Origin of the sequence: Marinithermofilum abyssi, from assembly GCF_014641195.1 — a bacterium.
Classification (GTDB): domain Bacteria; phylum Bacillota; class Bacilli; order Thermoactinomycetales; family DSM-45169; genus Marinithermofilum; species Marinithermofilum abyssi.
The window spans coordinates 115,344-168,525 of record NZ_BMHQ01000009.1; the positions used below are offsets into that span (position 1 = coordinate 115,344).

Here is a 53,182-nt window from a genome sequence, read left to right on the forward strand (position 1 = left end):
AAAGTCGCTGCTCGGGCATAGAGTACTTCAGCTCATTTCGAGAAACTATGTCAGCAGTCTCACTCCTCTCATCGGAGGGGAGTTGTTTTACTGGGTACAAGCTTCCACAAAAGAGGTAAACAACTTCTGTGCAAGGGGATCGGTGGCGGTCATGTTTTCCGGATGCCACTGCACCCCGAGTACAAAGGCGTGTTGTTCGCTTTCCACCGCTTCCGCCACTCCGTCCCGACTGCGGGCGGAAATAACAAATCCCTTTGCTGGCTGGCGAATCGCTTGATGATGGAAGCTGTTCACCCGGAACCGATCCATTCCGGTCACCCGATGCAATAAGGAACCGGAGCTCACTTCTACTATATGGGAAGCATGGCTTCGCGGAGCTTGCTGTACATGTTGCAACAGATTTTTCCGCTGGCTGTACAGATCTTGATACATGTCTCCCCCGGCAGCGATATTCAATATCTGGCACCCGCGGCAGATCGCCAGAATCGGTTTATCCCGGTCCAACATCTCCCGTACCAGCTGAATTTCTGTCTGGTCGCGCTCGGGAGTCAACTCACCCAGCCCCGGTAGCGGCTCTTCATTGAACCAATAAGGTACGATATCCCCTCCGCCGCTCAAAAGCAAACCATCGACTCGATCCGCAATCTCCCGCATCTCTGTTTTGCTGTAGGGAAGCATAACTGCTAAACCACCTGCCCTGAACACGGAATCGCTGTTATCCCTATGCAGACGATAAAACCGTTCTTCCAACAGCGACACTGTGATACCGATCAGCGGACGTTTCACGATCACCCCCCCTTTCCTTTTCTCTATTCTCCATACCGCTCATTGTTGCACAACATAAAAAACACCGGGATCCCCGGTGCTTTATTGCAAATCATATTCAAAATGAATCAGTCGGCGCGGGCCGGCTCCCGGTTTTCAAACAGGAATTTGATAGAATACAATCCGGCCAGACCGATCAGCGCATAAATCACGCGGCTCAAACCGGAAGATTCCCGAACGGCATCCCCGCCGAATAAAGAGGAAACCAAATCCCATTGGAAAAGACCGATCAAAAGCCAATTGAGAGCTCCGATAATGACTAAAATCAAAGCTAATCGAGACAAGCCCATCAAGATAACCCTCCTTAAAAGAGATCGATACTAATATGCATAACAACGGAGCTTTTTATACAAAAAAAAGCAAGGAAGGATTTTCTTCCCCTTGCTGTTTCATAACATACCTATTCAGTTCAGCAGAGAATGCTCTTCAACCCCTTTCAGACGCCAAGATATGATAACCGAGGCGCGAGCCAGAGGAACTGCTTCATTGGCACCCAAAGGGCACACGTCACGCCTTAGTCGCCCCGTCCAAGATCGTGCTACGGCTCGCTTTTTGCCTCGGGTCCCACGCTTTGTCTTTAAAAGTCGCGATTTGGCAGAAGAGCATCTTGCTATCCATATCCATTTTAATAGAGGCGCAGTCCGCTTTATTAAGCCTGTTGCTCCTTCAACTGCTTTTGCTTGTATTCCTCCGCCAGTTTGTCGATCTCTTTTTTCAGCTCCTCCACCATGGTTTCCTCCGGCACTTTCCGGATGATTTCACCATGGCGGAACAACAATCCTTCCCCGCGTCCGCCAGCGATCCCGATATCTGCTTCTTTAGCTTCGCCCGGCCCATTCACCGCACAGCCCAATACGGAAACTTTGATCGGTGCCTGGATTTTGGAGATATATTCTTCCACCTCATTGGCGATTTTAATGAGGTCGATCTCGATCCGTCCGCAGGTGGGACAGGAAATCAATGTAGCTGCGTTGGCTGCCAGCCCGAAGGCTTTCAACAGTTCGCGGCAAACCTTTACTTCTTCAACCGGATCGGCGCTCAAGGAGATGCGAATAGTGGATCCGATCCCTTTGGACAGGATCGCCCCCAGACCAGCCGCGCTTTTTACCGTACCGGAGAAAAGGGTGCCGGATTCGGTGATGCCCAAATGCAACGGATAGGGAATTACTTCCGCAGCTTTGGTGTAAGCCTCGATCGCCAGCGGTACATCGGAAGCTTTCAAAGAGACCACGATATCGTGGAAATCCAACTCCTCCAAAATGCGGATATGGTACAGCGCGCTTTCCACCATCCCCTCCGCAGTGGGGTATCCGTATTTCTCCAAAATCCGCTTTTCCAGAGAGCCCGCATTCACCCCGATGCGAATCGGGATACCGCGCTCTTTACAAGCTTTCACGACAGCCTCCACTTTTTCCCGACGCCCGATGTTGCCGGGGTTGATGCGGATTTTATCGATTCCGCCTTCAATCGCTTTCAAGGCCAGCTTGTAATCAAAATGGATATCTGCTACCAACGGAACGTTTACCTGCTTTTTGATGTGAGGAATAGCTTCCGCTGCCCGCATATCGGGGCAGGCCACCCGTACGATTTGACAACCTGCTTCCTCTAAACGGTTGATTTCTGCTACTGTAGCTTCCACGTCATGCGTTTTGGTTGTGGTCATACTTTGGATGACCACTTGATTGTTGCCGCCGATTTGGATGTTGCCCACCTTTACCGGCCGCGTTTCAGTACGATGATACATGTATGATCGCCCCTTTAATGCATGGAGACTCAACCGAATGCACTTTGTATATTATATCATTTTCTGTCCACAACAAAAGGAGCCTTTCGATCAGAAGGCTCCTGGCTGCCGAAATTTTAAGGTGTGTTAACATATTCTTCACTGCACGTTGATGGTTCGTTCCACTGCATCACACACTTCTTCCGCAGTCATGCCTTCCGCGTTGACGACTGCAGCTTCTGTGACGGTATCCTGCATCCCCATCATGTTGTTGTCTCCTCCGGACACAACAAAGCAGGCACAGTTTCCTTGCTGCATACCATCCAGAGACACCACTTCATATCCGCGGTTTTGCAGCGCCTGACTCACCGCTTGCAACCCTTCTTCCACAGCTACGCGTTGTTTAGCCATGTGATCCACCTCCTGCCCGTTATTGTGGCAAGGAAAGAGATGGATTATTCCACAGAGCTTCTTCCCTTTTCTCAGGGTTTACCGTTGTTTATCTTGAACGTACGCAATCAATGCGACGGGTTCCCCCACCATTTGCTGAATCTCTTGTTCTGCTTTCGCAATTTTATCCATGACATCATTCCGGTCTTTTAGATTGACCAACCGGAACTGCTTATCTTGGTGACTCACCGGGTTCACTCCTTAAAGATCGGTTTTTTTGCCGTTTAGCATACATATGGAGACTGAAGGGAATCATCCCGAACCAGTGCTGTTTCCATCCCGGTCGAACCTGTTTTCGGGAAAGCCGGGCCTCTTTTCGCTCCGCTTTGGGCGTTTCCATATATTTTACCATTTCCTGTACCAAATATTTTAGAAAGTCCTGGGAAGACATTACTTCACCCCCTAATTCTAGCTTAACCAGGGGGTGTCTCTTTAAACCTGGGAAAACTCTTTTTGAATGGCCGAAATCACCTCGTCCGCCACTTCCTCCGGTGTCTTGCCCGTTGTATCGATGACCCAATCGGAATCCCTGTAGTAACCCCTCCGTTCCTCCAACAGTTGTTCTACCTTTTGGCGGGCATTTCCTTGCAGCAGCGGACGTGACTCATCTCCCTTCAACCGATGGAGAAGTTCATCCCGATCAGCGGTCAGACAGACCACCCAACCCAAACTGCGCATCATTCGGCGATTTTCTTGCCGCAAGACAATGCCGCCACCTGTGGTGACCACTCGTGGAGGGCCGGAAAGGACCTCCTTCAACACCCGGCTTTCCCAATCCCGGAAAACAGCCTCCCCTTTTTCCGCAAACAAGCTTGAAATAGACTGTTTCACCGATTTCTCCACTTCGGCATCGGTATCCACCAACGGACAATTCAGCTTTTCTGCCAACAACTTGCCTACGGTGGTTTTTCCCGTGCCCATAAAACCGGTTAAAATAAGGTGTTTCGACAATGGCATGATGGCTGCTCCTTTTTTGCCCTTCATTATACCATTGGATCCGGCCGGTTCAGCACTGACTATGTGCAACTGTCCCGTCCCTTTTTCCTACTATGAGGAATAGCGACGGGTAGAAGAGCGTTCTCTGCACTTTTCCACCTAAGATGAACTTTGTCAGAAGGCACCCTTTTTGCTAAACGGAATACATAAGGCTCTTTCGTTCTTTTCGCCTCACCGGCGGGCGGCCTACGGAAAGATACACCAACCCGGTTTCCTCTGCAATCCGTTGCATCTCCTCCAACGAAAACAGATTACGTCCATCCACCAAGACCAACGGATGGAGGCGAGAGTGCAACCGTCGCCACGACAGCTTCCGAAATTCTTCCCACTCCGTAACTAAGATGATCCCGTCGCAAGTTTCCAGCAGTACATGAGGGTCGGTAACCAGTTTCACTTCAGCTACGGGATAATCGCGTACCAGCGGATCATACGCCTGCAGGACGGCTCCGCGTTGCCGGGCCAATCGGCTGATCGCCAGAGACGGCGCTTCACGCAGGTCATCAGAGTCGGGTTTAAAAGTTAGACCCAGCAGTCCGATACGCTTTCCCTGCAACGATCCCAGCTCCTGTTCCAATTTATCCAACACCCGCTGAGGTTGGAGCCGGTTGATCTCCTGCAAAGCCTCCACCAACGGCATCGGGCAGTCGGCATCCCGCCCCATGGCCAATAGCGCTTCGGTATCCTTTGGAAAACAGGAACCGCCAAATCCCACTCCCGGCTGCAAATGAGATGGAGTAATCCTTCGATCGCTCCCCACTCCTTTTATTACCGCTTCAATATCTGCTCCCCAGCTTTCACTCAATTGTGCCATCATATTGGCATAGGAAATCTTCATGGCCAGAAATCCGTTTGCAGCATATTTGATGATTTCAGCGCTCCGGGGATCACAAGTGATGAAGGGGGCGTCGATGGCTCGGTAAAGTTCACGCATCCTACTAGCAGCAACAGATGAGCGGGTCCCGACCACAATGCGGTCGGGATGCAAAAAGTCCGTTACCGCCTTCCCCTGCCGCAAGAACTCGGGATTATGTACAATGTCCCAAGACTTACCGCCCGACAATAGGTACAACCCTTTTTCCACCGTATCCGTCGTGCCGATGGGAACCGTGCTTTTGATCACCACAACGGCCCCCTCTTTGGCATGCCAAGCGATCGGTTTGATCAAACTCCTTAATTGGGACAGATCCGGCCGGCCATTCTCCCCGGCGGGAGTGCCTACACAGATAAAAAGAATCTCTCCTTCGCTTACAGCCGCAGCGATATCTGTCGTGAAACGAATGGCTTCCTGATCTCTTGCCTGATCCAGCAGTTCATCCAGCTGCGGCTCCCAGATGGGCAGTTCTCCCGCATTTAACGCCATGATTTTTTCTGACGAGATATCCGCTCCAATTACCTGATGTCCGCAACGGGTCAAACACAGAGCGGTAGTCAACCCTACATACCCCAATCCGATCACGGTAATCTTCACAGCCTGTCACTCCTTTGCGGAAGCCGGTTGTTTGCCAGTATCTCCGCCATCATCAGCCGAACGTGCGGCTCCAAGGTAGGATCATTCAGGGCAAAGGAAAGGTTGGCCCGAAGAAAGCCCAGCGGATTGCCTACATCGTGGCGCGTTCCTTGAAAACCATAAGCCCACAGGGAGTGATTCCGGTTCAGCTCCCGCAGCGCATCTGTCAACTGAAACTCCCCTTGTAATCCTCGCGGGATGCGCTCCAAGTAACGGAAAATCCGGCTGTCCAAAATATAACGCCCCATCATGGCGATTCGCGAGGGTGCTTCTTCCCATCGCGGTTTTTCCACCACATCCAGAATGGGCAGAAGCTCTCCCGGTTGAATCGTCTCCCGCACCGAACGAACGACCCCGTAACGGGAAACCTCCTCGGGATTGACCGTCTGCACCCCGATGACCGGATCCCCCAGCTGTTCATATTGCTCAGCGAGCTGCAGGGTACAAGGCCAATCGTTGGGCTCATGTTCGACAATGTCGTCACCCAGCAACAAGGCGAATGGGTCATCCCCCACAAAACTGCGGGCCTGCAATACCGCATCCCCCAACCCCTCCGGCTCCCGCTGGCGAATATAATGAATATGCGCCAAACGGGAAATGGAACGAACCTTTTTCAGCTCTTCCTGTTTCTCTCTTCGTTCCAGGAGCATCTCCAGCTCAAAGGATTTGTCAAAATGATTCTCAATCGCTTGCTTGCCTCTTCCGGTAATGATCAAGATCTCTTGAATACCGGAAGTAACAGCTTCCTCAACGATAAACTGGATCGCCGGCTTGGCAATGATGGGCAACATCTCTTTCGGCAATGCCTTGGTTGCTGGGAGGAACCGTGTCCCCATCCCTGCGGCGGGAATCACCGCTTTTTTAACCCTCACGGCGCCACTCTCCTTTCGGCGAGATAAGAAGAAGGTACAGCCTTTGCACGGACAACCTGTTCATATTGTTCGAGCAGTCCGTCCAAAATCGCATCCCAAGATTGAGTCACTGCATATTCCCGGGCGCGAAAACTCATATCCTCCCATTGCTGCGGATGGGTCAGCAGCTTAACGACCGCTTCAACAAACGCCTCCGGTGAACCGGGTGTACATACCCAACCGGTTTCTCCGTGGCGGACAATTTCCTTAACTCCTCCTTCTCCCGCCACGATGGCAGGGGTTCCAGAGGCCAAAGCCTCCAGCACCACATTGCCAAAGGTTTCCGTCCGAGATGGAAAAACGAATCCATCCGCCGACGCATAGGCTTCGGCTAACTCTTCCCCTTTCAAATAACCGGTAAATGTGACGCGTGTGGTTTGCTTTTTCTTACATTCCGCAAGCATCGGACCATCACCGACAAACATCCAATGCGTCTGTTCACGCAATGGAGACGGCAGCCGGTCCATCACCCGAAACAGGAGGTCTACTTCTTTTTCAGGGGCGATCCTGCCAACATACAGCAACAGATATCGCTCGGTGATGCCATATTTCTCTTTGAAATGAGGGTTCTCTTTTCTCGGATTGAACAGCCGGGTATCTACGCCCCGTTTCCACAGAGCCACTTGGGAGAAGCCGTGTTGTTCCAGCGTTTGTTTGGCCTCCACCGATGGAACAAAAACACGCTGGCAGGGTTCATGAAACCGGCGAAGGTATTGCCAAATCCACGGAGACAAGAAAGAAAGGCGATAGTAGGCGAGATATTTGTCAAAGTGGGTATGATGAGAAGCTACCATCGGTATCCGGTGTTTTAACGCATAGCGCCTTCCACACCATCCCATGGTAAAGGGGGTGGCGATATGGATGAGATCCGGAGAAAACGAACGAAGGGATTGTTCAATCTCAGCATAACCGGGAACCGCGACACGACATTCGGGATAGAAAAACAACGGAAAGCTGCGAAGGCGAACGATGGATTCATCGAAGGACTCTTCCTGTTGCGGAAAGTCAGGAGCAAAGACGATACAGGCAATGCCCCGCTTCAACAAATGCTGCGTTAAGCGTCGCAGCGTCAGGGACACTCCGTTGATCTGCGGCGGAAAAGTATCGGTAAAGAGCGCCACACGCATGCCCTTTCCCCCTTTTTGCACATCCTTTTTCCTAAGAATAGAAGAACATTATCAACGGAGTGTTGACATTGTCTTAAAGGTTCATCATCCAAATTGAAAAATTTGTTAACCAACGGAGTAATCAAAAAACATGACTATTACATACAAGCCATCACAAAAGGAGGAGCGTCTCTGACTGCTCCCCCTTTAACACCGATCTGCCAATTTCGCTTCATATGATACATCATGATATCGAGACCGTAGTTGATTCCTTAACAGGAAGTCAATCGGCTGATCGCTTAAAAAGAATTTCCAGACGCAGGACATGAGCGACATCGGCCCGTGGAATATCCCGTCCTTCCCTATTGCAATGTAATCAGCCTCAATGTAACCCGTTGCCGGTTCATTCGTCAGCCGACCCGGACGAACCATCTTAGATCAGTACATTCATTCTTTCCCCCCTAGGCAAAATCCCCTACAACTTTTAGCTTGTAACCTAAAACCGGCTTCCCAAAACCAACACAGACTGTCTGGCCTTGTACTTGAGTCTGCATTCCTCAAAGGGGCCCCACTCCGTCTTCTTCTGTCTGCTGATCCATATATTTGTCTTCTGTTTATTACCTCTTCCACTGGCGGATGTTCATCGTATCCGGGTCCAGTATCACGTGTATGGTCTGCTGAACGCCTTTCCCTTTGGCCACTGAGCGCAAATGAATCCCTCGGTCCTCTTCTTCTATGACGGTGGTGATCACCTCTATCCCGTTGATGGCTGTTCGGATCGGCTTTCGCCGGTTCGGTTCTGCCTGCAAGTGCTGCTGCATTCGGGCAAACCCGCTTTCCGCTGCGTATTGTGCTTTGGCCATCTGCAATTCCGCCATGGAACTGTGCCGATGGTTGACCACTTGCGACAAAAGTACCGTCAACAAAACCATCATCAACATGGTGACAATCAGGGTCAGAGGCAGCGCCACGCCTTGTTGCGCACCGATCCGCCGCTTCATGGTGAAACCGCCCTTCCGCGGACAAACACTTTCATGTCCAGATCACTGTGCCAATTTTGCAGACCGATATCCAGCCAGACTCCCTCTTTCTCTGGTTGAAAAGAAACAATATAAATATCCTGAAGCATGACGGTTGTCCCCTTAAACCGGCTTTCCCCCGGAGCCCGCACGCTGCGAATCAGCCGTCGCGCCTTTTCCTTGTACCTCACCGTTTCACCGGTCGGTAGATCAAATAGCAACCATCCTTGTTTCGACAGACGAAAATTCGTGCCCTGACGCAAGTCATCCCGTACATCCGCGGTAAAAACATCGGCTTCCGCCTGCAGCCCTTGACGATCCATCATCGCCTTTCCCCGGGATTCCATCACCCACTGAAATGTGGTGAGAGCCGGAATCATCACAATCAATAGCGTGAGCGCCACTGTCAATTCGATATAGGTAAAGCCTCGCTCGCTCCTTCTCCAGACCGAGGTGGTCTGTACTGCAATCCTGTTAAGGAGATCCGTTGCGCTGTTCCATTTCGGCTTTTCCAACTGACCACCACCTGTGATTCAATCAAATCCTCCGCCACCTTCGTTTTCTCCCATTTCACCAGGTAACGAACCCCCTTCAGCCGATCACTGTGCTGCCCGTTCCCGGAAGCACCCTGATTCTGCTGTACTACCTCCATCCGATTTTGCAACAGCATCATAGCGGCGAACCTGCCCTGTTCGCCGGAACACCAACCGATCCCGCGGATAATTGCTCTGCAGCCGAAATCCGACAGGCGCTTGTATCCGTTTCCATACTTGGCTGCCCCTTCGCAACACGTACGTTGTCTGCCGCTTCTCCACTTGAACGGTCACCTCCACCTCCCGCAGTGTCGCCTCCCGTTGTGCCAAGCGGATGTCGCCCGCCAGCCCCTTCAGGAACATTTCCCGGTGCAACCGATCTCCCCATTGCACAAAAGCAGGCATGACGATCATCACCAACAACCCCGCCAGGGACAATGTGAGAGACAGTTCCACCAATGTCCAGCCGCCTTGGGTCCGCTTCACCCGGTTAGTCGCCATGGACCGAACATTTCACCCTTTTTTCCACCGGCGCGCTCTTTTGAATCGTATATGTCCCTTTGGCCGGACACACCGGAGTCGTACGCAGATATCCTCTGCGTTTCATCTGTTCCACACCGGTCGGATACTTCCCCATCTCCAGATAATAGTTGTCCGCCTGGGATCCGATCAGTTTCCGATTGGCGGCACAAGCCTTGGATTGGGCAGATTCACCGGCTGCTTTCAAGTTGGGCAGAGCAATGGCAATAATGACCCCAATGACAAACAAAACGACCAACATCTCGATCAAGGTAAATCCCCGCTGATCTCCCCATCGTTTCCATCCTCTCAATACGCTCTCCTCCTTAAAGGGCTCGAACCAGATTCAACATGGGCAAAAACATGGCAATCGCCGTCGCCGCCATCAATAATCCGATGAAAAAAATCAGGGCGGGCTCCAAACTTTTGGTCCACCTGTCCACTCGATCCCGGATACTGATCTCCGCTGTTTTGGCCATAGCCAACAGAGACTCGTCCACCCGTCCCGTTTCCTCCCCCAACGCGACCAACCGGGACAGTGCCGGCAGAAAACGATACCCTTCCGCTTCCAAACACCGATGAAAAGGTTCCCCCGTCAGCAACCGCCCCCGAATTCGATGGAGGCTGCGAGACAGTTGATGCCAGGGCGTCCATTGGCAAACCATATCCAGTGTCCGAAGCAAAGGGACCCCAGCCTTTAACAATGATCCGGTTTGCACACAAAAGTAGAGGGTGTAACGATACGCCAACAACCGACGAACCAGGGGAATTCGGCAACACATCGTATTCCAGCGATCTTTTTGCTCCGGGGGAAGGTTCCGGTAGATAAGAAACATCAAAGTGAATGAGAGCAAGATCCCTCCGCCGAAGAGAAAAGCCCATTGCAATCCCCCGTATAATGAAAGGAACATCTGCGTATAGAGGGGAAGCTCCAACCCCATGGAAGCGTACATATCGGCAAACCGCGGGATTACCGTCGTCACCAGAAAGAGAAAGGCACACCCCACCAAGATAAGCACCATCAACGGATATGTCAGTGCACGCTGCAGATCTCTCCCCCATTTCCCCCGGTCCCGATATACCCGCTCACATTGACGCAGCCCGAACACAAAGTCCCCGTGCTCCTCTGCCGCCTGGACAAAAGAGACGAACAACCGCGGAAACCCTTCCGCTTCCATCGCTTCAGCCAGCCCTTGCCCCTGATCCAAACGCCGAACCAGGTTCTCTGCCTCCCCCTTTCGCAACAACTGCTGTTCTCCCAGCAAGTGCAAACTGGGCAACAGGGGAAAACCGCTTTCCAGCAAAGCAGCCAAATGGCGGCTGATCGACTCCAACCGGTCGGCAGTCCAACGCCGGCGCCTAATCATGTACGTCGACCACCCGATGATATTCGGAAATGGTGGTCTGCCCCTTCATCGCTTTTTCCAGAATCACATCCTGCAACGAACGCATCCCCGCTTTTTTAAAGGAGTGGCGCAGACGGGCCAAGGTTGCCCGCTCCACAATCAAAGGCTGCAACTCTTCCTGCAGGTGAAGAACTTCAAAGGCACCGGTCCGGTTCCAGTACCCGATATGCCGGCATTCACCGCACCCCTTGCCGCGGCATTCCGAACAGATGAGACGAACCAGGCGCTGAGCCACCACGCCTACCACAGCAGAGGCGATCCGGTAGGGTTCGATCCCCATATCCAAAAAACGGGTGATCGCGCTGCAGGCATCCGCCGTATGCAGCGTTGTCAGCACCAAGTGACCGGTAAGCGCCGCCCGGATTGCGATATCCGCCGTTTCTCGATCTCTGATTTCTCCCACCATGATAATATTGGGATCCTGGCGCAAAACAGCCCGCAGCCCCTGGGCAAAAGTGAGGCCTGCTTTGCTGTTGATTTGGATTTGATTGACGCCTTTCAGCTGAAATTCCACCGGATCTTCCAGGGTGACCAAATTCAGTTCCTCCCGGTTCAATGCTTGCAGAATGGCGTATAACGTGGTGGTTTTTCCGGCGCCCGTGGGCCCCGTCACCATCAACAGTCCGCTGGGTTTGGCAATCAGCAGATCCAACCGCCGCTTCTCTTCTTCTCCCATGCCCAATTCGTGGAGGGACAACAGCTCAGGCCGGTTCCGCAACAGTCGCAGTACCAGCTTCTCACCATGCATGGTAGGCATGCTGGACACCCGGATATCCACTCGTTCTCCTTCGTGGGTAACCGTCATCGCCCCGTCCTGTGGCAACCGCTTTTCCCCTATATCCAAGTGACTCATCACTTTGAGACGGGAAATCACCGGGTGCATCTTATCCTTCGCCACCTTGTCCACCGAAATCAAAAATCCATCCACCCGCTGCCGGACCACCAATCCCTCCGACCGGGGTTCAAAATGAAGATCACTTGCTCTGGAACGGATCGCCTGCTCCAATGTAGACGTAATGTAACTGGCTGCATCCATCCTGTGTATCACCACCCCAAAAATGTTCAAATATGGAATACGTCGATGTATTTCGACAATTTTCTGCATATTCCTTCAATAAATAACAAAATTTTTTGTTTTTCCTAAGGACATATTTGGCCCATCTTTTTCCCATCACTTCTCCTCAACCTATTTCACATATCCACTTTTTTCGCATTACAAAAAGCGATCCACTGACTAGATCGCTTTGTCTTATGCAAAAGCCGTGACTACCAGTGTCAAAAGCGCTGTCCACCAAACGATTACCCCCGTCCATCCAAGGCCACGGACCCCGTCGATGTGAGAATGCTTCCCTAGAGGAACTGGTCCTTCATGAGGTTGAGAGCACTAGAGCCGACCTTCCACATTAAATCTCTTCCCGTGCCCGGATGGTCCGGATGAGTCCTTCACAGCCAGCCTCTACCAATCGATAGGTTTCTTCGAAGTCGCCTGTAAAATAGGGGTCCGGCACTTTGGTATAGTTGGGATCGCCGATAAAATCGGTTAGCCGGTAAAACCGGTTGTCCGTATGCCCAGCCAGCTGTTCGATGGAAGCCATGTTTCTATCTTCCATCACTACGATATAGTCGAACCGGGTCAGGTCTTCCTTTTTGACCTGCCGGGCTTTAATTCCTTCGTAAGAGATCCCTTGCCGGGCCAGAATGGCGCGTGTCCCGTGATGAGGGGGGGCCCCCACATGCCAATCCCCGGTACCAGCGGAGTCAACGTGAACCTTCTCCCCCAGACCCTGCCGACGGAGTTTGTGGCGTAGGACCGCCTCGGCCATCGGGGAGCGACAAATATTACCCAAACATACAAATAAAACCGATACCAACTCTTAACACCTCCTTATGGATTTTCCTATCTTAGACATACGATCGGTAATTCTTGCTTCGAGCAATGATTTTGCAATGTCTTAACCCTTTTTTGTCCGATTCTTTCCATGTGTGTGTCCGTTTGTTTTTTCGCCTGATGGAAACATAGTGATATCGATCCGTTGAATAAATCTTATATCCTTTCCTGACAAGCCTTTGTTGAAATATAATGTCCTCACCTAGCGTTCGCGCTGGAAACTTCACACGAGGAAACACATTTTTTTTAAATACAAACGTGCCTCCGCCTACATGATGGGTATATCGGTTTTGCATATGGGGTCGGTATACAGCGACCAGCTTTTTTCCTTCAAAATAGGTGGTATGTGCGTCTTTCCCTACCAATGAAGCGTTTGTAGTTTTTAAAGCATGCACTGCCTGCGTTAGATATTTGGGAGCATAGTAATCATCATCATCCAATTTTGCGATGATGGGATACCTGGCTTTTCTGATCCCGAAATTAAGACATACTCCCAGCGGGACCCCTGACTTTTTATAAACACGAACATTCTTAAATTTTTTCGCTATCTGCACCCATCTGCGAAGGCCCATGTTTTTTCGGTTTAAGATAATGATCAGCTCTTTTGGATTGAACGTTTGTCTGGCGTAGTTCCTGAAAATATTTTGTATTTGGTTGGGCCTTATCGTACAGGTGATCACCGAAACGCCTTTCATCTACATGAACTCCTTCTTAGCGTACGATTTGTAATCCTCGGTTCGGGCAATGATTGTACACTCTCTTAGCACTTTTTCATCCGTTCCTTTCCATGTGTGTGTCCGTTTGTTTTTTCGCCTGATAGAAACGTAGAAATATCGATCCGTTGAATAAATCTTATATCCTTTTTTGCGAAGCCTTTGTTGAAATAGGATGTCCTCACAAAGCGTTCGATTTGGAAACTTAACATATGGATACACATTTTTTTTGAATACCATGGTACCCCCGCCTAAATGGGGTCCGGGCTTTTTAATCTCATACAAAAATTTGCTTTCATGATGGGGTTTCCTGATAGCGAGTATTTTTATATTTTCAAAATAGGTGACAGTTGCCCCTTTCCCTACCATTGAAGCGTTCGTTGTTTTTAAAGCATGCACTGCCTGCGTTAAATATAGGGGAGCATAGTAATCATCATCATCAAATTTCGCGATGAAAGAGTACCTTGCTTTTCTGATCCCGAAATTGAGACATGCTCCCAATGTAGCCCCAGGCATTCGATAAACACGAACATTCTTAAATCTTTTTGCTACCCGCAGCCATTTGGAGAGGCTCATGTTTTTTCGATTTAAGATAATGATCAGCTCTTTTGGATTTAACGTTTGTCTGGCGTAGTTCCTGAAAATATTGTGTATTTGGTTAGGCCTCATGGTACAGGTGATCACCGAAACGCCTTTCATCTATTATTAACCCCTTCTACGATGTTAGTTAATGACTTCACACTTCTGCTTCCCAAGTGTTTGATTGATAATTTCATATGGATAGTTGTCGACAGGGAACTGTGCGTATCGGGAAGGGACAGTGCATGAATTGGATGCTCCGCCCGGCAGATTTAGATTCCCGATTGAATCGGCTGACCCGCTTCACTCCAAAAGACCTCCTCCCAATACCTTGTCATCCGGGTTCCCCATTGAACACACAACTCTGATGAATGAATAGGAATCTCTTTTGCCAGCTTTACTGCCAAGTAAGGCAGATTTACGCCGGCCGCTGTGCAATGTACAATGGTTCCTTGTATCCGGGGATTGATTTCAATGATTTTAGGTTGTGTGTCTTTATCCCTACATATTTGTACGCCGATATTCCCATGCAAACGAAGTTCTCTGACGATGCGCGAAGCATAAGCAATCACATCATCTTCTTTCACGATCGTGCTTTTAACGGAAATCCCGTTGACGATCGCTTCCCTCAACCTTGGAATAGCAATGATGACTTCCCCGTCTCTGGCCAATAGATCGATACTGTATTCTTCACCGGGAAGATATTCCATGACAATCGTCTCCGGAATTACCGAGCAATCGCTTAAAATACGAAAAAGCTCGTGATCACTGATATACGCGGAATTGGGTTTTTCATTGAAGAGCGGATCCAAACGATTTTTTCGCGTATCGAGAATGCGAAATCCCCTGCTGCCATCAGAAACCACTGGTTTAAAACATACCGGGTGATCAGGGTATCCCAAATCATGCAGCGCTTTACGTAATCCTTCCACTGTATTGACAATCACAGATCGGGGAGTAGGAATCCCTTTCTTCTTTAGGGTGTGGATTAAGGTTCCTTTGTTAATCACTTGCATCAAACGATTGTATTCGGAAACGGAAACTACGGTCCCAATCTCCTTGAAACGGTGGAAATTCTTTGCAAACCGGGGCAACTCCTTGGATACCAAAGGAAGAATGACCTCCACGTTTTCAGCTGAACATAAACGGATAAGTTTTGGGACAAAGTCCGGATCCGTGGCCTCAGGGCCTATGAAAAATTTGTCAACCATAACCTGGCCGACCGCATGGGGATTCATATCAATCCCTATGATACGAAAATCATATTCCTTGACTGCCCGCAGAGATTTTATCACTCCCGGAGCGCCTGGGGAACCGACTCCCGTCAGGAGAACCGTCATTGGTTTTAGCATTGGCAATCTCCCCCTAGATTTGGCTTATAGTACATAATAGAAAAATATCTGATTGATGATTGTACTCTAGTTAATTTGGTTGATTAACCAGGGCATTTCCAACACACCATACTCTGGTATTCGCAATAAATTATTGTAATAGAAGGAAGGTGAAAATATGGGGGCAATCCAATACAACCAACAAAAGGTGCTTATTTTAGCTCCTCATGCAGATGATGAAATCATTGGGTGTGGGGGGGTGATTCAAAAATATTTAAAGAGTAATAGTTTGGTCCGGATCGTTATTGCGTCGTTCGTTAAAGGGAAAAGCCAAAAGTATAATACAGAAACCAATAAGTATGTAATCTATGATGGCAATGTTCGTTTAAAAGAATTGAACCAATCACATGCCATATTGGGGATTAAGGATTACGGTTTTTTATATACAGATGATAAAACCGAACAGTATCACAGTCGGTTGGATGTTATTCCTAGAATTGAATTATCATCCAAGATAGAGCAAGAAATTGAAAGATTTCATCCCACTGTCATTTATATCCCCAGCAAAACAAAACATCAGGATCATACCGCCCTTCATCAAGCTGCCTTGACGGCAACCCGACCCTATTATTGGAACGGTTCGGTTATTGTTTATGAAACGGACGGAGAGATTGGTTTCCAACCTCATCTGTACATCCCGCTGAGTTCAGAGGAAGCAGAAAAAAAAGCAAAGGCACTAAATGTATATAAAACTCAATTGGGAACCAAGCGCCATCCCATCAATCCGGAGTCTCTACTGATCAAAGCGAAGTTCAGGGGACAGTGGATTTACAGTGATTATGCTGAAGCATTCCAAATTATTAGGCTGCATGGATAACCCCAATGATACTGAAAGATTTGAGCCTTAAGGGGTTAGTGGTGGAGGAGCAGCCGCGTGTTCCTCGAGACATATGCTTATGTCACCAAACGGCTATTCCAGCTCTTTAGCAGAGGGTTTGGTCTACGTCAGGCATATTTATCGTGCCCGGCGAAACTCCACCACGGTCGCGATGTCCCCCCGATAGGGAACCAGCAGGAATCCTTTTTAAGTGCGTCCTTTCCTTGAAGAGTGGATTTGGTAATAGAGTCTGGCGTACTGACGGGCGGTATGATCCCATGAAAAAAAGCGCTCAGCGATAAGGCGGCCATTTCTGCCCAGCCGCTCACTCAAAGCCGGGTTCTCCGAAAGATGCAGGATGGCGGCGGTTAACTCATGTTTCAATCGAGAGGGTTTGATCAGGATGCCGTTCACTCCTGTTTTTACCGTTTCCCGAATGCCGCCGATGGCGGTGGAGATGACGGGCTGGCCCGAAGCCATCGCCTCCAAATTCACCAATCCCAAAGCTTCCTTTCCGATTGAGGGAGTGACAACCAGGTCCGCCAATGCGTAATACTGGGGCATCTTCGTCGGATGGATGGTTCCGGCAAACCGGACATGCGGGTGGATCGACCGCGCCATCTGTTTCAATTTCCTCACATACCGCGTTTCCCTGTTTGAACCATATCGGCTCCCGCCGACCACCATGCAGAGAATCCGCGGATTCTTTTTTACCACTTGGATCATGGATTCTAGCAACAGGTGAACGCCCTTGATCGGAATCAGTCGGCCCGGAAACAGAACCACAGTCCGACCCGTTACACCGAAGCGGGAACGGAGACGGTAGCGAATGCGTTTTCCCTGCTGGCTCCAACGGGATATATAATCTCCTGTGTCCACCCCCAGATGAACGGGGCGGACGGGGGTGGACGTTCTGTAACGGGACAAGAGGAGGGACCGGAGATAACGGCTGTTGGTCAGGATGTGATCGGCGCTATTCAAACAGTTCCGTGGGTTCCGACCTCCCAACGCGCGGGGATGCAAAAACAATAGGGAATGCATACAAAGCACAACGGGGCAAGGCAACCTTTTTTTGAGAAGAGGGACGAACGCAGGCCGGTTCTCCACCTGGACGATGTCATGGGGAAACTTATTCAGATACCGAATGCAGGAATCAAGATAACTTCTTTGCGAGGTGTTTTCCATCCGGATGTACGTGACACGATTCCTTGTCTCCTTGTCTTTCAACCCGGGAAAACGTTTGCCTAGTACCGTTACGTTCCAGTGTGCAGGCAGTCTGCCAGCGATATTCGTGATCGCCGTTTCCACTGAACTGCCGCCATATTGAATCGGGACGGGGAAACTTCCCGGACTGATGAAAGCGATCCGCATACAGTCGTCTCCTCTCCCTGGGAATTTCCTTTATTCTATGTGGCGACAAATCGGTTGTTCACACCGGCGGATTCCCCAATTTAACGGCTATTCTCCTTTTTTTGGACGGAAGTCCAGGCATCCTCCCTCCCTAGTAATATAATTGAGTATCAATTTGGTTTGATGGAGAGAGGGTACTGGAATGAACTGTTCAAACAACGTGGGAATTTTGTTGTCTTCACAACACTTACACCGCATTCGCGCCGGTTTTGCCACGCATGAACGGGCGAAACTGTATTTTCAGTTTGGGAAGCGGCTAGGGTTGCAGCCCGTCCTTTTTGACCTCGGAGGTCTTGACCTGACGAACCGCCGGATCAGAGGGTATGTCTGGCATCCGACTTTCCGGAGTTATATTCCTGTTCACCGTCCCCTTCCCCCTGTCGTGCACAACCGTATGCTGGGGTATTCGCCGAAGCTGACCCGTCTGTCGCAGAAGATGCGGAAGCGGTTGTTTAACCCACCGGTCCGACGCAATAAAGTGTTCATTCATCGATTACTGTCTCGAAATACGACGGTTCGGACCCATCTGCCAGCTATGATACCATTGAGGGAAACCACGAAAGCGGTCGCGTGGATCAATAAGTACCCTGTGGTTTTTATCAAGCCCGTAATCGGCTCACTGGGTCAGAACATCATCAGGGTCGAAAACATGGGGAAAGGATCCTTCCTGGTTCATCCATATAAAGGCAAGAGAACCCGGATGTCCGCCTCCGGATTGGCCCGATACCTAGGAACCCTCAAACAACGACGCTACTATCTGGTTCAGCAGGGTATTCCGCTAGCCCGTTTCAACGGGGCTCCTTTTGATTTTCGGGTTTCTGTACAGAAAGGGCGCTTCGGAAGATGGGAAATCAGCGGGATCGCGGCGAAAGTGGCCAGGGGACAAAGGCATATGACTAACATAGCCCAAAACGGGAAAGCGATGAGGGCCCGGACCGTGCTCAACCATTGCTTCACTAAGCAACGAATCCAAGCTATCCTCAATCGGATTTCCCACCTCTCCATAGCAACCTGCAAAGAGTTGGAGAAAACCTGGCCCGCGTTTGCTGATGCCGGGTTAGACGTCGGAATCGATAAAAAGGGGCGCCCCTGGTTGATTGAAGTGAATTTCCGTGATTTACGTATCATTTTCCCATTAGCCGGTGATAAAAATATGTTTCAAAGGACCTATCTCAATCCCCTTCTTTATGCTGCCTTCCTCTGTACAAAACAGCGCGATTAACACCAAACAGGAAGACCTACTGCCCATTGAAGATCCATTCTGAGCACTTTCATAGCCTTCGCTGCTTTCTAGCAGCATGAGGTTATCAGGAGAACCTTTAAAACTCCCGTCGTTCGTCTAGTAAATGTAGTACTCTTGGAGATTGACAAAGTGACGTGCCAGCCATCTTCACTTAAACATGGATGAATACTAGAGACTATGGGGAATCGCAAGTTGGGCTTAAATCCTCCCATGAGCAGTTATTTCATTTCTTTGACTAATGCGGGTACCATGGATACTGCCATGGTAAGTTCACTTCCATGCTCTCCCGTTAACCATGCAACGACTTCGACTGACGCCAACCCGGGTGAAGTGTGTGTTTTACAGGTCTTTCGCCCTACCTATGTAGGACGCACGCTTTTTCTTTTTTTATTCGTTTGCAACTACTTGCAAGTTTTTGCTGGCCCTAAATACCGGGACGTTGTTTCGCATGGTTGCGGGCTGTTCGTGCTGCTCGCTCCCGAGCCTCAAAGTTTCCAAACCCAGCCAGGCCACTTTTTCTCCTTTTTCAGTACCTCCGAAATGGTTTCCAACAGAACATTAACAAGTTGACCCGACGGTTTTCGCTTTTCCCATTTCCTTTGCACACGTTCAATCATTAGAACCCCTTCTTATCCCTTTCGATCATCCCTTATTCGATGTAAAATGGTGAGGATGACCACACATAGGGGGAGCTGCTTATGGAGCGAGTACAACTGACAGATGAACTTTCTTTTTCCCGCATCATTCACGGCATGTGGCGGTTGGCAGATTGGAAGTACTCCGAACAGGAACTTTTACAACTCATCGAAGACTGCCTGGAAATGGGCATCACAACCTTTGATCACGCGGATATCTATGGGGATTACACATGTGAGCAGATCTTCGGCAAAGCCCTCTCCCTAAAGCCTGAATGGCGGGACCGGATGCAGCTGGTGACCAAATGCGGCATCAAGCCGTTGTCGGAGAAACATCCGAATACATACATCAAGCATTATGACACCAGTAAGGAACACATTCTGACCGCAGTCGATCAGTCCCTGTCCAACCTGGTAACCGACCGGATCGATGTATTGCTTATTCATCGTCCCGACCCCTTCATGGACCCTGAAGCAGTAGCGGAAGCGTTTACGCTGTTGCGCCAAGCGGGCAAAGTCCTTCATTTCGGCGTCTCTAACTTTACTCCTGTTCAAGTGGATATGTTGAGCTCCTACCTGGACTTCCCGCTGGTTACCAACCAGATCGAAGTCAATGTGATGAACCTGGAGCATTTTGACAACGGCAATATTGAAAAATGCTGGGAAAAGCGGCTCCGCCCCATGATTTGGTCCCCGTTGGCCGGCGGCCGAATCTTCCATTCCGAAGATCCCAAAGCCGGCCGTTTGCGCAATACCTTGGAGCAAATCGCCGATGATCTGGGAGCAGACGGCATCGATCAGGTAATGTATGCCTGGCTGTTGCAACATCCATTGAAAATGATGCCGATTGTTGGTTCCGGCAAAACCGAGCGGATTCGCCGGGCGGTGAAAGCGTTGGAGCTCCCGCTCACCCGTCAGCAATGGTTTGAAATCTGGACCTGTGCCGTCGGACACGATGTACCCTGAGGAACCCGATGATCCGCACCGAAGCGAAAGGTCCGCCCCTTAGCAACTTTCTACTCCCCAGGAGCGAAAGAGCCATCGTGGAGTCAGCCATAACGGGAGCAAAACGTTGAAGGCCTGACGTGTGCCCCCGGGTGCTAATGCCCGCAGGAGCACACAAGGCTTTTTCTTTTGCCCCACTCGGCACCGCAACCACAGGGCATTGATTCATCGCTTATTATCGGTGCTTTTTTCCTTTTTGTTTGATGTATCCATCGGCTGCATTTGCGGCATAGTAATGGATGTCAAAAGGTTGATGGGGAGTAGCCAAGTGGTAAGGCAACGGACTTTGACTCCGTGATGCGCAGGTTCGAACCCTGCCTCCCCAGCCAAAATGGAAATGAAAACCTTGGAATTAAACCCAAGGTTTTTCATGTTTTTTTCACTCGACGCCACCAACTGCATCCTTTAAGATAGATTAATGTGGGTCAAGTAGATTGGTGGTGAGATCTATGCAATGGATGATGTGGTTTTGGATGATCCTGTTGGCCGCGGTAGCGATCATTTGGTTTATCGCCCGGCGCAACACGTTCAAGCCCCTCATCAAGCGGGTACAATTGGAACTGAGCCATCCGTTGAGCGCCGACGGCTTACGGATCCTTCACTTATCTGACCTTCATATGGAGAAATTGTCGATTACACCGGAAGCCTTGTTGGCTCAAGTCAAAGATGAACCCATCGACCTGATCGCTCTGACAGGAGATTATTTGGATACCAAGCGGATGATCAACCGCTTTTTGAAATATATCGAAGCACTGCAGACGCTGAAGCCCCGATACGGCATGTACGCCGTCTTCGGCAACCACGACTATGTGATCGCAGATTCCCTGCCCTATTTGAAAAAAGAGATGGAAAAGCGGGGTTGCACTGTCCTGATTAATGAACATGTACAAATTCAACTGGGACATCAAACCCTCAACATTATCGGCATTGATGATCACTTTACCAAACGAAGTGACATCGACAAAGCTTATGAAGGAGTGGGGGAAGGGATCAACCTCGTTCTGACACATGATCCCAACATCGTGTTGGAAATGGACGGTCACCACTTTGATTACCTGTTGTCCGGACATTTCCACGGAGGTCAGATCCACTGGCCCAAGCCCTATCACTTGAAAAAAATGGGTAAACTACCCCAACTCAATATTATCAGCGGGTTGCACTATCATCAGAATCGCGCTTTTTACATCAGCGACGGACTGGGGCAAACCGGTGTCAAGCTCCGGCTGCGCTCCCGTCCGGAAATCACCTTCCACAACATCGGTAACCCGATGTAATCGGAAAACCCGGTCAGCTATTCGCTGCCCGGTACAGCTCTTCTGCCCAAACAGGAACCTTTGGGGACAACAAACCGATGGGACCGCAAGTTACAAAAAAATATCGCACCTTGCAGACACCGGTCACATCGAATGTCCAGAGGAAACAACGGGCAGAAGAGCTTTTTTTGTTGGACAAAGCCTTGTCAATGGTTTAGCTGCTTCAATATACAAGCAGCCCCATCCAGAGCCGAACGTGGACGACCCAACTGACGGGCTCTCTCCTTCATCCCGTCCCAGCGCTCGGGGGATTGTACCAGGGGATAAATGTGGCGCGGAATGTTGATCGGTTGATCTTGGCGAAGGGCCACCCGTTGGGAGGTTAAAAAGCGGCTGTTTCGTTCCTCCTGCCCGGGAATGGGGCGACAGATCAGCAGAGGCAATCCCATAGCCAACGCTTCCGAGGTGGTCAATCCTCCGGCCTTGGAGATCAATAAGTCGGCTGCTTGCATCAGATCGGCAATCCCGTCAACATATCCGAACAGATGAAGTCGATCCGCATCGGGAAAACGATGTTGCAATCGTTGACGCAACCCTTCATTCTTCCCGGTTACCACGGCCAATTGCACATCCGGCATCTGTGTCAAAAAGGTCTGGATACAGGACTCCATGGGGCCCATTCCGCCTCCTCCACCCATCATCAGTACTGTGAAGGCATCGGTATTTAACCGGAGTTGCTCTCTTAATACTCGTTTTTCCGGACGCTTTTTGGCGAAGTCCGGATCGATGGGAATACCGGTTGGGAAAATCCGATCGGCGGGTATTTTGTAAGTATACCTTAATTTTTCAGCCACTTTTTCATGGGCAACCAAGTAAAAATCGACATCCGGATGCACCCAAAAGCCATTGACGTCAAAATCGGTAATCGCTGCGCCCAGCCGAAATGAAGACGAAAGACGTTTTTTAATCCGTGCCAATGCCCCGACACATAATGCATGAGTACAAACCACTATTTCAGGAACTTCACAGGAAAACAGTCCCTCCAATTTAGCCGACAGAATCTTGGCCCATCTATCACGGAAGGCCTGGCTGAATTCCTCTTCTTTGCTGTAAGCAGCTCCCCACAAGGAGGGAGCATATTGCAGCGTATTCAAATACACCGTACGTGTCAGACTCTCCAGCGAACGACTAAATACAGGCAATCCGCTGCGAATCTGTACACGTACATCCGGTGCCGCATGAGCAAGGCCTTTGGCTAACGCCCTGGCGGCCTGCTGGTGTCCGTTCCCACCAATGGTTTCAGTCATAATCCATATTTGTGCCATTACCATTCACCGTCTGATATCGTTGGAGTAATTGTTCCTTAGAGATATATACCCGTTTAGGAGTAAGATGATGCCCCTGCAGCCGAAGGCGCTGCCATCCTTTGGGATGACAACAATAAACAATCACCTTGAAAAATTGGGTTTTGAAGCGGGCATACCATGAGTCGGGCAAATCAGCCAACTGAAAGCCAAAACGCTCTGCACCCCGATGCAAAAAGGTGGTTCCCACAAGAGCCTGAATCTCTCCGACACGAGGATGCCGAGCGACATAATCAGCAAGAGCGGGAACCGATTGACGCACCAGGTTTAAGATAATTAAGGCCCATTTGGTTTCGGAAGACTGGGGATCTTTTCGAACGGTTTCCTCTAAAATACGGGCGATGCGATAATTGTGCAAATGCAACTTGGCGTAGAGGTCCCCTTTTTTTAACAGGACTCCCTCGATGCCAGGCAAGGGTTCGCCGGAATATCGCTTAACGACCACCCGAAACAGATTCCCGCTCTGTTTGTCCACGTATTGCAACCGGCTGAGCCGGTAATAAATGCGGTCCCAAATCCCCCAGGCGGTTAACAGTCCGGTGGACATTTGCGGCTTCCTCCCATTCGATGGATCAAAGTACAATGTTAGTATTTGTCCCTTCGGGAACGGACATACTCCGCTGTAAAAGGAAAAAGCCCGCCTGCAACGGAGCAGACGGGCTTTTGCTATTTGTTTTAAGCGGAAGCTTGATGATGTTTCCACCATTTCCCGATCAGTATAACGACTACAGCAAACAGAATCGGCGCTCCCCAAATGATGCCGCTCCACCATTGGGTAAGCGGCCCGTGAATCCACGGGTCTTCCACCAGTAACTGACCTGCGGTATAACCCAAAATTCCCGCTCCGACATAGGTAAGCCAGGGCAAGGTATTCATCAGAGTTGCAACCACCTTGCTTCCCCACATCAGGATCGGAATGCTCAAAGCCAAACCAAAGAGCACCAGGAAGAAATCCCCGTGTGCAGCCCCTGCCACGGCAAGCACATTATCCAGACTCATCACCACATCGGCAATGATGATGGTTTTCACAGCAGCCTTCAACCCCTGACCCACATCCAGGTCGTCTTCTACTTCATCCTCTTCCAGCAACAATTTGACCGCAATCCACAACAACAGCACGCCGCCAAAAGCTTTCAAAAGAGGGACTTGCAACAACCACACGGCAATCAGCGTCAATGCCACACGCAACAGCACCGCCGCTGCCGTTCCCAATATGATCGCTTTTTTGCGCTGCTCCTCGGGCAGCTTCCGGGAAGCCATACCGATGACTACGGCATTGTCTCCGCTCAAGACCAAATCCAAAACAATAATATTAAAAAAACCAATCCAAAAATGCATATCCATGAACACTTCTCCTCCTTTCACCACAAGGGACTTGTTTTAACCATTACCTATCTACGTTAACATAGAAACATCGATAGGAGCAGGTCTGAATCCTAGAGGAAAAAGGAGGGAAAATGGTGCCAGCTCTCAGCTTGAGCTGGTTGATGGCTTCGGACCGCGATTTTCTAATACATGACGGATGACCCGGTAATTCAGATTGGGAACGATTTGCATGGAATAGGGAACCTCCACACGCTCCCACTGCTTGTGGGCATCCATGCCGTAAGGACCGATATTGACTACGGGTACATCCAATGCGCGGATCGCTTCCAGATCCATCTTGTGTTTGGTGCCCAGAGCCGGCATATTCCGTTCGTACGCCTGAATTCCTTCTTCATCATCGCTGATGGCAACAAAGCTCATATCGGAAATATAGGGGAAAAATTTACGCACTTGGATCGGTTGGTCATAGTAGGGCTGCACTTCGTCCACAGCCCGGTTGACAGCTTCGATCAGCCGCAAATCCCGATCTTCTCCTTCATTCAGCACAATCCGTGGGATATAAATGGAGGAATAGAATAGGATAATGGCCGGACTCTTATCCTCCGCCCAGCTCCACATCTCTTCCACCATGCGGCAGGAAAAAAGGCGCAAATCCAATTCTTCCTCATTCAACAAATTCATGGCAAAATGGCGCATCCCGTTTTCAAACTCCGCACCATGCGCCTTTTTGCACTCCTGAAAAAACTCCTCATAAGTATACACCCTCGGTTCAAACTCTTCCGGCTGGTATGGATCTCCGCTCAGTTCACAATACTGTCGATACCGGGCCTGAAATTTGGTGTGTGCCTGTTCAAAGGCACGGACAGCCACCTCTTTTAACCGTTCCAGCACATCTTTGGGGGACCAGCTGTATACGAAGAAATTGTAATAAACAAAAGCAGCCAATGATGTTTGTACATCGTACTTCATTTTTAGATCGGTTTGTTTCAAGGAAACCGGCGGCAGGGTCACCTCTCCGAACATCTCGTCACAAAAGTCGGGGTTGTAATCCAGCCGGGCCGTCAATTCCGCCGCAATCAGGTTGGGATCAAATCCTTCAAATGCCTGCCCCACATGGGTTTCCTTACCTGCGATAAAAAAGGAAGGCAACAGCTTCCCCACCGTTCCCAGATAGACATACCGATGAGGATCCCCTTCATACCGCGGTGCTGTATAATCGGTATTGATCGCGGCTACATACGTTAAATTCTGTTGTTGGGCCCAATATTGAAAATCCTTCAGCGCCGACAAGATCCCATGGGAATTGTCTTCTTCATCGCATTCCACCAGAAGCACCACATTCCCCTTCAATTCTTCAGGATGTTCGGCAAAATGACGAATCAAGGCCATATTACAGGCAACACCGCTTTTCATATCGACAGAGCCTCTTCCGCACAGCCACTCCCCCTGCTCCAAATCCCGCCGCACCTGCGTTTTGACCTTGCTGTTTTTCCAGCGCTCCATCAGTTCGTCTGGAGAAAAAGCCCATGGTTTCCACTTCCCGTAGTCCTCGATTCCGACGGTATCCAGGTGACCCATCAAAATGACGGTTTCTTCATGGTTCCCATCTTCCCCCTTTACCAAAGCCAACACATTATACCGCTCTTTTTCGTCCCCCTCGGTCTGACTTAAGCGCAGATGGGAAGGGTGTTTCTGGAAGTAAGGGATCTGTTGCAGATAATCATAAATCGTATAAGCAATATCCCGCTCTCCGACCGTTCCCACGATACTGGGATGTTGAACCAGCATTTTGGTCAACTCCAATACTTCCTCCCGAAAGTTTAGCATCCAATCTCCCCCTCTTTTTTATCTATTCTGACTCTTTCGCTAAAAAAGCAACGAGAACGTGATGGTTCTCGCACTCTTCACATCGCTACCCCTTAAAAATAGGAAAACTCTTCTTCCTGTTTTTCATCGGGACGAAGATCCAGCACTTCCGTCTCCTCTACGGCTTTTTGCACCAAAGCGTCGACATCCAGCTTCGCTTCCATCTCTTCCGTCACCTTCAGATCCGGCCGGGTTTTGGGGGCTTTGGGCAAAAAAACGGTACAGCAATCTTCATAGGGCAAGATCGATGTTTCATAGGTGCCGATCTTTTTGGAGATCGTCATAATTTCCTGTTTATCCATCCCCACCAACGGCCGCAATATGGGGTAGCTGGTCACTGCATTGATGACATTCATACTCTCCAGGGTCTGGCTGGCCACCTGTCCCAAGCTCTCGCCGGTTACCAAAGCCAATGCTTGGTTGTTGCGGGCGATCTGCTCGGCGATCCGCAACATGAAACGACGCATCACCGTAATGGAATAAGAAGATTGGACATGCTTGCGAATCTCGGTCTGAATCTCCGTAAACTGCACCACGTGAAGGCGGATTCTCCCGCCAAACCGGGTCAAGATCCGGGCCAGATCCACCACTTTTTCCTTGGCGCGTTCACTGGTGTACGGGTAGCTGTGAAAATGAACCGCTTCCAGCACCCCGCCCCGTTTCAGCGCCAGATAACCGGCAACAGGGCTGTCGATCCCGCCGGACAACAGCAGCATCACCTTGCCGCTGCTTCCCACAGGCAAACCGCCGGGACCCGGCAGATTGGCACCATAGAGATACGTATATTTCCCCCGGACCTCTACCTTTAAGGTTAATTCCGGCCGATGGACATCCACGCGAAGATCCTCCGTATTGCGCAATACATGCCCGCCGATCAGGTGGTTCAGTTCCTGGGAAGTGTGAGGGAAGCTTTTATCCGATCGCTTGGCGGCCACTTTAAACGTCCGGGGGCGGGGATCCAAATCCTGCACCAGTTCCACAGCCGCTTGCCGTATGCTCTCCAACTCCGAGGGAACCTGTTTGGCCAGGCTGATGCCCACGATACCGAATACTTCCGTCAAAGCCCGGAGGACGGGTTCACTTTCCCGTCCCCCTAGTTCGACAAAGATGCGGCCGAAGGTTTTCTTCACTTTAACGCCGGCAAAAGGCTTCAGTTTTTGCCGGATATTCTCCAATAAACGATTCTCAAAGTCCGACCGGTTTTTCCCTTTTAACGCCAATTCACCGTACCGAATCAAAATCAAATCGTATTTCATGATCCATGCACCTTCATCACTTGTTGTAATTGGGGAATAACCCGAAGCAATGCATCTGTGCACGCTTCAACGTCCGACTGTGTCGTATCCAGACCCATGCTGATCCGAATCGCCCCGACGGCCTCCTCATCCGACAAACCCATGGCCTTTAGAACGCGGCTGGGTTTCTCTCCTTTGGAAGAGCAGGCGGACTTGCTCGAGACAAACACTCCTTCTTCCTCTAGAGCATGAACGATCACTTCCGATTTGAGCCCCGGAAAAGCCAGACTCAAAATGTGCGGGGCGCATCCCTCCCGGCTGAGATCTCCGTTGACCATCATTCCGCTCAGTTTGGACTGGAGTTTTTGAAGCATCTCCATTTTCCATTGATACAGCCGGGGAGCGTGTTGTTTTCCTTTTTCTGCCGCCAGCAGCGCTGCCTTTGCAAAGGCGGCAATCCCCGGGACATTTTGGGTGCCGGAACGATACCCTTCTTCCTGACCACCGCCCACCAACAGCGGCATCAATTGCAACCCTTCCCGGATATAGAGACAGCCCACCCCTTTGGGGCCGTGAAACTTATGGCCGGACAGGGACAGCAAGTCGATCCCCCATTCCTTTGGACGGAGAGGAATCTTGCCAAAGGATTGGACCGCATCCACATGGAACAGCACCTTGGGATACGCTTGAAGCAGGGATCCGATGGCTTGAACCGGCTGTACGGTACCCACTTCGTTGTTCACATGCATCACAGACACCAACACCGTTTCCGAGGTAAGCGCCTTTTCCACATCTTCCGGCCGGACGCGCCCTTGCACATCCACCGGGAGGAAGGTCACTTTCCAGCCCAGCTCCTGCAACTGACGGCACACTTCATAGACCGAAGCATGTTCCACCTCAGTGGTAATCAAATGGCGTCCCCGGTTTTGGTACTGAAAAGCTGCTCCCTTGATGGCGGCGTTGTTGGACTCGGTTCCGCCGGAGGTGAAAACAATCCCCTTGGGCGAAACCCCGAGGGTTTTTGCCACTGCTTCCCGCGCTTGTTTCACCAGTCGTTCGGCTTTTCCACCCAGCCCATGCAGGGAGGAGGGGTTGCCATAGATGTTTTCCATCACATCGGAAAGGACCCGAATCACTTCCGGATCGGGCCGCGTCGTCGCACTGTTATCCAGGTATACCATCATCTGTCCATCCTTTGCCTTTCAAATTCCGTTCACAAAATCCTTCTGCCATCATACCACACCCGGTACAATGAATAAAAGCGTTCACTACTATTATCTCCGAAAGCCCGAGGATCTTTCCCTTGAAAAAAGCGCCCACATGGGGCGCTAGCGTGAGGTGGATCGGCGCACTTCCAATTGAGAAGGCAGCACGATCTCCTTGGAGTTTCTTCGCTTTTCCGGATGCTCCAACACATCGATCAGCAATTCCATCGCTTCCACCCCCAGCTCATAGGAGAGAATGCGAACACTAGACAAGGGCGGATGTGTATAGGTCATCAACGGGGTATCGTTAAACCCGATGATCCCCAGTTCATCCGGGATGGAAATACGATATTCCTGGGCAAAACGCAAGGCTCCCAGGGCAAACAAATCATCGGCAGCCAAGACCGCATCAAAGGGAATGCCTTGTTCCCGCATCCGGGACAAAGCCTGGAACCCTTCCTCCTCGGAAAACTCCACCGAGGCGATATGATCCTTACTTACTGGGATACCAGAGTCCATCAACGCTTGTTGATACCCTTTTAAACGGTCTTCACTTACTACTAGCTCGCTCGGCCCGCTGATAAAGGCGATTTGCCTGTATCCCTGCTTCAACAAATGCATGGCGGCTTGATAGGAAGCCTGAATATTGTCATTGTTCACCGACAATACCGGCCGAGATGCACTGCGCCCGATAACGACAAAAGCTACCTCTTCATCGACTAAAGCTTCGATCAAAGGGTCTTCTATTCGGGATGTAGAGACGATGAGACCATCCACCCGGCGCTCCCGAAGCAACTGTAAACATTTGTCCCGCTCTTCCCGTTCATCCATGCTGATCGACAACAAGATATTATAATCTCGTTTCTGGGCAACCGAAGACATCCCCCGAAGGACTTCTGAAAAAAAAGGATTGGAAAAGGCCTGATCCGCTCGCCGGGCCAATGTAAAGCCCACCGTACGGGTATGGCTTCGGGCCAAGCTGCGGGCGATGGCATTGGGGACGTAATCCAACCGTTCCATGGCCCGCCGCACCCGCTCTTTAGTCTTTAAGCTGATCCGATCGCTTCCCGCGATCACTCGAGAAACCGTGGAGGGAGACACGCCGGCCGCTCTGGCAACATCTTTAATCGTGGCCATATCTCTTTCTCCTTTGACTGTTGATTGCACTGTGCAGATGCAACCGTTTTCATTTGAAATTATACGGGATTTGTCGGCAAATGAACACAAGCGAAGTCGAACAAAAACCCCCCGGAAGCGAAATGTGGGATATAATAGAACCGTTGCGGATCATCCAATCGAGGAGGTGAAACCATATGGACAACAAACGGGATCGGATTCGTTTGACACAACTCTCCGCCAAAGCCGGGTGAGGGTGCAAAATCGGTCCTGAGGACCTGGCGCAGGTTCTGCGTCACTTACCCCAACAAGAAACCGGTCCAGATGTACTGGTAGGTTTATCGGAGCCGGATGATGCCGGTGTCGTCCGCATCAACGAGGATGTGGCTCTAGTTCAAACCGTTGACTTTTTCACTCCGGTGGTGGATGACCCGTATGCTTTCGGCCAAATCGCAGCGGCCAACAGCCTGAGTGATGTGTACGCCATGGGTGCCACTCCCATCACCGCTCTCAATCTGGTAGGCTTTTCTGTCAGCAAGCTGGACCCGACTCTTCTGGCGGAAATTTTAAAAGGCGCTGCCGACAAAGCAGCCGAAGCCGGAGCCCATATCATCGGCGGTCACTCCATCGATGATCCGGAGCCCAAATTCGGCATGGCCGTTACCGGTAAAGTCCATCCCCTTCAGGTATGGCGAAAAAGGGGGGCCCAACCTGGAGATCGCCTGATCCTGACCAAACCAATCGGGGTGGGCATTCATACCACAGGAATCAAACGGGACCAGGTAACATCGGCTGAAGTCGCTCGGGTGACCGAAGTGATGGCCTGCCTAAACCGAACTGCCGCGGAAACACTGCAGAGATATTCCGTTCATGCTTGCACAGATGTGACCGGCTTCGGTTTGCTCGGTCATGCCTTGGAAATGAGCAAAGCCAGCTGTGTCGGCTTGGAAGTGGACGCTTCCGCCGTCCCCGTGTTGTCGCGCACCCGTGAATTGGCTGAAAAGGGGGTCGTCCCCGGAGGGACCAAGGCCAATGCCCGCTGGCTCGCGAAATGCCTCACTTACGAAGCCCACGTGGACGAAATCACCCGCATCATTTTGTGCGATGCAGTCACCTCCGGTGGTCTGCTGGCAAGCCTGCCGGAAATAGAAGCAGAAGCCGCACTGGAAGATCTGCATCAACAAGGGGTGAACGATGCCCGCATCATCGGTACCGTCACCCGGGAGCATCCGGGCTCTATCCATATCATTTGAAAAAAGAAACATCCAAAGGACCCCCGGGAATCACGGGGGTCCCCTTTTGAACTTTTTTGCTTCTCTTTTCCCGATCCGCTATGATGAAAAAAATTTGATTGGAAAGGTCTGAGTTGCCATGCCCACAGACAAACAACAACAGGCACTCCGACAACTGCCCGCCGTACATACCATCCTTCACCATGCTGATCTGGCTTCCTACAAGGAGAAATTGCCGCCGGAGTGGGTTTCTCAAACCATTTCCGATATATTGAGCCTGGAACGGAAAGCCATTTTGGAAGAGCCCGCCCCTTCGCCGCGGCCGGCTGAAGCCATCCTGTCCCGAGTGAGAATGCGCCTGGATCTGCTGACTTCCTCCCGGTTGCGTCCGGTGATTAACGCAACGGGAATCGTGTTGCATACCAACCTGGGCCGGGCGGTATTGAGCGACGCTGCGACGCATGCCGTCGAACAGACGGCCCGCTCCTACAGCAACCTGGAATATAACCTGCATACCCGGGAGAGAGGTTCCCGGCATGAACACGTGGAAGAACTTCTCTGTCGCCTGACTGGTGCAGAAGCCGCCATGGTCGTCAACAATAACGCCGCGGCTGTGTTTTTGGTGTTGCGCACTTTGGCTCGTGACCGTGAAGTGATCGTTTCCCGGGGCCAACTGGTGGAAATCGGTGGCTCCTTTCGCGTATCGGAAATCATGCGGGAAAGCGGGTCCCGGTTGGTGGAGGTCGGCACGACAAACAAAACGCGCTCCAGCGATGTAGCGAAAGCGATCACGCCGGAGACGGTCATGTTGATGAAAGTTCATACCAGCAACTTCAAAGTGATCGGATTCACCCAGGAAGTCCCCCGTGAAGAGTTGGTCCGCCTGGCGCGGGAACACGGATTGATCTGCTACGAAGATTTGGGCTCGGGGGTGTTATATGATCTCAAAACCCACGGCATCGGCGATGAGCCGACTGTCCAGGAATGCGTTCAGGCAGGAGTGGACGTATTGAGCTTTAGCGGCGACAAATTGTTGGGAGGACCGCAAGCCGGGATTATCGCGGGAAAAAAAGAGTGGATTTCCCGCTTGAAAAAAAACCAGTTGGCACGTGCCCTGCGAGTGGACAAATTTACATTAGCCGGATTGGAAGCCACCTTGCGCCATTATTTGCACCCGAAGGAGGCCGCCGAAAAGATTCCGACACTGCGCAACATCCTGCGAAAACCGGAAGAAATCTTTCGCCGTGCCGAGGAGCTGTACGGGTATATGAGGGAAAAAGTGCCCGCTGACGTTGAAATGGAGATCCTTCCCTCCACTTCTCATGTCGGCGGCGGTTCCCTTCCCGATGTGGAGCTGCCTACCCATTGCCTTGCCATCACCAGTTCCACTTTCTCCCCTGCTGAACTGGACCGCCGTCTTCATCAGGGAGCCATCCCTGTCATCGGACGGATCTCCAAAGACCGGCTGTTGTTGGATCTGCGAACAGTGGAGCCCCAGGAATTGAGACAGATCCCGCAATTGTTCCAGGATGTGTTTCCTTGATAGGCATCTGCCGCCTTAGAGAAAAAGGACTGCACTATGGTGGGCAGTCCTTTTTCTCTTGTTTTTTGGGTCTCGGGGACGTGCAAACAGTTGCTATTTTCACCTGGGAAAACCGCCATCATCCTTTGATTCCGGTCATGGTGATTCCTTCGATAATATATTTCTGGGCAATGAGATAAACCGCCAATACCGGAATGACGGATATGGTTGTTCCCGCCATCATCAAGGACCAGTCTGTGACGTACAATCCTTTAAAGCTGTTCAACAGCACGGGAACGGTGAATTTTTCCGGTGTACTGAGATAGATCAGCGGCTCCAGGAAGTTGTTCCAGGTTGCTAAAAAAGTGAAGATGCCAAAGGCGGCCAGTGCCGGCCGGATCAGAGGCAGAATGATGTTCCAGTATATCCGGAAAGGGCTGGCTCCGTCGATGATGGCGGCTTCCTCCAATTCCTTGGGGATTCCCATGATAAATTGCCGCAACAGAAATACGCCGAATCCATTCAAAAGCGCATTGGGGACGATCAAGGCCAGATGACTGTCCACCCACCCCAGATTTTTAATGATCAAATACACGGGGATCATCGTCACCTGTTTGGGAATCATCATGGTGGACAAGAACAGGATGAACAGGACATTGGCACCCGGAAACCGGATTTTTGCAAAGGCATAAGAGGCCATGGACGCCGTGAGCAACTGACACACGACGATCACCGTCGTGATGTAAAAGCTGTTCCAATATGCCCCCGCAAACGGCATCGCCTGCAAGGAATCCGAAAAATTGCTCCACACAGCAGGGTGCGGAATCCACTTCGGCGGCGAAGCAAATATTTGCGAGTTGTCTTTTAACGCGCTTGTAATGGTCCAGAAAAAGGGAAACACCATGAGCAATGCGCCCGCAGTCAACATCAGATGAAAAAACAAGCCGGTTACCCGCCCGCGTTTTTTTCGGTGGTATGGAGGGTTGAGGAATGGTTTCACTTGCGGGGGGTGATTCATTTGTTGCGTGGAGTGTACCGTTTCAGCCTTCATAATGCACCCACCTTTTGGACATTCGGAACTGAATCAGGGTGAAGACCAGGATGATCAAAAACAGAATCAACGCAGCCGCTGAGCTTGCGCCCATTTGATAGTGAACAAAAGCCTGATCGTAAATGTGATAGACCATGGTGTAACTGGCCTTGGCCGGGCCTCCCTGGGTCATTACATATGCCTGGTCAAAAACCTGGAAGGAGGTGATCACAGCCATAATCGTAATGAAAAAAGTGGTAGGAGAAAGAAGGGGAAGCGTGATATGCCAAAACTTCTGAAGTGCATTGGCCCCATCAATATCTGCCGCCTCATAATAACTGCGGGAAATCCCTTGCAGCCCCGCCAAAAAAATCACCATGTTATACCCCAGTCCCCACCAGACACTCAGCATGGCAATGGAAGGCATCACCCAATCCGTATCTGTCAGCCAATCGGGACCCTCAATACCGATTTGCTTCAGTATCTGGTTCAAAATCCCGAAATCCCCGTTCAAAATCCAAATCCAAATCACGCCGATCGAGACCGAACTGGTTACGACGGGCATGAAATAAAACAATCGATAGATGGCTTTCCCCCGCACCTTATTGAGAGCCAACGCCAATAACAAAGATAGGGTGATGCTGGCGGGGATCACCATCAACGTGTAATAAACGGTATTCCATAACGCCATCCAAAAAGCATCGTTGTCAATCTGTTGAATGAAGTTGTTCCATCCAACGAACTTAACCTTGCCGAAACCGTCCCATTCCGTCATGCTCAAGCCCACCACTCCCAGCAGGGGAAGCAGCGCAAAAACACACAGTCCAATCAGCTGGGGAGCGATAAACAAATACCCCCAGAACATCCGTTGTTTTTGAACCATAGCGCCCACCTCTTTGTTGAAAAAGGGAATAGAAGAAGGTTTCCCTTCTTCTATCGCCTGTTGTCCGGCCTTTTTATTGTTTGGCTTGATGCTCAGTGATCACCTGATTCCCTTTCTTGGTCAAATTCTCAATGGTTTTTTCCGGACTGAACTTGCCGAGGAACAGCAGATCGAAGGACTCTTCAGCCAGTTTGTTCACTGCCGGTACCCGGGCTTGAGGTTCACTGGTGAAACCGGTTTCCCTCGCCTGTAGCAGATACTCTGCGTGCTCCGGCACGCCGTCCTTGGTTACTACCTCATCAATGCCGTCAATGGAAGGAATGGCGTTGCCGCTGTGTTCCAAACGCAGCTTCTGGCTTTCCTCTGAGGTGTAATAAGAAAGGAATTTAAAGGCGGCATCCGCATGTTTCGATTGCTTGTTCATCACCATATAGGCAGTACCGATGACCGCAGGTTCGGTTTTTTTGCCGGTGTTAGTCGGCCACGGGATATAGTCAAACTGAACGGACGGATTGTCTTTAAACAGCGGCGTCAACCACCGTCCGGCTCCCACCATGGCCACTTTGCCGGACATGAACATCGCTTCCAGCCCCTGCCCTTCCGGGAGAGAACCTGCATAAATAAAGTTTTTCTTTTTCACGTTGTCCGCGAGATATTGGAGGGTTTCTGCGGCTTTTTTGTCCTTATTCAGAATGATCTTTCCATTTTCGTCGTACATCTTGCCGCCGTTGGAAGAAATCCAGGTCAGCATCGGGCCTCCCCAATTTTCCTGAACAAAGCCGTACTTCCCTTTGCTCTTGAATCGGTCTGAAACCTTTTGAAAGGTGTCCCAGTTCCACTTGCCTTCATCATAGTATTCCTGCGGGCTTTTCACTCCCGCTTCCTTGAACACTTTCTTGTTGTAGTAGATCACCATCGGGTTAGCGTCCACCATCACTCCGTAAATCTCGTCCCCTTGCTTGGCGGGCCCCCACAAACCTTGCGCAAATTGATCCGGCTTCACCGCGCTATCCTTTCCGTTCAGCCGTTTCGACAACGGTGCCGCACTCTTACTTTCCACCAGTTTGGCCATCAACGCTTCGTGGGCATAAAACACGTCCGGTGCATTTCCCCCGGTCATTTGCGTCATGATTTTTTGTTCGTAAACATCGATGGACACCGGCACGAGGTTGACTTTGATATCCGGGTTTTTCTTCTCAAAGGCAGCGATCGCTTTCTTGTAGCCTTTCAGCTCGCTGGGATTGCCCCATGCAGCCATCGTAATCGTGGTTTTTCCGCTGTCACCGGCAGTACTGCATCCTGCCAGCATCGGAATGATCATCAGAGATAATACCAACAACATCATCAGCGCTTTCCTCTTGGTGAACACACAATTCCCCCCTTATAATTGTGCAACCGTTTGCACCAACGTGCTAAAAATCCTTTCTCCACTGTTGCACCAACCAAGTAAGCGTTTGCACAACAATGATATTCCGCCCTCACCCCTTACTTTCCTGCCGGATGAAAAATATCCGGATGTTTTCGTTTACAGAAAGTGCCGGCTGAAAGCCCACGGTTTTAATCGTGGGATGAAAGGCGGCGTCGCTCAACACCCCTTTTCGGTTGGAAAGAGCAACCAATACAGGGTATAATCGAACGTATGAGCGGTGCCCATCCCACGGGTAGTGGGTTCGTTCCTTGTAAACGTCATGGTATGGGGTTCCAGTAGCGAACCAATCTCTCCTACTGGGTAAAACCATGAGAGTGAGATGGAGGAACTAGCGTACTGGTAATACCACGGGCACTTCCGTTGGTCGCAGGTACGCCGCCCATGCGGGTACATTTCTAACTGCATGGGATGGGCTGATGAGACAGCCCTGAACTTGGGAGTTGTCCGAAACAGAAATGGACTGAGGGCGCTAACTACCCAAGAATCCCACGGCTTCAGCAGTGTGGAGTCTCAACACAACTGTATCCGTTGCCGAAAAAAAACCCTGAAGCAGAAGTCCCGAGCGGGTCTGTCTGCTTTAGGGGAAATGGATCACAGCGGGTTGTTATGCCCTTCTTTCTCTTTCGGTCCGGCGATACCATACAGCAACACTTCCGCCATCCAACCGATTTCCTCTTTTCGTTCTCCCGGGGCCAATACATCCGGGAATACATTGTGCGCCAACAGATACCCCACTCCGATGGAGAGGATGCTGCGGGCGATCACGTGAGTGGGAAGATCTTCCCGAATCCTCCCCTCCTCTTTCCATTGCTCCACCCGTTCCGACATAACTTTATATATCGCCCGTGCCACATGTTCTTGAAGGGCTTCGCGGAGTTCCGGTTGGAATAAGCTCTCCACAACAATGATTTTTACCTTTTTCCAGTTCTTCTCTACCAGTTGAATCCGGTTTTCGTAGAGATCCTGAAACAGTTCCTTCATCGGGCGGTCCTGATCCAGAATCTTCAACACCGGCCGCAGGATATACGGGGTGGCCACTTTGGAAATCGCCGGAATCACCAAATGAAGCAGAAGCCCCTTTTTGGAACGGTAATGTTTGAAAATCGTGGCTTCCGCCACCTGGGCCCGTTGGGCGATTGCACTGGTGGATGCCCCCTCGAACCCTTTCTCGGAAAAGATATGGATCGCTGCTTCCAGAATGCGCTTTTGTTTTTCCGTTTCTTTGTCCTTCTTCAGGTTGAGCCCGTACTCATCGGCGATCAGCTGAATCCATTCATCCCAATTTTTGTCCATGCTTCTCTCCTCTGCCGCGAATGATGTGGTGAAAAATCTCCTCCAGCGTAGGGCGAGGCTTGTTTAGGACGCCGGCATATTCCCGGCGCAAATCTGTCACCCGTCCCTCGGCCGCCACTTTCCCGCGGAGCATCATGGCAACACGGTCGCACCGCTCCGCTTCATCCATGTAATGCGTGGTGACGAGAATCGTGGTGCCGCCTTCCGCCAGCCGATACAGACCGTCCCAAAATGCGCGGCGGGTAGCAGGGTCCGCTCCGCTTGTCGGCTCATCCAAAAAAAGCAGCGGCGGTGCATGCAGGGTTGCCGAGGCGAAAGCAACCCGCTGCCGCCAGCCGCCGGCCAAAGCACTTACCCGGGTGCTACGCCACTCCGTCAGATTCCACTCCGCTAAGACTTCTGCCACCCGCTTTTTCACATGGCCCTGGATATGGTACAGATCCGCGTAAAAGCGCAGGTTTTCCTCTACCGTCAGGTCCGGATAGAGAGAAAATTTTTGGGACATATAGCCGATCCGCTCTTGGATCCGGGACTGCTCCCGGGAAATATCCCACCCCATCACGGTGCCCTTACCAGACGTGGGTGACAAGATTCCGCACATCATCCGGATCAAGGTGGTTTTGCCCGCCCCGTTGGCCCCAAGCAATCCGTAGATCTCTCCTTTACCGACCGACAGGGTTACCCCGTCCACCGCTGTAAAGTCTCCAAATTTCTTGGTCACTTCTTCCAAGCGGATCATGCGCTTTCCCTTCCTTCCGCTTCTTTTACCGCTTGCGTAAACACATCTTCATAGGATGCGGGTTCTTCTTCCACCGGCCCCACCCCTTCCCGGTCCCGGCGCAATGTTTCCAGCATCTCCTTTACCCGCTCTTTTTCGCGGCAAAGAACGACCAGATCCGTCCCCCGGGCGTAGGCTTCTGCAATCGCAGGTTCCTGCCGGAGCCGGGGCAGCCACTCAACCCGAACAGAGCCCGCATCCCGGACCACCCATACGTGGTAGGGAAACTCCGATACAAAGGCAGAGGGTGACTTTCGCCCGATGATCCGTCCCTGATGCATCAGAAACACCTCATCGCAAAGACCTGCTCCCTCCAGATATTGGGTGGAGATGACGACCGTCGTTCCCTCCCGGAGCACCGATCGGACAATCTCCCATACTTCCTGGCGGGAGACAGGATCTACGCCGTTGGTCGGTTCGTCCAACACCACCAGACCGGGGCGGTGTAGCACCGCTGTCGCAATGGCCAGCTTTTGCTTCATCCCGCCGGAGAGGGCTCCCGCCAGACGGTCGGAAAACGGAGCCAACCCCGTCCGGTCCAGCAACTCCCGTATCCGCTTCTCCCGTTCCGGAGCGGGAACCCCGTTCAGCTGTCCGTAAAAATGGAGATTCTCCGCAATGCTCATATCCTCATACATGCCGAAAGTTTGCGGTACATATCCGATCTTGGCCCCGGTTGTATGAATCACCTCTCCGGATGACGGGCGCAAAGCCCCCGCCATCAGCCGGAGGAGCGTCGTTTTCCCTGCGCCGTCAGGACCGACAACCCCGTAGATCCCTTCCTTCTCCAGTGAAAAGCTGACGGGCTGCAAGGCTTGGTGACGCCCGTACACCTTGCTGACTTCCTTCATCTCCAACACATCGCATCCCTCCTATGCCAAGCTCCGGCGGAAACGGACCGAAGCGATAATGATAAACAGAAACGCATACAATCCCAGCACCGCCAGCGGCAAGGTGTAATCCAGCGGGGACAGTCCTTTCAGAAAAACGCCGCGGCTGACAGGAATGAAGTAGGTAAGGGGCATCAGATACGACAACCAGCGAATTCCCCACGGCATCGCTTCCAGCGGAAACACAAATCCGGACAAGATAAATTGCGGGACCAGTGTCAGCACGGCCAATTGCATCGCTTGCTGCTGGTTCTGGGACACCGTGGAGATCAGTAGCCCCATCCCCAGAGACCCGATCAGGAAGAGCAGCGAAACCAGCAGGAAAGGCAGGAAATCGCCGCGGAAAGGAACGTCAAACACGCGAACCCCTACCAGGAACACCAGCAGAAAATCCACCAGGGCAATCAGAAAGTAAGGGAGCAGTTTCCCCAGGATCAACTCCATGGACCGAAGGGGTGACACCACCAACTGTTCCAGTGTCCCCCGTTCTTTTTCCCGTACGATGCCGAGGGCGGTCATCAATGTGGTGATGAAAATCAGCACCAATCCCACCAATCCCGGAATCATATACTGGACACTCTTCAAATCCGGATTGTACAAAACGTCTACTTCCGGCTTCATCAACCCGGGGCGGGGAAATTCGTTCTCCATCTCTTTCCACCGCTCATCCATCTGCTTTTGGGCCTGTTCTTTCATCGTTTTTTTCAAATCTTCAATGAAGGCCTGCGCTCTTTCCGGGGGCATCGACCGCAGCAGTGCCTGCATCTGCGGCTGGTCTTGGATACCCATCTCCGGTGCAGCCCCCTGCTTCATCCGGTCTTGGATCTCCTGCTTCATATCATCCATGCTTTTTTTCTGCACATCGAACAGTACTTCATTGATCTTTCGCAGCGCGGACTGAGCCGTGAAGAGACGACTGCCGTCCACCTGAATGCGGAGCTTCTCGGAATCCTTTTGCGGCATCCGTCGGTATCCTTCAGGGAAGATCAAGACTACATCAGCCGTGTTTTCTTCCAATACCTTTTTCGCTTCTTGTTCATTCTTCAACTTGCCATACACCACAAATTTCTCTTCCCCGTCTATCTCCTTCAGCACTTCCCGGCTGTCGTCGTTGGCCGCACGGTCTACGGCATACACCCGAATCGTATTGATGTCAAAGTTGACCGCATAACCAAAGGCGATCAGCCAGATCACCGGCAACAATATCATCATCGCCAGCGTTCGCTTGTCCCGTCGCAGTTGAAGAAACTCCTTTCGTACCATCGCCCCGATCCGTCGGAACATAGGTATCGCCCCCTCCGCTAAAAAAGTAAGTGATCACTCACTTACATTGTATGCGGGTTTCCAGTAAACAGTCAATAAAAAAAAGGGGAGTGGTCACTATTAATTTGAGTTAAGAGTGGATCGATGATACAGGATCGGCAGGTGAAACAAAAAAACCCGTACTTACGTACGGGTTCCATATTCCAAATCCCGGACTACTCGAATCTCACACCACAAACTCCATGCAAAGACAACATTGAGACTCCGTACGGCTAACCGTGTGTGTTTCCAGAAGCGGAGCGTCTCCTTATTCATTCAACCGAAATACCGGTTCACCAGCAAAATCCCGAATCGATTCGTACCGCTGTATTAGCATTTTCATCCAAACTCAAACCTCCGACGTTGTTCCAACCGATCATCTTCAACCGACTGTCGGGGCGGGCACCAACTCTTGATTACACCACCCGCTCCACTGCTCGCTTTTTGCGCTCATCCAACCGCATCACCCAGAGGATGACCGATGCACCGATCCACGTCAACACGCCGAAAAAGAGGTAGACGCCAAAGATGTGAAACCCGTCCAGCACCATGCCCGCGACAAAAGTGAAAAACCAGTTGCCCAGGCCGGTTCCCACCGCAGCATAAAGGGAAATGGCCGTCGTCTTCACTTCCTCTGGGGCGATGCGGCTGATGTACTGCAAGCCTGCCGGGATAAAGAGCCCCACCGACAACCCCTGCAACAGCGTAGAAACAAATACCCATTCCACCGAAGGCTCCGTCGCGTAAAAGAGCCAACGGAAACCGGAAATGAATGCCGCTACCAGAGTGACAAATAACAGTCCTTTTTTCCGAATCCAACCTCCGGCCAGCTTCATACAGGGGGCCTCACTCCCCGCCGCCAGCAGAAAAGCCAGTCCCACACCGGCGATACTGCCGCCCACATCTTGAATCAAAAGGCCGAAATAAATATTGTTGGCATGCACCGGCCCGAACACCAGAAAGGTAGCCAGCAGGAACCAGCGAAATTGCGGCAGACGCCAGAGCTCCTTCAGCCCGCTGCGAAGCTCTATACGCAGGGTGACCCGCTCTCGAGGAAGTTTCCATGCGGTCAGGGCACTTAAACCCATAGCAGCCGCAAACCCGACGAAGATCGCGGTCAGACCCCACGCTTCCGAAATTTCTCCCATGATATACGCAGCACTAGCAAAGCCGATCGCCCCCCACAAACGCAAGTTGCCGTAATCCACACCCGCCCGCTGTACATAGCTGACGGCCATGCTGTCGGACAACGGGACGATGGCACTTTGAAAGACCGCCAACAACACGGCTAACAGAAGCAAACCGATATAATTTTGAACACCCAAAAACAATAAGCCCGCTGTTCCAGTCATTGTCAATGTCAACATCAGCACCTGGGCAGAACGTTGGGTAGCATCGCAGATGATCCCCCACACCGGCTGGGCCAACACCATCACGATCGGCCCGATGGACAAGATCGTACCGATTTGCGTCCCCGTCAGATGAAGCTCCTCGCGAAAATAGACGCTTAACAAAGGAAAAAAGCCGCCAAAACCGAAAAATATCAAATAAAAAAGCCATCCATAAGTTAGTGTGGGACGTCTGCCGTCTTCATTCATCCGATTTCCCCTTCTCTTCGCCTTCCGGCTTTCTTTGTATCGTAAAGATAAAACTACTAGAGATTGTATCGGTTTTCAACCATGAACTTCAGCCGCCAAAAAAAGAACCGGACTCAATGGCCCGGCTTCTTTGATTTACTTCTCCGGATATTCCGCTACGACACGAGTTCCCAAGCCGCCGCGGGCGTTCCACAGGGCTTCCACTTTCATATACTTGGGCTTGGCCACTGCCACCAACTCCTCCAGAATGCGGCGGGTGGCATGCTCTTGATAAATCCCCACATTGCGGTAGGAAGTCAGGTAATATTTCAGCGACTTCATTTCAATCAGATGTTGATCGGGAATGAAAGTGATTTTGATCTCTGCGAAATCCGGCAGTCCGGACCACGGACACACGGATGTAAACTCCGAGGTCGGAATTTCCACCTCAATGTCCTTCCCCGGATATTCATAAGGAATGGTTTCCAAAATGTCCGTCATGATGGCGGACTCATCCTGAATGTCGAAACGGATGTTTTGGTACTTGCTGTGATCCACCTGTACTTTGCCCATATGATTTCCTCCTTCAGAACTTCAATGATGTCCGACCGCTTGGAAATGAGACAGCCGGGTCCGACGTCGAATCAGTATTGCCAGCCCATATACCAAGGGAATGTCCAACAGCGCAATCAGCAGTTTCACCCGAGAATCATATCCCGATACCGGCGACAAACAGCCCTGAAAGCATCAAGAACCATCTATCTTCACTTTTCATTTGTTTCCCCACTCCACAATAGCCACACACTAGGGAACCCTTTCCTGGGCAGGAACAGTTGGTACCGACCCCATACTGCCATGTGTTCCTCCGTGTGTTTATGGGAAGGGAGTTCTCCAGCTGTTTCATCGTATAATGACCCTCATTCATTGTACCAAATTCCTGATTTTAAGCTAGATCATGCTTGAACTTGATGACAAAACGACACACATTAAACAGAGGACCCTTCTCCCCTTGGCAAAACGGACCTTGCCGGTCCGGTATTATGGTAAAACTACTACATCCATACGGAGAAAGACCAACAAGCTCTTCTGCCCGTCCCTCATGCTTGGCAGAAGAGCTTGTTTCTCCGAAACGGAACTTCATCAACAGCCTCGTTCTTTTCATCACAGCCGGATCACCACAAAATCAAGGCAACCAGAGTAGACACGATCAGTCCGGCCACGACCGGCAGGAAATTTTGCCGTACCAGCTCTCCCACGGAAACCCGTGTCAATCCGGCTACAGCTACCAGGGAGGACCAGGCAATCAGTGTTCCTCCCCCCGCCCAGATACAACCCATTTGGCCGATCGCTGCCAACACAGCAGGATCGACACCCGATGAGGCCGCCAATGCGTCCGCCAGTCCCCCGGTCAAAGGCAAGCCGGAAAATCCCGATCCGTCCAGTCCTGTCAGCATTCCAATGATCAATATCCCCATGGCGGTCAGCAGCGGAAAGTGGGGAATCAGCTCCTGTCCCGATTGCACCAAGTCAAACAACAAGGCCGGGGAATGTTCCGTGGACAAGATGGTTCCGGCATACTCCTTGCTTCCCAGAAAAAAGAACCCGGCAATCGGAATCACGGGACCCATGGCCCGAAAAGCAAACAAAAATCCTTCGACGAGATGGTCACTGATCCGGTCCAATGCCTCCCATCCGCTTCCCGCCGCTGTAACCGCCAGCAATAACAGCGCGCCCGTTCCCCCGATGAGAGCTGCGCCGTCGATCCCCTCATTTCCTTTGACCAACATATAAAGCATTACAACCAACAAAGCCAGCGGAACCAGCCAGGCAACACGACTCCCCCACTTTTCTCTCTCCGATCGGGGAGAAGCATTGTCTGAAAGCGACCTCTGTTGATGGATCCTACCGGTGTGGACTCCTGCTTTTCCCATGTCGGGCCGTAAGCGAATATACGACCAACCCAGAGCGATTCCTCCCGTGATCAAGGAAAGGATCAGCGCCTTGTCTGCCACATCTCCAGGATCGACACCTGCCGCTTTGGCGCTCAACGTTGGAGCTACCTGCATGACAAAGTCCGAAGAGAGCGCCATCCCTTGCCCAGCCAAAGCTACGACCACCGCGCACCCCATCGCCGGAAGTCCCGCCCGGATCGCTGCCGGTACCAATAACGCACAGATCAAGGGGACCGCAGGCGTCGGCCAGAAAAACAGGGAAAGCACATAGGTCACACCTGCCAACAGCCAAAACGCCACATTCCCGTTGACCATAACCGTCTGCACAGGCGCGATCATTTTCCGATCCGCTCCCAACTCCTCCATGGCGCGAAGCAATGCGACCATGAACGTGATGATCAAAAAAATACTGAACAACTCCCGGGCCGCCTCCAGATTGGCCAGAAACAGCGATTGAATGCCGCCCGCCAAACGTTCGCGGTAAACCCAGGCAACGAGAAATGTTCCCGCCAGAGCCGGCAATACGACTCCTTTCCGCAAAAGCATGACTGTGATCAATAGGAGAGTCATCATGCCGTACGCCACATGTGCCAGACTCAGCTCCATCTGCCAGCACCGCCTTTCGTGGTATCGTTCCTCTGGCCATTGTACGCAGGCATCCCTCAATATGACTCTTTCGTCATTTGCCTGGATTTTGAACAACGAATAGGATAACATGTAAATGGCGGAATGTTTAAAATTTTATACCAGGGGGAGGAAAAACAACATGCGCTTATGGACCAAGGTACTCAGCTTGGTAGGAGTCGGCATCATCACTTGGACCGTGCCGCTTATACCGGATACCGATGCCTCCGGATCTGCCGTCAAAGTGAAAGCCAAAGAGATTCGCCATGACCTTGCGGGAGATTTCAAAGGAAACCTGAAAAATATCGATGTCACCTCAACCGAAGGGCAAGCCGTCCTCACCCTGTCACAAGGAGCGACCACAGGTACATATACTTCTCCTGTGCTGAACCCCCGCTTTTCCTTTACCGATGTAGGCGCCCATTGGAAAGACCAGCACCATCAACATCCCAAAGTATCTATTCGTGTATCCACAGACCGAAAACACTGGACCGACTGGACACCGGCGGAAGTATCCCATGCCGAAGGGCCGGAAGGAAAAAGCCACCGCGAGACCTTTACGGATTTGCTGCTCGGATACCGCGGCAAGTACATTCAATACCAGATCCAGTTGAAACCAGGTAACCGTGTTCAGGATTTTCAGTTGACCTTGCTCAATTCAGAAGAGGGTGCGCCGACAGCACATACCTCCCGTAAATGGACACTGTCTTCCTATCTGTGGCAACAGGCGGAGGCTGCTGTTTCCCGTCCTCCCATCGTTTCCCGCGCCCAATGGGGAGCTGATGAATCTCTCCGCTTCAACCCGGATGGCAGCGAAGAATGGCCCCGGGAATACGATACAGTCACCCATCTGGTCATTCATCATACTGCGACGCAAAACAATGATCCCGATCCCGCTGCACGAGTGCGCTCTATTTACTACTACCACACCGTGACGCGGGATTGGGGAGATATCGGATACAATGCCATCATCGGCAGTGACGGCCGAATCTATGAAGGCCGCCACGGGCGGGACGGCGAAGTTCTCTCCCCTGGCGTCATCGGCGCCCATGCCTACTCCTTTAATCACGGTTCCTTCGGTGTGGCCGTTATGGGAAGTTATGACTCCACCCAATTGCCCGAATCCATGCGCAAACCCCTGATCGATCTGCTCGCCTATGAAGCCGATCACTGGAACATCAACCCCCGGGCCAAACGGGATTTCGTGCGAGACTATGAATATAATGATCCTTCCATCCCCAAAACGGATCATGACATTCCCACGATTCAGGGGCATGGACTCTTACCGCGCCAGACCACCGAGTGCCCAGGCAATTCCAATGAAAGCGACCTGCCCAGCATTCGGCGGGATGTGGCTGAGCGCATGTCCGACCGCTCCCTGAAAGGTGGAGAGTAAGGATCGCCTTTTCACTGAAAACGGAGTCCATTCGAATAAAAAACATCCCGTCGACAACAGCGGGGTGTTTTCTCTGGCTGACGCACTTTTTTGGATGCACCATACAACCCGGCACCCAGCACCGCCGTCATTTTCTGGCTTTGATTTTCCGATAGGTGCTGTGCTAATATAGTTGCAGTCTCTTTTTTGCGGGAGCGGATGGGGTACTGGTGTCCCCCCCGGCCTTCAAAGCCGAGCGGGAGGCGCGTGCCGTCTCCGGTGGGTTCGATTCCCACACGTTCCCGCCAACATTTGCTTTCGCTCACTCGGACTAAGCGAAAGATTCACTTGTACTAGTGGTCAACATTGATCTTAGGCCGAGGGAGTGTAGTATTTTGCGAAAGTACCAGCGAAAAGGGACTGTATCAATTAGAACAAACAGTCAGATTTAAGTATTGGACGTGCTTGCTTTTTTAAAAAAACAACTGTCAAACGGAACGGAAAGAGCCAGCCTGGTTAGCTGGCTCTTTTTACATAGGAGGAGCTATGTTAATTAAAACTAATTTCATATTACTCTATTTTTCCAACACATTGTATAATGCCACTAACCTAATAAACAAAGGGACCGGCACCCGCGGCCACGGGAACCGGACTTCTAAAGACGCTCGAGTCTGATATGAAGCACGGACCCGGCGGCCACCGGGTTCAGCTTTAGCCGTGGAAGACGTCACAAGAGGATTTTGAGCTCCATGTTCCCTGTAGTACAAGTTTCATGTAATGTAGTCGGAGACGGTGAAAGTCTTGTTCTGTAAGCACATAACGCCCCACACTATTTATTTTAGGAGCAATATCAGATATTTAGATAGCAACGTCCGATAATTAAGGTTCAGACGGCAGGCAGCTTCGTGTAAAGACATGGCTACTTCTTGTCCCTTTTCCAATTAAGGAAACCTCCCGTCAATTTTTTACCCAATTTTTCGTCAACTGCCCATTCCGATTCCTTCCATTCGACCAAAAATCCCATTTTAAGACAAAAAAAGAAGCCCTACTGTGACTCGTTATATGTTCGAGATCACTACAACATTCCAGAAAACAATTCAGTAAGTTTCGAGGGCAACGAAAAATTAACGACTTCGAGCCTTATGATTGGTTAACAATTAATACTCGCCCCCTTCTTGTGCACTTTGTTAGAGGGCTTTTATTTTTTCAGGTCCGGAGGACATCCCGCCGTACCCCTTTACGTCCAAATAATTATGATCGGGATATGTGTTTATATCAGACCGGATATTTATTTCATATAAATATAGAAAAGATAGAAAGGAGTGTTAATCGATTGGCTGCCACGACAAGTCAAAGAAGAGCCATTTTTGGACGGACCCCCCAGCGCATCAACGTGCGTCCTGGCCGTATTTTCAGTCTCGCATGCGTCTTCTTCGGAATTCGGGTGGCTAGAATCCTGCTGAGGCCCGGTGACTTCGTCACAGTGACCTGTCAGGGAAGAAGCGTGGTTGTGTTCAACTCTTTCCGCGCTTTCAACCGGGGTACTATCAATCTCCGCAGGGGTGAATTCGTAACCTTCGTCGGAGCTTTCTTCTAGCCTGTCCCATTTCCGCAAAATAAAAGACCAAAGGATGTATCGTCGTATAATAGTTTACAGCGGTTCGGGCTCTGTCAGGGGCCCTTTTCTTTTTTCAATCAGCTCGCCAAAAATACGATTAAAAGCCCGTCGATCAGTGGGCTTCATAGCTCGAACCCTTGAAACACTGTCTCCGGTAAATAACCCGCATGGGTCTCTTTTTTGTATTTGACTTGGCAGCGGATACAAGGTTCAACATAGATAAACTGCCGATCCTCACGGGTCTTTATCTGCTGTGCTACTTGTAAAATGCTTTCCGTGCCTTGGGATGGATACCCAGTTCCAACATCCCACATGGGCGTAACTGCCCGTCTTCCTCCAACGCGATCGACCAACCAGGTCATCCTTGCGGTACCCCGTGATGACGACCTCGGTTTCTCTCCAGTGAACGACTTTCTGCCAGTCCCAGGAGCTTTCCCCACATGATAGGTGGAATCTTTTCGTTTCAACACAATCCCCTCAAGGCCATCTGTTTGGTTCCTTCGAACAAGCCCGTTCCATTACCGTGAATGTAACGTATGATGGAGAAGACCTGGTTTTCCTGCAGTACTTCCTCCAGTAGCTCTTTCGAGAATGGGTGGCAAGAAGGTGGATAGTACGGTTGAAATTACGTTCCATACAGCTACTGAAGTCATTTGTAAGGCGGCACTTTTCCAAACCTCGATACACAGCATCAGGAGGCGCGATCTCTCCGTTGTAAATGTCCAGGAGTGTTGTATATAGAAGGAGTTGGATTGTAGACACAAAAAACCCCGGGGCAATGATGCCCCGCGTCTCGCAACCTGATTTTCCTTTTTTCATATTTTCGTGTGGGGTACGATCGGATCGTCGCAGACGACATCGACCAGGGAAACCCGGTTGGAGGCCAAGGCCGCAGTCAGGGCGGGCTCCAGCTGGGACGGCTCTTCCACCCGGTAACCCTCGGCTCCGAAAGCCTCGGCCATCTTCACAAAATCGGGATTGGACAATTGGGTCCCCAGGGTTGAAAGGCCGGCTTGGACCATCCGGTTCTGCTCCATGGCAAAGGAACCATTGTTCATCACCACGATCGTCAAGGGGAGCTGATATACGACGGCGGTGGCCAGGTCGACCAGCGTGTTCCCGAATCCACCGTCGCCGACCAGGGCAACCACTTGTCGCTCCGGGTGAGCCAGCTGGGCCGCCATTGCCGCCGGCAGGCCAAACCCTAGGGTACGCCAACGGCCGGAGACGAGGATCTCCTGTCTCGACGCCTGAAAAATACGGTTGAACCACAGGACATGATCCCCTACATCCAGGGTGATGACCGCGTCAGGATGGACGCACCGGCTGAGGGCGGCGATCACCCGCTGAGGGGGGATCGGGACAACGTCCACCGCCGTCTCTTGTTCGATCCTCGCCGTCCACTGCTGTTTTAGACTTTGCACCTGACGGCTCCATTCCACTTTCTCCTTGCATAAGATTCCCTCGATCAACCGGGGCAAAACCACCCTCATCTCCCCGACGACGGGGGCGGCCACCGGCACTGTCTCTCCGATCGCCGCCGGATCAATGTCCAACTGAACGATGGGGATCCCTTCCGGCACATAGTCTGAAGGCCACCAAGTCGCTCCCAGCACGAGGCAGCAGTCCGCTTCTTTCAACAGGTCGGAGGCGATCTCACTCCCTGCCTGCCCCAGGCCCCCGACGAACAGGGGATGATCGTTAGGGACGGAGGAGCGGGCAGGCAGGGTGGTCATAATCGGGGCATTCAGCTTTTCCGCCACGGCCAACAAATTCGGCTCTGCCCCCTTGACTCCCCGCCCCGCCAGGATGATTGGGCGGCTGGACCCGTTCAGCAGCCGAAGCGCCCCGTCCAGCTGCCCCTGAACCGGCTGCGGGAGGAGCTGCTCCGGAAAAAGAGGGTACAGGGGGGCATTCACCGGCTCCATCCACACTTCCTTGGGTATGGACAGATGGGCCACCCCTCCCCGGGAATACGCCCGCCGCATTGCCCGGTTCAACTGAACGGGCAGGGGGCGGGCATCGGCGACCAGCGTCGAGTGGATCGCCAGGGGCTGGATCAGGAGCTGCTGATCGATCTCCTGCTTTGTCCCCGTACCGATTTTCTTGCGTTCCACCTGGCCGGTGATGGCCAGGACGCGGGCCTTGTCCTGCCAGGCGTCCCCCAGCCCGTTCAGCAAGCCGGCGATCCCCGGTCCGCTGGTGGCTGTGCACACCGCCAGCTGCCCAGTCAACTTCGCCTCCGCCGACGCCATCAGGGCAGCCGTCGTCTCCAGCCGGCACCCCACGTATTGAACCCGGTCCTGCCGGGCGATCACATCCATCAGGTATAAAGTGGCATCCCCCGCCACGCCGTAAATCCGTTGACATCCCCAGGCCGCCAGCTGTTCCACTACATATTGAGCCGCGGTCTTGGGGATCGTCGTCTGTCCTTGGATTGCCATCATGGTTCCCCCTTCCTTCCGCTTAGTATACGTTTCGAGCCATTGCCCATACGGACAGGAGAGGCAACTCCGACCGCCGGAAGGGCCCAATCCGATACACACTGGCATAGCTCGTCTTCCTCACTTCCCCGCCGTATAACAAACAAGCGGTTGAGCCGTAAGTCAGGCTCAACCACTCGTTTCAAAGCTCCTTATTTAAGGTGTAAGTTTTTCTTGGGATCGGAACAGCCCGAAGCACTCCTGCGCTTCGGGCTGCGGCTACAAGATAAGTCCGGCAGTTTCCAAAAAAACAAGCTACTTCTTCTGCTGAGTCCCGACTGACAACGCTTCTCAACCGCTCTTCTTGCTATTACGAATAATCCAGTAGATAAAACCGCCGGCGGTGGGAACAGCTCCAAGCAGTCCCAGAAGCGTTCTGCCGCCGCACAGGCACCCAGCCCCGCAAAACCCAAACCCGTCTGTTCCTTCAACAATCCGATTACCATCACCACAAACCGATTACCAAGCCGACGCCCAAACCTATCATCAGTGCATCAAATATCGCCATCACGGGATCCTCGTAACCCATTGCCTTCACCCTTCCTGCAGGATGATATACCATATGCCATCCAGCAGAAAAACGACTGTGGAACAGATTGAACGAAAGCACCAAAACCCGCCCTGAATATTGGGACGGATCCTTTATTCACGTTATGCTCTTTTCCGTCAACGCCGATTGCGCCGATATACCAACCACCCCAGCACTCCGGTCAAAATAACGCCGGCAGCCGCCCACCAGAGTAACATGGTTTGATCGGCATAGGTACGGTCGGATTCGGTCAGCCAGCCACTTTGTTTCATGCCTTTGATGACGTCCCGGGCTTCCTCCGTGGTGCGAAACTCATTGTTTAAGCCTTTGATCACATATGTATCGCTTTCCTTGTTTCCGACCACCAATCGCTTGGTTTCTTCCATAGCCAACGGACTGCCGTCCACTTCGCCGTAAAAAACCCCCCGCAATAAATACTCACCCGGCGGCAGATCGACCACTATGCGGGCACCGCCTTCATGCAGGTGCAAAATCCGTCCTCCCTGCCTGGCGACGGCGATCGCCCACCGTCCCTTCACTGCTTTTCCCGTCACCGCTCCCTGAATATGCGTAGGGGCTCTTCCTTTTTTCTTGTCGGCCCACATGCGCATCCGGGGAATCTCCAGCGTCACCGTTTTTTCCTCTTCCACTACTTGATTCCCGACTTTGCCTTTGAAAACAATGAACAGCTTCCGCTCACCCGGTTTCTCGATCGGGATCCAAGCCCGTCCTTTTTTTGAATACAGCCGTTTGGTCCGTTTAACGGTGATGTTCTTTCCTTCTTTTGTACGGACTTTTTGGTAATAGCGGTACCGAAATTTCCAGGTCCCCTTGACCCTTTGGTCGGTTGCCAATCGGGCCTTCACCCTGATCCCTTCTACTTTTCCGGTATCGCGGTCGGTTACCAAACCGGTTTTAACAGTGATATCCGGGTGGATCTCTTTGGCCGCCACTTGCCCCGGCACCATTCCCACTAGGAAAAAGAGTGCCATGATAACCGCTGTATATCGTTTCACATGAATGCTCCTCATCTATGAAATCACTGGGTACGTGAAGGTTCAATTCCTAGTTTTCCACATCCATTAACGAGAATACACTCCATGAAGTTGCGCTTGCGATCCCTCTTCCATCCAACATTCCCCGGTACATCATAATAGGGAGAAAAGAAAAAAGAACCGGCAAATAATACCGGTTCCAAAAAAGATTTCATTTGATGAATAAAGGTGCCTCTGATCCCATCTCTCTCAAACTGCTACCGAAGTAGCGTTACGACCGCCTGAGAATGCCAGGCAATTCTGACAGCGCATACAAACCGCTGAGTCCCACCAGTGCATAGACGATGTTGGACCCCGCACCGAAGACGGCTCCTACCAGACTGAATCCAAAGAACCCGATCAAGCCCAAGTTCAGAGCTCCGACAACCACGAGAATCCACGCAATCTGCTGCAACAGCTTCATATCTGTCCCTCCTGACGATAAGTTGAGATCATCTATGATCACAATAGGATGAAATCATCGAAAGGGGAACGGCGGTACAAGCCTATTCCTACATAAAGCGGTTGCCCGACATCCATTGCCCGCCGTCCATCGTGATGCACTCTCCATTGATAAACGCCGCCTCATCGGAAAGGAGGTATTCCGCCAGCCCCGCAATTTCCTCCAGCTTACCGAAGCGTTTGGCGGGGATGCTGGCCAATACCCGCTTGTGCATCGCTTCATTCAGGATCAGCTTTTCCACACCGCCGGTATTTTCAATCGGACCGGGAGCGATACAATTGACCCGAATGCCATAACGGCTGCCCCACTCCACCGCCAGCGAACGGCTCATCGCCAATACCCCTGCTTTGGCAGAAGCGGAGTGAACCACTCCGGCCGCCCCGGTCCAAGCGTAGGTAGCGACAATGTTCACGATGGAGCCGGCTTTTTTCTCCCGAATCCATTCTTTCGCCATCGCCTGGGTACAATACCAGGTGCCATTCAGTACGATATCGATCACGGCATGCCAGCCATTCAAAGAGAGCTCCTCTGCCGGTACGACAAAGTTCCCTGCAGCGTTGTTGACCAAATAATCCACCGTACCGAAGCGCTCCTGGGTTTGTTGGATCATTGCCTCGACTTGATCCGGTTTCCGCACATCCATCGGTACGGTTAATACCTGTCCATCAAAGGTTTCCATTTCTCGCCTTGCTTGCTCCAACTTTTCTTCATCCCGGCCGGAAATGACCACGTTTGCTCCCCGTTCACAAAAGCGTTGTGCCATCCCTTTCCCCATGCCGCTGCTGCCTCCGGTGACGATTACGGTTTTCCCTTTCATCAACCATTCCTCCTTATTGAGCGGACGGCTGTGCAAAAAACGCCACCCTTCACTTTCCCATGGTTCAAACCCAGTCCAGTGATATCATCATCTGAAGAGAGTGAATGTTCATTCATTATGCTATCGCAGCTGATTTCCCCCGTCAATAAAGGGATACAAAAAAGCCCCCGAAGGGGGTAAGGGGAGGCTGCTGACAAAGGTAGAAGGTCAGCAGCCTCTTTTTGTTGAAGTAATAGAAAAGACTTCAACAAAGGACGGATACCATGTTTCAAACCAATCCCAACCGCCAAGGAAATATGGAGTTTGTATA

The 53,182-nt window shown here is 51.4% G+C and carries 50 protein-coding genes and 2 tRNA genes; 9 read left to right on the top strand and 43 right to left on the bottom strand.

Annotation, left to right across the window (positions count from 1 at the left end; all coding sequences use genetic code 11):
* Window positions 1-87 precede the first annotated feature (87 nt).
* The 20 genes from IEW70_RS13025 to IEW70_RS13120 all read right to left on the bottom strand — a co-directional run bounded on the left by IEW70_RS13025 (window position 88) and on the right by IEW70_RS13120 (window position 15,527).
* Window positions 88-786, bottom strand: a complete 699-nt coding sequence (locus IEW70_RS13025; protein ID WP_188648356.1) for a gamma-glutamyl-gamma-aminobutyrate hydrolase family protein — start codon at window positions 784-786, stop codon at window positions 88-90.
* Between the two features lie 107 nt (window positions 787-893).
* A complete protein-coding gene (locus IEW70_RS13030) occupies window positions 894-1,109 on the bottom strand; it encodes a DUF378 domain-containing protein (protein WP_229751987.1) in 216 nt (71 codons plus the stop codon).
* A gap of 365 nt (window positions 1,110-1,474) precedes the next feature.
* Window positions 1,475-2,569 (bottom strand): flavodoxin-dependent (E)-4-hydroxy-3-methylbut-2-enyl-diphosphate synthase, encoded by a 1,095-nt coding sequence (ispG, locus tag IEW70_RS13035; protein WP_188648358.1) that lies wholly within the window; start codon window positions 2,567-2,569, stop codon window positions 1,475-1,477.
* A gap of 138 nt (window positions 2,570-2,707) precedes the next feature.
* Window positions 2,708-2,959 (bottom strand): YkuS family protein, encoded by a 252-nt coding sequence (locus IEW70_RS13040; protein ID WP_188648359.1) that lies wholly within the window; start codon window positions 2,957-2,959, stop codon window positions 2,708-2,710.
* Window positions 2,960-3,037: 78 nt separating this feature from the next.
* Complete coding sequence (locus IEW70_RS13045; protein WP_188648360.1) at window positions 3,038-3,187, bottom strand: hypothetical protein; 150 nt, start codon at window positions 3,185-3,187, stop codon at window positions 3,038-3,040.
* Complete coding sequence (locus IEW70_RS13050; RefSeq protein ID WP_188648361.1) at window positions 3,171-3,389, bottom strand: YqzE family protein; 219 nt, start codon at window positions 3,387-3,389, stop codon at window positions 3,171-3,173. The genes IEW70_RS13045 and IEW70_RS13050 overlap by 17 nt, the downstream gene beginning before the upstream one ends.
* Before the next feature lie 41 nt (window positions 3,390-3,430).
* On the bottom strand, window positions 3,431-3,955 hold the full coding sequence (locus tag IEW70_RS13055) for a shikimate kinase (RefSeq protein ID WP_188648362.1): 525 nt from the start codon (window positions 3,953-3,955) through the stop codon (window positions 3,431-3,433).
* Between the two features lie 172 nt (window positions 3,956-4,127).
* The gene (locus IEW70_RS13060; protein WP_188648363.1) at window positions 4,128-5,462 is read right to left on the bottom strand and encodes a UDP-glucose dehydrogenase family protein; all 1,335 of its coding nucleotides are present in this window, start codon (window positions 5,460-5,462) and stop codon (window positions 4,128-4,130) included.
* Window positions 5,459-6,373: a UTP--glucose-1-phosphate uridylyltransferase GalU gene (gene galU, locus IEW70_RS13065; protein ID WP_229751978.1), complete on the bottom strand. Its 915-nt coding sequence runs from the start codon at window positions 6,371-6,373 to the stop codon at window positions 5,459-5,461. The genes IEW70_RS13060 and galU overlap by 4 nt, the downstream gene beginning before the upstream one ends.
* Complete coding sequence (locus IEW70_RS13070) at window positions 6,370-7,539, bottom strand: glycosyltransferase family 4 protein (protein WP_188648364.1); 1,170 nt, start codon at window positions 7,537-7,539, stop codon at window positions 6,370-6,372. Before IEW70_RS13070 ends, galU begins: the two co-directional genes overlap by 4 nt.
* A 596-nt stretch (window positions 7,540-8,135) precedes the next feature.
* The gene (locus IEW70_RS13075; protein WP_188648365.1) at window positions 8,136-8,519 is read right to left on the bottom strand and encodes a hypothetical protein; all 384 of its coding nucleotides are present in this window, start codon (window positions 8,517-8,519) and stop codon (window positions 8,136-8,138) included.
* Entirely contained in the window at window positions 8,516-9,052 is a 537-nt protein-coding gene (locus IEW70_RS13080; RefSeq protein WP_188648366.1) for a type II secretion system protein, read from the bottom strand. Before IEW70_RS13080 ends, IEW70_RS13075 begins: the two co-directional genes overlap by 4 nt.
* A gap of 84 nt (window positions 9,053-9,136) precedes the next feature.
* A complete protein-coding gene (locus IEW70_RS13085) occupies window positions 9,137-9,571 on the bottom strand; it encodes a pilus assembly FimT family protein (protein WP_188648367.1) in 435 nt (144 codons plus the stop codon).
* Window positions 9,561-9,902, bottom strand: coding sequence for a competence type IV pilus major pilin ComGC (locus IEW70_RS13090; protein WP_188648368.1), 342 nt, complete (start codon window positions 9,900-9,902; stop codon window positions 9,561-9,563). The genes IEW70_RS13085 and IEW70_RS13090 overlap by 11 nt, the downstream gene beginning before the upstream one ends.
* Before the next feature lie 13 nt (window positions 9,903-9,915).
* Window positions 9,916-10,956 carry a type II secretion system F family protein gene (locus IEW70_RS13095; RefSeq protein WP_188648369.1) on the bottom strand — a complete coding sequence of 347 codons (1,041 nt, stop codon included), beginning with the start codon at window positions 10,954-10,956 and terminating at the stop codon, window positions 9,916-9,918.
* Window positions 10,949-12,031, bottom strand: coding sequence for a GspE/PulE family protein (locus tag IEW70_RS13100; protein WP_188648370.1), 1,083 nt, complete (start codon window positions 12,029-12,031; stop codon window positions 10,949-10,951). Before IEW70_RS13100 ends, IEW70_RS13095 begins: the two co-directional genes overlap by 8 nt.
* A gap of 367 nt (window positions 12,032-12,398) precedes the next feature.
* Window positions 12,399-12,866, bottom strand: coding sequence for a low molecular weight protein-tyrosine-phosphatase (locus tag IEW70_RS13105; RefSeq protein WP_188648371.1), 468 nt, complete (start codon window positions 12,864-12,866; stop codon window positions 12,399-12,401).
* A 31-nt stretch (window positions 12,867-12,897) separates the two neighbouring features.
* Window positions 12,898-13,578 carry a glycosyltransferase family 2 protein gene (locus IEW70_RS13110; RefSeq protein WP_188648372.1) on the bottom strand — a complete coding sequence of 227 codons (681 nt, stop codon included), beginning with the start codon at window positions 13,576-13,578 and terminating at the stop codon, window positions 12,898-12,900.
* Window positions 13,579-14,295: a glycosyltransferase family 2 protein gene (locus IEW70_RS13115; RefSeq protein ID WP_188648373.1), complete on the bottom strand. Its 717-nt coding sequence runs from the start codon at window positions 14,293-14,295 to the stop codon at window positions 13,579-13,581.
* 152 nt (window positions 14,296-14,447) lie between these two features.
* Window positions 14,448-15,527 carry an ATP-grasp domain-containing protein gene (locus IEW70_RS13120; protein ID WP_188648374.1) on the bottom strand — a complete coding sequence of 360 codons (1,080 nt, stop codon included), beginning with the start codon at window positions 15,525-15,527 and terminating at the stop codon, window positions 14,448-14,450.
* A gap of 157 nt (window positions 15,528-15,684) precedes the next feature.
* Between IEW70_RS13120 and IEW70_RS13125 the strand changes: the two genes are divergently transcribed.
* A complete protein-coding gene (locus IEW70_RS13125) occupies window positions 15,685-16,383 on the top strand; it encodes a PIG-L deacetylase family protein (protein ID WP_188648375.1) in 699 nt (232 codons plus the stop codon).
* Between the two features lie 207 nt (window positions 16,384-16,590).
* Here the strand turns inward: IEW70_RS13125 and IEW70_RS13130 are convergent, their stop codons facing one another.
* Window positions 16,591-17,754, bottom strand: coding sequence for a glycosyltransferase family 4 protein (locus IEW70_RS13130; protein WP_188648376.1), 1,164 nt, complete (start codon window positions 17,752-17,754; stop codon window positions 16,591-16,593).
* A gap of 181 nt (window positions 17,755-17,935) precedes the next feature.
* Between IEW70_RS13130 and IEW70_RS13135 the strand changes: the two genes are divergently transcribed.
* The 4 genes from IEW70_RS13135 (at window position 17,936) to IEW70_RS13150 (ending at window position 21,950) form a co-directional block, all read left to right on the top strand.
* Complete coding sequence (locus IEW70_RS13135; RefSeq protein ID WP_188648377.1) at window positions 17,936-19,015, top strand: YheC/YheD family endospore coat-associated protein; 1,080 nt, start codon at window positions 17,936-17,938, stop codon at window positions 19,013-19,015.
* A gap of 719 nt (window positions 19,016-19,734) precedes the next feature.
* The gene (locus tag IEW70_RS13140) at window positions 19,735-20,637 is read left to right on the top strand and encodes an aldo/keto reductase (protein ID WP_188648378.1); all 903 of its coding nucleotides are present in this window, start codon (window positions 19,735-19,737) and stop codon (window positions 20,635-20,637) included.
* A 293-nt stretch (window positions 20,638-20,930) separates the two neighbouring features.
* A tRNA-Gln gene (locus tag IEW70_RS13145) sits at window positions 20,931-21,005 on the top strand.
* A 120-nt stretch (window positions 21,006-21,125) separates the two neighbouring features.
* Window positions 21,126-21,950: a metallophosphoesterase gene (locus IEW70_RS13150; RefSeq protein ID WP_373285972.1), complete on the top strand. Its 825-nt coding sequence runs from the start codon at window positions 21,126-21,128 to the stop codon at window positions 21,948-21,950.
* Window positions 21,951-22,135: 185 nt separating this feature from the next.
* Here IEW70_RS13150 and IEW70_RS13155 read toward each other — a convergent pair whose 3' ends face one another.
* The 7 genes from IEW70_RS13155 to IEW70_RS13185 form a co-directional block, all read right to left on the bottom strand.
* Window positions 22,136-23,254 (bottom strand): MGDG synthase family glycosyltransferase, encoded by a 1,119-nt coding sequence (locus tag IEW70_RS13155; RefSeq protein ID WP_188648379.1) that lies wholly within the window; start codon window positions 23,252-23,254, stop codon window positions 22,136-22,138.
* Window positions 23,229-23,840, bottom strand: a complete 612-nt coding sequence (locus IEW70_RS13160; RefSeq protein WP_188648380.1) for a YkoP family protein — start codon at window positions 23,838-23,840, stop codon at window positions 23,229-23,231. Before IEW70_RS13160 ends, IEW70_RS13155 begins: the two co-directional genes overlap by 26 nt.
* A 128-nt stretch (window positions 23,841-23,968) precedes the next feature.
* Complete coding sequence (locus IEW70_RS13165; protein ID WP_188648381.1) at window positions 23,969-24,637, bottom strand: TerC family protein; 669 nt, start codon at window positions 24,635-24,637, stop codon at window positions 23,969-23,971.
* A 126-nt stretch (window positions 24,638-24,763) separates the two neighbouring features.
* A complete protein-coding gene (locus IEW70_RS13170; RefSeq protein WP_188648382.1) occupies window positions 24,764-26,446 on the bottom strand; it encodes a M20/M25/M40 family metallo-hydrolase in 1,683 nt (560 codons plus the stop codon).
* Between the two features lie 92 nt (window positions 26,447-26,538).
* Entirely contained in the window at window positions 26,539-27,741 is a 1,203-nt protein-coding gene (gene thiI / locus IEW70_RS13175) for a tRNA uracil 4-sulfurtransferase ThiI (protein ID WP_188648383.1), read from the bottom strand.
* The gene (locus tag IEW70_RS13180; RefSeq protein WP_188648384.1) at window positions 27,738-28,901 is read right to left on the bottom strand and encodes a cysteine desulfurase family protein; all 1,164 of its coding nucleotides are present in this window, start codon (window positions 28,899-28,901) and stop codon (window positions 27,738-27,740) included. Before IEW70_RS13180 ends, thiI begins: the two co-directional genes overlap by 4 nt.
* A gap of 147 nt (window positions 28,902-29,048) precedes the next feature.
* The gene (locus IEW70_RS13185) at window positions 29,049-30,062 is read right to left on the bottom strand and encodes a LacI family DNA-binding transcriptional regulator (protein ID WP_188648385.1); all 1,014 of its coding nucleotides are present in this window, start codon (window positions 30,060-30,062) and stop codon (window positions 29,049-29,051) included.
* A gap of 176 nt (window positions 30,063-30,238) precedes the next feature.
* Between IEW70_RS13185 and selD the strand changes: the two genes are divergently transcribed.
* A complete protein-coding gene (gene selD, locus IEW70_RS13190) occupies window positions 30,239-31,294 on the top strand; it encodes a selenide, water dikinase SelD (protein WP_188648386.1) in 1,056 nt (351 codons plus the stop codon).
* A 118-nt stretch (window positions 31,295-31,412) separates the two neighbouring features.
* The gene (gene selA, locus IEW70_RS13195) at window positions 31,413-32,816 is read left to right on the top strand and encodes an L-seryl-tRNA(Sec) selenium transferase (RefSeq protein WP_188648387.1); all 1,404 of its coding nucleotides are present in this window, start codon (window positions 31,413-31,415) and stop codon (window positions 32,814-32,816) included.
* Window positions 32,817-32,934: 118 nt separating this feature from the next.
* Here the strand turns inward: selA and IEW70_RS13200 are convergent, their stop codons facing one another.
* The 10 genes from IEW70_RS13200 to IEW70_RS13245 all read right to left on the bottom strand — a co-directional run bounded on the left by IEW70_RS13200 (window position 32,935) and on the right by IEW70_RS13245 (window position 44,535).
* On the bottom strand, window positions 32,935-33,723 hold the full coding sequence (locus IEW70_RS13200; protein ID WP_229751989.1) for a carbohydrate ABC transporter permease: 789 nt from the start codon (window positions 33,721-33,723) through the stop codon (window positions 32,935-32,937).
* Window positions 33,724-33,835: 112 nt separating this feature from the next.
* The gene (locus tag IEW70_RS13205; protein WP_188648388.1) at window positions 33,836-34,708 is read right to left on the bottom strand and encodes a carbohydrate ABC transporter permease; all 873 of its coding nucleotides are present in this window, start codon (window positions 34,706-34,708) and stop codon (window positions 33,836-33,838) included.
* Between the two features lie 73 nt (window positions 34,709-34,781).
* The gene (locus IEW70_RS13210; RefSeq protein ID WP_229751980.1) at window positions 34,782-36,077 is read right to left on the bottom strand and encodes an ABC transporter substrate-binding protein; all 1,296 of its coding nucleotides are present in this window, start codon (window positions 36,075-36,077) and stop codon (window positions 34,782-34,784) included.
* Window positions 36,078-36,728: 651 nt separating this feature from the next.
* Entirely contained in the window at window positions 36,729-37,430 is a 702-nt protein-coding gene (locus IEW70_RS13215; protein WP_188648389.1) for a TetR/AcrR family transcriptional regulator, read from the bottom strand.
* Entirely contained in the window at window positions 37,411-38,169 is a 759-nt protein-coding gene (locus tag IEW70_RS13220; protein ID WP_188648390.1) for an ABC transporter ATP-binding protein, read from the bottom strand. The genes IEW70_RS13215 and IEW70_RS13220 overlap by 20 nt, the downstream gene beginning before the upstream one ends.
* A complete protein-coding gene (locus tag IEW70_RS13225; RefSeq protein WP_229751990.1) occupies window positions 38,166-39,059 on the bottom strand; it encodes an ABC transporter ATP-binding protein in 894 nt (297 codons plus the stop codon). Before IEW70_RS13225 ends, IEW70_RS13220 begins: the two co-directional genes overlap by 4 nt.
* Before the next feature lie 21 nt (window positions 39,060-39,080).
* Window positions 39,081-40,382, bottom strand: coding sequence for an ABC transporter permease (locus IEW70_RS13230; RefSeq protein ID WP_188648392.1), 1,302 nt, complete (start codon window positions 40,380-40,382; stop codon window positions 39,081-39,083).
* 434 nt (window positions 40,383-40,816) lie between these two features.
* Entirely contained in the window at window positions 40,817-41,998 is a 1,182-nt protein-coding gene (locus IEW70_RS13235) for an MFS transporter (RefSeq protein ID WP_188648393.1), read from the bottom strand.
* A gap of 135 nt (window positions 41,999-42,133) precedes the next feature.
* A complete protein-coding gene (gene queF / locus IEW70_RS13240) occupies window positions 42,134-42,550 on the bottom strand; it encodes a preQ(1) synthase (protein ID WP_188648394.1) in 417 nt (138 codons plus the stop codon).
* A 599-nt stretch (window positions 42,551-43,149) separates the two neighbouring features.
* Window positions 43,150-44,535: a hypothetical protein gene (locus IEW70_RS13245; protein ID WP_188648395.1), complete on the bottom strand. Its 1,386-nt coding sequence runs from the start codon at window positions 44,533-44,535 to the stop codon at window positions 43,150-43,152.
* Window positions 44,536-44,695: 160 nt separating this feature from the next.
* On the opposite strand from IEW70_RS13245, the gene IEW70_RS13250 reads away from it, so the two are divergent.
* Together IEW70_RS13250 and IEW70_RS13255 are read left to right on the top strand one after the other, a co-directional pair.
* The gene (locus IEW70_RS13250) at window positions 44,696-45,949 is read left to right on the top strand and encodes an N-acetylmuramoyl-L-alanine amidase (protein WP_188648396.1); all 1,254 of its coding nucleotides are present in this window, start codon (window positions 44,696-44,698) and stop codon (window positions 45,947-45,949) included.
* 190 nt (window positions 45,950-46,139) lie between these two features.
* Window positions 46,140-46,236: transfer RNA gene (locus IEW70_RS13255), tRNA-Sec, on the top strand.
* A gap of 2,125 nt (window positions 46,237-48,361) precedes the next feature.
* Here the strand turns inward: IEW70_RS13255 and IEW70_RS13260 are convergent.
* The 5 genes from IEW70_RS13260 to IEW70_RS17905 form a co-directional block, all read right to left on the bottom strand.
* Window positions 48,362-49,990: a thiamine pyrophosphate-binding protein gene (locus IEW70_RS13260; protein ID WP_188648397.1), complete on the bottom strand. Its 1,629-nt coding sequence runs from the start codon at window positions 49,988-49,990 to the stop codon at window positions 48,362-48,364.
* 705 nt (window positions 49,991-50,695) lie between these two features.
* Entirely contained in the window at window positions 50,696-51,574 is an 879-nt protein-coding gene (locus tag IEW70_RS13265) for a hypothetical protein (protein WP_188648398.1), read from the bottom strand.
* A gap of 250 nt (window positions 51,575-51,824) precedes the next feature.
* Complete coding sequence (locus IEW70_RS13270) at window positions 51,825-52,016, bottom strand: DUF378 domain-containing protein (RefSeq protein WP_188648399.1); 192 nt, start codon at window positions 52,014-52,016, stop codon at window positions 51,825-51,827.
* Window positions 52,017-52,104: 88 nt separating this feature from the next.
* A complete protein-coding gene (gene fadH / locus IEW70_RS13275; RefSeq protein WP_188648400.1) occupies window positions 52,105-52,872 on the bottom strand; it encodes a 2,4-dienoyl-CoA reductase in 768 nt (255 codons plus the stop codon).
* On the bottom strand, window positions 52,872-53,182 hold a 311-nt coding region (locus IEW70_RS17905), incomplete at its 5' end, for a hypothetical protein (protein ID WP_229751981.1). The genes fadH and IEW70_RS17905, both read right to left, overlap by 1 nt.

Bases quoted from the DNA above. Each gene is read 5' to 3' on its own strand.
- IEW70_RS13220 (WP_188648390.1), bottom strand. From the start codon at position 38,169: ATGATCCGCTTGGAAGAAGTGACCAAGAAATTTGGAGACTTTACAGCG.
- IEW70_RS13150 (WP_373285972.1), top strand. From the start codon at position 21,126: ATGCAATGGATGATGTGGTTTTGGATGATCCTGTTGGCCGCGGTAGCG.
- IEW70_RS13235 (WP_188648393.1), bottom strand. From the start codon at position 41,998: ATGAATGAAGACGGCAGACGTCCCACACTAACTTATGGATGGCTTTTT.
- IEW70_RS13200 (WP_229751989.1), bottom strand. From the start codon at position 33,723: ATGTTGACTGCGGGCGCATTGCTCATGGTGTTTCCCTTTTTCTGGACC.
- thiI (WP_188648383.1), bottom strand. From the start codon at position 27,741: ATGAAATACGATTTGATTTTGATTCGGTACGGTGAATTGGCGTTAAAA.
- IEW70_RS13170 (WP_188648382.1), bottom strand. From the start codon at position 26,446: ATGCTAAACTTTCGGGAGGAAGTATTGGAGTTGACCAAAATGCTGGTT.
- IEW70_RS13140 (WP_188648378.1), top strand. From the start codon at position 19,735: ATGGAGCGAGTACAACTGACAGATGAACTTTCTTTTTCCCGCATCATT.
- IEW70_RS13050 (WP_188648361.1), bottom strand. From the start codon at position 3,389: ATGTCTTCCCAGGACTTTCTAAAATATTTGGTACAGGAAATGGTAAAA.
- IEW70_RS13055 (WP_188648362.1), bottom strand. From the start codon at position 3,955: ATGCCATTGTCGAAACACCTTATTTTAACCGGTTTTATGGGCACGGGA.
- IEW70_RS13120 (WP_188648374.1), bottom strand. From the start codon at position 15,527: ATGCTAAAACCAATGACGGTTCTCCTGACGGGAGTCGGTTCCCCAGGC.
- IEW70_RS13130 (WP_188648376.1), bottom strand. From the start codon at position 17,754: ATGCGGATCGCTTTCATCAGTCCGGGAAGTTTCCCCGTCCCGATTCAA.
- IEW70_RS13100 (WP_188648370.1), bottom strand. From the start codon at position 12,031: ATGGATGCAGCCAGTTACATTACGTCTACATTGGAGCAGGCGATCCGT.
- selA (WP_188648387.1), top strand. From the start codon at position 31,413: ATGCCCACAGACAAACAACAACAGGCACTCCGACAACTGCCCGCCGTA.
- IEW70_RS13165 (WP_188648381.1), bottom strand. From the start codon at position 24,637: ATGGATATGCATTTTTGGATTGGTTTTTTTAATATTATTGTTTTGGAT.
- IEW70_RS13070 (WP_188648364.1), bottom strand. From the start codon at position 7,539: ATGCGTGTGGCGCTCTTTACCGATACTTTTCCGCCGCAGATCAACGGA.
- IEW70_RS13215 (WP_188648389.1), bottom strand. From the start codon at position 37,430: ATGGACAAAAATTGGGATGAATGGATTCAGCTGATCGCCGATGAGTAC.
- IEW70_RS13250 (WP_188648396.1), top strand. From the start codon at position 44,696: ATGCGCTTATGGACCAAGGTACTCAGCTTGGTAGGAGTCGGCATCATC.
- IEW70_RS13230 (WP_188648392.1), bottom strand. From the start codon at position 40,382: ATGTTCCGACGGATCGGGGCGATGGTACGAAAGGAGTTTCTTCAACTG.
- fadH (WP_188648400.1), bottom strand. From the start codon at position 52,872: ATGAAAGGGAAAACCGTAATCGTCACCGGAGGCAGCAGCGGCATGGGG.
- queF (WP_188648394.1), bottom strand. From the start codon at position 42,550: ATGGGCAAAGTACAGGTGGATCACAGCAAGTACCAAAACATCCGTTTC.
- IEW70_RS13260 (WP_188648397.1), bottom strand. From the start codon at position 49,990: ATGGCAATCCAAGGACAGACGACGATCCCCAAGACCGCGGCTCAATAT.
- IEW70_RS13095 (WP_188648369.1), bottom strand. From the start codon at position 10,956: ATGATTAGGCGCCGGCGTTGGACTGCCGACCGGTTGGAGTCGATCAGC.
- IEW70_RS13155 (WP_188648379.1), bottom strand. From the start codon at position 23,254: ATGGCACAAATATGGATTATGACTGAAACCATTGGTGGGAACGGACAC.
- IEW70_RS13205 (WP_188648388.1), bottom strand. From the start codon at position 34,708: ATGGTTCAAAAACAACGGATGTTCTGGGGGTATTTGTTTATCGCTCCC.
- IEW70_RS13085 (WP_188648367.1), bottom strand. From the start codon at position 9,571: ATGGCGACTAACCGGGTGAAGCGGACCCAAGGCGGCTGGACATTGGTG.
- IEW70_RS13075 (WP_188648365.1), bottom strand. From the start codon at position 8,519: ATGAAGCGGCGGATCGGTGCGCAACAAGGCGTGGCGCTGCCTCTGACC.
- ispG (WP_188648358.1), bottom strand. From the start codon at position 2,569: ATGTATCATCGTACTGAAACGCGGCCGGTAAAGGTGGGCAACATCCAA.
- IEW70_RS13245 (WP_188648395.1), bottom strand. From the start codon at position 44,535: ATGGAGCTGAGTCTGGCACATGTGGCGTACGGCATGATGACTCTCCTA.
- IEW70_RS13185 (WP_188648385.1), bottom strand. From the start codon at position 30,062: ATGGCCACGATTAAAGATGTTGCCAGAGCGGCCGGCGTGTCTCCCTCC.
- IEW70_RS13225 (WP_229751990.1), bottom strand. From the start codon at position 39,059: ATGAAGGAAGTCAGCAAGGTGTACGGGCGTCACCAAGCCTTGCAGCCC.
- IEW70_RS13160 (WP_188648380.1), bottom strand. From the start codon at position 23,840: ATGTCCACCGGACTGTTAACCGCCTGGGGGATTTGGGACCGCATTTAT.
- IEW70_RS13115 (WP_188648373.1), bottom strand. From the start codon at position 14,295: ATGAAAGGCGTTTCGGTGATCACCTGTACCATGAGGCCTAACCAAATA.
- IEW70_RS13110 (WP_188648372.1), bottom strand. From the start codon at position 13,578: ATGAAAGGCGTTTCGGTGATCACCTGTACGATAAGGCCCAACCAAATA.
- IEW70_RS13040 (WP_188648359.1), bottom strand. From the start codon at position 2,959: ATGGCTAAACAACGCGTAGCTGTGGAAGAAGGGTTGCAAGCGGTGAGT.
- IEW70_RS13270 (WP_188648399.1), bottom strand. From the start codon at position 52,016: ATGAAGCTGTTGCAGCAGATTGCGTGGATTCTCGTGGTTGTCGGAGCT.
- IEW70_RS13180 (WP_188648384.1), bottom strand. From the start codon at position 28,901: ATGGTATACCTGGATAACAGTGCGACGACGCGGCCCGATCCGGAAGTG.
- IEW70_RS13135 (WP_188648377.1), top strand. From the start codon at position 17,936: ATGAACTGTTCAAACAACGTGGGAATTTTGTTGTCTTCACAACACTTA.
- IEW70_RS13125 (WP_188648375.1), top strand. From the start codon at position 15,685: ATGGGGGCAATCCAATACAACCAACAAAAGGTGCTTATTTTAGCTCCT.